The sequence below is a fragment of the Pantoea sp. BJFS-204 genome, assembly GCF_049310725.1.
GTDB classification, from domain to species: domain Bacteria; phylum Pseudomonadota; class Gammaproteobacteria; order Enterobacterales; family Enterobacteriaceae; genus Pantoea; species Pantoea agglomerans.
In genome coordinates this window covers 1-55342 of the sequence record NZ_JBMOWE010000012.1, presented here as the reverse complement: position 1 = coordinate 55342, position 55342 = coordinate 1, and the positions used below count along the sequence as shown (strand labels likewise).

Annotated in this window: 56 protein-coding genes, 2 tRNA genes and 2 rRNA genes; 21 read left to right on the top strand and 39 right to left on the bottom strand. The window is 56.8% G+C overall.

Annotated elements, in window-relative coordinates; all coding sequences use genetic code 11:
* Positions 1–79: 79 nt before the first annotated feature.
* The gene (locus tag ACO6VX_RS21930) at positions 80–1657 is read left to right on the top strand and encodes a methyl-accepting chemotaxis protein (RefSeq protein WP_010255214.1); all 1578 of its coding nucleotides are present in this window, start codon (positions 80–82) and stop codon (positions 1655–1657) included.
* Positions 1658–1968: 311 nt separating this feature from the next.
* Here ACO6VX_RS21930 and ACO6VX_RS21925 read toward each other — a convergent pair whose 3' ends face one another.
* The 10 genes from ACO6VX_RS21925 to proB form a co-directional block, all read right to left on the bottom strand.
* Positions 1969–2139, bottom strand: coding sequence for a cold-shock protein (locus ACO6VX_RS21925; RefSeq protein ID WP_085978710.1), 171 nt, complete (start codon positions 2137–2139; stop codon positions 1969–1971).
* Between the two features lie 3 nt (positions 2140–2142).
* Positions 2143–2355, bottom strand: coding sequence for a transcription antiterminator/RNA stability regulator CspE (cspE, locus tag ACO6VX_RS21920; protein ID WP_003854408.1), 213 nt, complete (start codon positions 2353–2355; stop codon positions 2143–2145).
* A gap of 381 nt (positions 2356–2736) precedes the next feature.
* Positions 2737–4491: a glycosyl hydrolase family 28-related protein gene (locus ACO6VX_RS21915; protein WP_422458302.1), complete on the bottom strand. Its 1755-nt coding sequence runs from the start codon at positions 4489–4491 to the stop codon at positions 2737–2739.
* Positions 4492–4694: 203 nt separating this feature from the next.
* Positions 4695–4988, bottom strand: a complete 294-nt coding sequence (locus ACO6VX_RS21910) for a hypothetical protein (RefSeq protein ID WP_010255207.1) — start codon at positions 4986–4988, stop codon at positions 4695–4697.
* Positions 4985–5332: a hypothetical protein gene (locus tag ACO6VX_RS21905; RefSeq protein WP_010255205.1), complete on the bottom strand. Its 348-nt coding sequence runs from the start codon at positions 5330–5332 to the stop codon at positions 4985–4987. Before ACO6VX_RS21905 ends, ACO6VX_RS21910 begins: the two co-directional genes overlap by 4 nt.
* Complete coding sequence (locus tag ACO6VX_RS21900) at positions 5329–5796, bottom strand: glycoside hydrolase family protein (RefSeq protein WP_346532744.1); 468 nt, start codon at positions 5794–5796, stop codon at positions 5329–5331. The genes ACO6VX_RS21905 and ACO6VX_RS21900 overlap by 4 nt, the downstream gene beginning before the upstream one ends.
* Positions 5797–6000: 204 nt before the next feature.
* Entirely contained in the window at positions 6001–6279 is a 279-nt protein-coding gene (locus ACO6VX_RS21895; protein WP_071778625.1) for a hypothetical protein, read from the bottom strand.
* A 423-nt stretch (positions 6280–6702) separates the two neighbouring features.
* Complete coding sequence (locus tag ACO6VX_RS21890) at positions 6703–7434, bottom strand: S24 family peptidase (RefSeq protein ID WP_010255201.1); 732 nt, start codon at positions 7432–7434, stop codon at positions 6703–6705.
* Positions 7435–7794: 360 nt separating this feature from the next.
* On the bottom strand, positions 7795–9048 hold the full coding sequence (proA, locus tag ACO6VX_RS21885; protein ID WP_033766601.1) for a glutamate-5-semialdehyde dehydrogenase: 1254 nt from the start codon (positions 9046–9048) through the stop codon (positions 7795–7797).
* Between the two features lie 10 nt (positions 9049–9058).
* Positions 9059–10162, bottom strand: coding sequence for a glutamate 5-kinase (gene proB / locus ACO6VX_RS21880; RefSeq protein ID WP_010255198.1), 1104 nt, complete (start codon positions 10160–10162; stop codon positions 9059–9061).
* A 238-nt stretch (positions 10163–10400) separates the two neighbouring features.
* Between proB and ompC the strand changes: the two genes are divergently transcribed.
* The gene (gene ompC / locus ACO6VX_RS21875; RefSeq protein ID WP_010255197.1) at positions 10401–11513 is read left to right on the top strand and encodes a porin OmpC; all 1113 of its coding nucleotides are present in this window, start codon (positions 10401–10403) and stop codon (positions 11511–11513) included.
* A gap of 259 nt (positions 11514–11772) precedes the next feature.
* Here ompC and crl read toward each other — a convergent pair whose 3' ends face one another.
* The 3 genes from crl to gpt form a co-directional block, all read right to left on the bottom strand.
* The gene (gene crl, locus ACO6VX_RS21870; protein ID WP_003851176.1) at positions 11773–12174 is read right to left on the bottom strand and encodes a sigma factor-binding protein Crl; all 402 of its coding nucleotides are present in this window, start codon (positions 12172–12174) and stop codon (positions 11773–11775) included.
* Positions 12175–12308: 134 nt separating this feature from the next.
* Positions 12309–13556, bottom strand: coding sequence for an esterase FrsA (frsA, locus tag ACO6VX_RS21865; protein ID WP_010255196.1), 1248 nt, complete (start codon positions 13554–13556; stop codon positions 12309–12311).
* A gap of 116 nt (positions 13557–13672) precedes the next feature.
* The gene (gene gpt, locus ACO6VX_RS21860; protein WP_009091894.1) at positions 13673–14131 is read right to left on the bottom strand and encodes a xanthine phosphoribosyltransferase; all 459 of its coding nucleotides are present in this window, start codon (positions 14129–14131) and stop codon (positions 13673–13675) included.
* Positions 14132–14385: 254 nt separating this feature from the next.
* On the opposite strand from gpt, the gene pepD reads away from it, so the two are divergent.
* From pepD to ACO6VX_RS21840, 4 genes are all read left to right on the top strand, one after another.
* Positions 14386–15843: a beta-Ala-His dipeptidase gene (gene pepD, locus ACO6VX_RS21855; RefSeq protein WP_010671162.1), complete on the top strand. Its 1458-nt coding sequence runs from the start codon at positions 14386–14388 to the stop codon at positions 15841–15843.
* Between the two features lie 260 nt (positions 15844–16103).
* The gene (locus tag ACO6VX_RS21850) at positions 16104–17609 is read left to right on the top strand and encodes a sugar ABC transporter ATP-binding protein (protein WP_422458301.1); all 1506 of its coding nucleotides are present in this window, start codon (positions 16104–16106) and stop codon (positions 17607–17609) included.
* Positions 17606–18607 carry an ABC transporter permease gene (locus ACO6VX_RS21845; protein ID WP_010671160.1) on the top strand — a complete coding sequence of 334 codons (1002 nt, stop codon included), beginning with the start codon at positions 17606–17608 and terminating at the stop codon, positions 18605–18607. The genes ACO6VX_RS21850 and ACO6VX_RS21845 overlap by 4 nt, the downstream gene beginning before the upstream one ends.
* A gap of 25 nt (positions 18608–18632) precedes the next feature.
* Positions 18633–19700, top strand: coding sequence for a sugar ABC transporter substrate-binding protein (locus tag ACO6VX_RS21840; protein ID WP_010255186.1), 1068 nt, complete (start codon positions 18633–18635; stop codon positions 19698–19700).
* Positions 19701–19736: 36 nt separating this feature from the next.
* Here ACO6VX_RS21840 and dinB read toward each other — a convergent pair whose 3' ends face one another.
* Positions 19737–20792 (bottom strand): DNA polymerase IV, encoded by a 1056-nt coding sequence (gene dinB, locus ACO6VX_RS21835; RefSeq protein WP_031590388.1) that lies wholly within the window; start codon positions 20790–20792, stop codon positions 19737–19739.
* A gap of 244 nt (positions 20793–21036) precedes the next feature.
* Here dinB and dpaA point away from each other — a divergent pair, with 244 nt between their 5' ends.
* The gene (dpaA, locus tag ACO6VX_RS21830) at positions 21037–21780 is read left to right on the top strand and encodes a peptidoglycan meso-diaminopimelic acid protein amidase (RefSeq protein ID WP_010255183.1); all 744 of its coding nucleotides are present in this window, start codon (positions 21037–21039) and stop codon (positions 21778–21780) included.
* On the opposite strand, the gene ACO6VX_RS21825 is transcribed toward dpaA, so the two are convergent.
* A complete protein-coding gene (locus tag ACO6VX_RS21825; protein ID WP_010255181.1) occupies positions 21751–22518 on the bottom strand; it encodes a class II glutamine amidotransferase in 768 nt (255 codons plus the stop codon). The genes dpaA and ACO6VX_RS21825 overlap by 30 nt on opposite strands.
* Before the next feature lie 51 nt (positions 22519–22569).
* Positions 22570–23148, bottom strand: a complete 579-nt coding sequence (lpcA, locus tag ACO6VX_RS21820) for a D-sedoheptulose 7-phosphate isomerase (protein ID WP_010255178.1) — start codon at positions 23146–23148, stop codon at positions 22570–22572.
* A 253-nt stretch (positions 23149–23401) separates the two neighbouring features.
* Here lpcA and fadE point away from each other — a divergent pair, with 253 nt between their 5' ends.
* Positions 23402–25852 (top strand): acyl-CoA dehydrogenase FadE, encoded by a 2451-nt coding sequence (gene fadE, locus ACO6VX_RS21815; protein ID WP_010671159.1) that lies wholly within the window; start codon positions 23402–23404, stop codon positions 25850–25852.
* Positions 25853–26538: 686 nt separating this feature from the next.
* Here fadE and mtnK read toward each other — a convergent pair.
* Positions 26539–27738, bottom strand: coding sequence for an S-methyl-5-thioribose kinase (gene mtnK, locus ACO6VX_RS21810; RefSeq protein WP_033771026.1), 1200 nt, complete (start codon positions 27736–27738; stop codon positions 26539–26541).
* A 122-nt stretch (positions 27739–27860) separates the two neighbouring features.
* Here mtnK and mtnA point away from each other — a divergent pair, with 122 nt between their 5' ends.
* On the top strand, positions 27861–28883 hold the full coding sequence (gene mtnA, locus ACO6VX_RS21805; RefSeq protein WP_422458300.1) for an S-methyl-5-thioribose-1-phosphate isomerase: 1023 nt from the start codon (positions 27861–27863) through the stop codon (positions 28881–28883).
* Between the two features lie 56 nt (positions 28884–28939).
* On the opposite strand, the gene ACO6VX_RS21800 is transcribed toward mtnA, so the two are convergent.
* From ACO6VX_RS21800 to ACO6VX_RS21790, 3 genes are read right to left on the bottom strand one after another with little or no spacing between them, the layout of a single operon-like run.
* Positions 28940–29482 (bottom strand): 1,2-dihydroxy-3-keto-5-methylthiopentene dioxygenase, encoded by a 543-nt coding sequence (locus ACO6VX_RS21800; RefSeq protein WP_010671156.1) that lies wholly within the window; start codon positions 29480–29482, stop codon positions 28940–28942.
* Between the two features lies 1 nt (position 29483).
* Positions 29484–30167, bottom strand: coding sequence for an acireductone synthase (gene mtnC / locus ACO6VX_RS21795; protein WP_422458299.1), 684 nt, complete (start codon positions 30165–30167; stop codon positions 29484–29486).
* Entirely contained in the window at positions 30164–30778 is a 615-nt protein-coding gene (locus ACO6VX_RS21790; protein ID WP_010255165.1) for a methylthioribulose 1-phosphate dehydratase, read from the bottom strand. Before ACO6VX_RS21790 ends, mtnC begins: the two co-directional genes overlap by 4 nt.
* Before the next feature lie 356 nt (positions 30779–31134).
* Here ACO6VX_RS21790 and ACO6VX_RS21785 point away from each other — a divergent pair, with 356 nt between their 5' ends.
* Both ACO6VX_RS21785 and ACO6VX_RS21780 read left to right on the top strand, forming a co-directional pair.
* Positions 31135–32295, top strand: coding sequence for a pyridoxal phosphate-dependent aminotransferase (locus tag ACO6VX_RS21785; RefSeq protein ID WP_033756685.1), 1161 nt, complete (start codon positions 31135–31137; stop codon positions 32293–32295).
* Entirely contained in the window at positions 32283–33050 is a 768-nt protein-coding gene (locus tag ACO6VX_RS21780) for an amidohydrolase (RefSeq protein WP_422458298.1), read from the top strand. The genes ACO6VX_RS21785 and ACO6VX_RS21780 overlap by 13 nt, the downstream gene beginning before the upstream one ends.
* A 27-nt stretch (positions 33051–33077) precedes the next feature.
* Here the strand turns inward: ACO6VX_RS21780 and uraH are convergent, their stop codons facing one another.
* The 9 genes from uraH to hpxU all read right to left on the bottom strand — a co-directional run bounded on the left by uraH (position 33078) and on the right by hpxU (position 40277).
* The gene (gene uraH, locus ACO6VX_RS21775) at positions 33078–33413 is read right to left on the bottom strand and encodes a hydroxyisourate hydrolase (protein ID WP_010671151.1); all 336 of its coding nucleotides are present in this window, start codon (positions 33411–33413) and stop codon (positions 33078–33080) included.
* Complete coding sequence (gene uraD, locus ACO6VX_RS21770) at positions 33410–33904, bottom strand: 2-oxo-4-hydroxy-4-carboxy-5-ureidoimidazoline decarboxylase (RefSeq protein WP_010671150.1); 495 nt, start codon at positions 33902–33904, stop codon at positions 33410–33412. Before uraD ends, uraH begins: the two co-directional genes overlap by 4 nt.
* Positions 33905–33906: 2 nt before the next feature.
* Positions 33907–35160 (bottom strand): allantoate amidohydrolase, encoded by a 1254-nt coding sequence (gene hpxK / locus ACO6VX_RS21765; RefSeq protein WP_022625186.1) that lies wholly within the window; start codon positions 35158–35160, stop codon positions 33907–33909.
* The gene (locus ACO6VX_RS21760; RefSeq protein ID WP_010671148.1) at positions 35157–36392 is read right to left on the bottom strand and encodes a pyridoxal-phosphate-dependent aminotransferase family protein; all 1236 of its coding nucleotides are present in this window, start codon (positions 36390–36392) and stop codon (positions 35157–35159) included. Before ACO6VX_RS21760 ends, hpxK begins: the two co-directional genes overlap by 4 nt.
* 20 nt (positions 36393–36412) lie before the next feature.
* Positions 36413–37144 carry an amino acid ABC transporter ATP-binding protein gene (locus ACO6VX_RS21755; RefSeq protein ID WP_010671147.1) on the bottom strand — a complete coding sequence of 244 codons (732 nt, stop codon included), beginning with the start codon at positions 37142–37144 and terminating at the stop codon, positions 36413–36415.
* Positions 37125–37781 carry an amino acid ABC transporter permease gene (locus ACO6VX_RS21750; RefSeq protein WP_010255156.1) on the bottom strand — a complete coding sequence of 219 codons (657 nt, stop codon included), beginning with the start codon at positions 37779–37781 and terminating at the stop codon, positions 37125–37127. Before ACO6VX_RS21750 ends, ACO6VX_RS21755 begins: the two co-directional genes overlap by 20 nt.
* Positions 37781–38449, bottom strand: coding sequence for an amino acid ABC transporter permease (locus ACO6VX_RS21745; protein ID WP_010255155.1), 669 nt, complete (start codon positions 38447–38449; stop codon positions 37781–37783). Before ACO6VX_RS21745 ends, ACO6VX_RS21750 begins: the two co-directional genes overlap by 1 nt.
* A gap of 10 nt (positions 38450–38459) precedes the next feature.
* Positions 38460–39245, bottom strand: a complete 786-nt coding sequence (locus tag ACO6VX_RS21740) for a transporter substrate-binding domain-containing protein (RefSeq protein WP_010255154.1) — start codon at positions 39243–39245, stop codon at positions 38460–38462.
* A 192-nt stretch (positions 39246–39437) separates the two neighbouring features.
* Positions 39438–40277: a MurR/RpiR family transcriptional regulator HpxU gene (gene hpxU, locus ACO6VX_RS21735; RefSeq protein ID WP_422458297.1), complete on the bottom strand. Its 840-nt coding sequence runs from the start codon at positions 40275–40277 to the stop codon at positions 39438–39440.
* Positions 40278–40415: 138 nt separating this feature from the next.
* Between hpxU and ACO6VX_RS21730 the strand changes: the two genes are divergently transcribed.
* From ACO6VX_RS21730 to hpxZ, 4 genes are read left to right on the top strand one after another with little or no spacing between them, the layout of a single operon-like run.
* On the top strand, positions 40416–42002 hold the full coding sequence (locus tag ACO6VX_RS21730; protein ID WP_422458296.1) for a gamma-glutamyltransferase family protein: 1587 nt from the start codon (positions 40416–40418) through the stop codon (positions 42000–42002).
* Between the two features lie 12 nt (positions 42003–42014).
* On the top strand, positions 42015–42197 hold the full coding sequence (hpxX, locus tag ACO6VX_RS21725) for an oxalurate catabolism protein HpxX (RefSeq protein ID WP_422458295.1): 183 nt from the start codon (positions 42015–42017) through the stop codon (positions 42195–42197).
* Positions 42194–43591: an AtzE family amidohydrolase gene (locus ACO6VX_RS21720; RefSeq protein WP_122889168.1), complete on the top strand. Its 1398-nt coding sequence runs from the start codon at positions 42194–42196 to the stop codon at positions 43589–43591. The genes hpxX and ACO6VX_RS21720 overlap by 4 nt, the downstream gene beginning before the upstream one ends.
* A complete protein-coding gene (gene hpxZ / locus ACO6VX_RS21715) occupies positions 43591–43971 on the top strand; it encodes an oxalurate catabolism protein HpxZ (protein WP_010255141.1) in 381 nt (126 codons plus the stop codon). The genes ACO6VX_RS21720 and hpxZ overlap by 1 nt, the downstream gene beginning before the upstream one ends.
* 50 nt (positions 43972–44021) lie before the next feature.
* On the opposite strand, the gene puuE is transcribed toward hpxZ, so the two are convergent.
* From puuE to ACO6VX_RS21700, 3 genes are read right to left on the bottom strand one after another with little or no spacing between them, the layout of a single operon-like run.
* Positions 44022–44975, bottom strand: coding sequence for an allantoinase PuuE (puuE, locus tag ACO6VX_RS21710; RefSeq protein ID WP_010255138.1), 954 nt, complete (start codon positions 44973–44975; stop codon positions 44022–44024).
* A 32-nt stretch (positions 44976–45007) separates the two neighbouring features.
* Entirely contained in the window at positions 45008–45739 is a 732-nt protein-coding gene (hpxA, locus tag ACO6VX_RS21705; RefSeq protein WP_122889169.1) for an allantoin racemase, read from the bottom strand.
* Positions 45736–46458, bottom strand: a complete 723-nt coding sequence (locus ACO6VX_RS21700) for a GntR family transcriptional regulator (RefSeq protein ID WP_010671140.1) — start codon at positions 46456–46458, stop codon at positions 45736–45738. Before ACO6VX_RS21700 ends, hpxA begins: the two co-directional genes overlap by 4 nt.
* A 144-nt stretch (positions 46459–46602) precedes the next feature.
* On the opposite strand from ACO6VX_RS21700, the gene ACO6VX_RS21695 reads away from it, so the two are divergent.
* Positions 46603–48111 carry an NCS1 family nucleobase:cation symporter-1 gene (locus ACO6VX_RS21695; RefSeq protein ID WP_033756668.1) on the top strand — a complete coding sequence of 503 codons (1509 nt, stop codon included), beginning with the start codon at positions 46603–46605 and terminating at the stop codon, positions 48109–48111.
* Positions 48112–48160: 49 nt separating this feature from the next.
* Here ACO6VX_RS21695 and ACO6VX_RS21690 read toward each other — a convergent pair.
* Positions 48161–48237: transfer RNA gene (locus ACO6VX_RS21690), tRNA-Asp, on the bottom strand.
* A 134-nt stretch (positions 48238–48371) separates the two neighbouring features.
* Positions 48372–49103: a DNA polymerase III subunit epsilon gene (gene dnaQ, locus ACO6VX_RS21685; protein WP_010255127.1), complete on the bottom strand. Its 732-nt coding sequence runs from the start codon at positions 49101–49103 to the stop codon at positions 48372–48374.
* A 51-nt stretch (positions 49104–49154) separates the two neighbouring features.
* Here dnaQ and rnhA point away from each other — a divergent pair, with 51 nt between their 5' ends.
* Positions 49155–49622 carry a ribonuclease HI gene (rnhA, locus tag ACO6VX_RS21680; protein WP_010255125.1) on the top strand — a complete coding sequence of 156 codons (468 nt, stop codon included), beginning with the start codon at positions 49155–49157 and terminating at the stop codon, positions 49620–49622.
* On the opposite strand, the gene ACO6VX_RS21675 is transcribed toward rnhA, so the two are convergent.
* Complete coding sequence (locus ACO6VX_RS21675) at positions 49604–50341, bottom strand: class I SAM-dependent methyltransferase (RefSeq protein WP_010255122.1); 738 nt, start codon at positions 50339–50341, stop codon at positions 49604–49606. The two genes, rnhA and ACO6VX_RS21675, sit on opposite strands and share 19 nt — an antisense overlap.
* Positions 50342–50383: 42 nt before the next feature.
* Between ACO6VX_RS21675 and gloB the strand changes: the two genes are divergently transcribed.
* A complete protein-coding gene (gene gloB / locus ACO6VX_RS21670; protein WP_010255119.1) occupies positions 50384–51139 on the top strand; it encodes a hydroxyacylglutathione hydrolase in 756 nt (251 codons plus the stop codon).
* A gap of 71 nt (positions 51140–51210) precedes the next feature.
* Entirely contained in the window at positions 51211–52587 is a 1377-nt protein-coding gene (mltD, locus tag ACO6VX_RS21665) for a murein transglycosylase D (protein WP_022625195.1), read from the top strand.
* A gap of 110 nt (positions 52588–52697) precedes the next feature.
* Here the strand turns inward: mltD and ACO6VX_RS21660 are convergent, their stop codons facing one another.
* Positions 52698–53489, bottom strand: a complete 792-nt coding sequence (locus ACO6VX_RS21660) for an endonuclease/exonuclease/phosphatase family protein (protein WP_010255114.1) — start codon at positions 53487–53489, stop codon at positions 52698–52700.
* Between the two features lie 262 nt (positions 53490–53751).
* Here ACO6VX_RS21660 and yafC point away from each other — a divergent pair, with 262 nt between their 5' ends.
* Positions 53752–54654, top strand: coding sequence for a DNA-binding transcriptional regulator YafC (gene yafC, locus ACO6VX_RS21655; protein ID WP_187510981.1), 903 nt, complete (start codon positions 53752–53754; stop codon positions 54652–54654).
* A gap of 62 nt (positions 54655–54716) precedes the next feature.
* Positions 54717–54863 carry a hypothetical protein gene (locus ACO6VX_RS21650; protein WP_155724509.1) on the top strand — a complete coding sequence of 49 codons (147 nt, stop codon included), beginning with the start codon at positions 54717–54719 and terminating at the stop codon, positions 54861–54863.
* Between the two features lies 1 nt (position 54864).
* Here the strand turns inward: ACO6VX_RS21650 and ACO6VX_RS21645 are convergent.
* From ACO6VX_RS21645 to ACO6VX_RS21635, 3 genes are all read right to left on the bottom strand, one after another.
* Positions 54865–54941: transfer RNA gene (locus ACO6VX_RS21645), tRNA-Asp, on the bottom strand.
* A gap of 87 nt (positions 54942–55028) precedes the next feature.
* Positions 55029–55144, bottom strand: a 5S ribosomal RNA gene (rrf, locus tag ACO6VX_RS21640).
* A 91-nt stretch (positions 55145–55235) separates the two neighbouring features.
* Positions 55236–55342 (bottom strand): 23S ribosomal RNA (locus tag ACO6VX_RS21635); the annotation flags it as partial.

Genomic DNA, 55342 nt, shown 5'->3' with positions numbered 1-55342 from the left:
TCAGCAAGGCACTGCGCACAACAGCAGGAAACCTGAGTGTTGCTAACAAATTGATTAATAATAAAACGGGGAAGAGAACATGTTCAGTATCAAGAATATGAAGGTGGGAATGCGGCTCGCAGCAGCCTTCGGTATTATTGTGACGTTACTGATAGTGATTGGCGTGACATCCATAACCAGGATTAACAGCATTAATACGGCGATCGCCTCGATCGTTGACGATCGTTATGTGAAAGTACGACTGGCATTTGATGTGCGCGATGGCGTCAACGATCAGATCAAATACCTGCGCGGCATGGTGATCGACACGACACGTCCGGAAATGAATGTGAAGCGTTATGGTCAGCTGGATGAAGCCACGCAACGCACCAACAGCGCAATGAAAAGGATCGAAGATATTCAGGTCACGCCGGTCGGCAAGAAAAAGATCGCCGGTCTGCTGGCCTCTTCCCAGGCATTTGAGAAAGTTAAAGCAGAGCTGATCACCCTGGTGAAAGCGGGCGATTTTGAGGCTGCCAGCACCTATGTCCTGAAATCGATGACCGCCACTCAGAACAAATTCCTTCAGGATGCCGTGGATTTTGCCAACTCTCAGGACGCACAGCTGCGCAGTGAAGGTCAGGGTATTGTGGAAAATGGTCAGTCGGCTATCTCCATTACGCTGATTTTCTCCGCGCTGGCGATTCTGGCGTCTATTCTGCTGGGCTACTTCCTGACCCGTTCTATTGTGCGTCCGCTGGTTGCAGCGGTTGACGTTGCTGAACGCGTTGCCGCAGGCGATCTGAGTTCACAGATGCAGGTGACCTCACGCGATGAAACCGGCGTCCTGATGCAGGCGCTGCAACGGATGAACGATAATCTGCTGTCGATTGTGACCGAAGTGCGTACCGGCTCCGACACTATTGCGGTGGCCTCTAATCAGATCTCCAGCGGGAACCTTGATCTTTCGACCCGAACCGAACAGCAGGCCAGTTCGCTGGAAGAGACCGCCTCTGCCATGGAGCAGATGACGTCGACCGTGAAACACAATGCCGACAACGCGCGTGAAGCCAATCACCTGGTTTCAACCACTTCCAGCGTGGCGCGTGAAGGTGGCGTGGTAATGGAGCAGGTCATTGAGAAGATGGAAGCGATCGCCCTCTCCTCACGAAAAATTGTCGATATCATCAGCGTTATCGACTCCATCGCCTTCCAGACCAATATTCTCTCCCTCAACGCCGCGGTTGAAGCGGCACGCGCGGGTGAACAGGGTCGTGGCTTTGCGGTGGTGGCGAGTGAGGTGCGTAATCTGGCGCAGCGCTCAGCCTCAGCGGCCAAAGAGATTAAGGTACTGATTGAAGATTCCGTCGCTAAAGTCGATGAAGGTAGCAAGCTGGTAACACACGCCGGTTCAACTATCGGCGAAGTGGTGAACAGCGTGCAGAGCGTGGCAAACATCATGAGCGAAATCACCATTGCCAGCAGCGAGCAGAGCAGCGGCATCAATGAAATCAATCAGGCGATTACCCAGATGGAAGCGGTGACGCAGCAGAACGCCGCGCTGGTACAGGAAGCGTCAGCCGCCTCACAAGCGCTGCAGGATCAGGCAGAGCGTATGGCACAGGCGATGAGCGTGTTTAATACCGGCAAGCTCTCACTGCAACCCGTACTGCGTTAATCCCTCTCAACGGCCTGCTTCGGCGGGCCAGTTTAAGAATGGTGACGATAAGGGCGGATAGGTTACAGGCAACAGAGCGGTTAGCGGTTAGCGGTTAGCGGTTAGCGGTTAGCGGTTAGCGGTTAGCGGTTAGCGGTTAGCGGTTAGCGGTAAAAGTTAAACAGGGAAAGTGAAAGTAAACAGGAAGGTAAAGAGGCAAAGGTTTGAGGTTTGAGGTTTAAGAAGGAGGAAACGCACAAACAAAAAAGGCTGCCAGAGGCAGCCTTTTATTACTGTAAATGCAACAACGCTATAAAGCTCACTAGCCTTAATCAGAGGGCGCGAAGCTGGCTCTGAATTGCAATCCTTGCCAGGTTCACCTGAACCACGACAGATTTGCAGAAAATGCATTTCGCTCCATGCGGGTTGGCTCTTGTAACATCAAAATGTGATGTACGAAACTGTGAGCCACTACAGTGAGGACATTTAAAAGTAATTTTCAGTCCTTAGAGACCAACAACGTTCGCAGCAGCTGGGCCTTTGGCGCCATTTTCTACTGTGAATTCAACTTGCTGACCTTCATCTAATGAACGGAAATCGGTGCCCTGGATTGCAGAGAAATGTACGAATACATCTTTGCTGCCGTCTGCAGGAGAAATGAAACCGAAGCCTTTCTCTGCGTTAAACCATTTAACGGTACCGCGAATTTTGTTAGACATGCTTAAATCCTTAATATATCGAGCCTTCCGGCATACATAATGGCCTGAGAACAGATTTTAATCAGAACGTAAGAGAAGACTCAAAAAGAAGGGATGTCTCGCGACAAACTTAGAGATGAGAACTGCTTTGGTTACTTACTTTGATAGTGTCTGTTAATCAAACCGACGATTCATTAGGCCACACTTCTTAAAGTGACGCAAGCCGTAATTCAAATTAATCGCAATCAGTCCGTTGACGAGGATGAAGGCGAAAGGCTGTGTCAGGGAGACTGTCTGGCTTCACAGTGCAGCGGTGACTTTTCTGGCGACGTAAAAAGAAGCGGAGATAATGTCAGATCAAAAAAGGGCGAGGCCGGAGCCTCGCCCAAAACACGCCGATCATCAATCGTAGTAAGGAACCTTACGGTCAACGCCGTTGATATTGATCAGCACAAAACCGGTCGGAGCGGTCTTATTGGTCGGCGTACCCGCAGCAGTAGCCAGCGTAACCACCCCTTTTTCGTTGGCCCCGATGCCAGCCAGCCCGTTGTGCATGCCAAAACGTGCAGCGGGTTTCAGGTTGCTGATTTTGGTGATGTCCGTAACCACCGACATATCAGCCTGGAACAGCGAGCAGGAACCGGTATCGAAGCGGGTCGGACCGGTCGTCTTCAGGTTGAACATGGTCTCGCCGCTGTTCGCTCTCAGCTTGACCCAGATTACGGCATAGGTGGTCCCTACCCGGCCATAACGAATGTCCAGTACGGAAGGCTGACCCATATGGTAAGCATCGGCCCAGACCGTCTCCAGTCGCTGGAGGTTGATCAGGGTTTTACCGGTGCCCACCACATTAACCGGCGAACCGGCGGTGCCGGAGGGCGTGGTCGCATCCGCTTTCCCGATCAGCTCCATTACCCATTGCTGGTTAGGCGCCGGGAAATAGAGCTGCCCCAGCCGATACCAGTTGTCGGTATCGGTGTTGTTCACCACTTTATAGCCGCTGTAGTAGCCGGCACGCAGCGAACCGGTCATGAACGTGCCGTAGTTCTCATCCCGACGATAGCCATATTCGAAGGTCGATAACCACTTACTTCCGGCCAGATCATTGGTGATTTTCGCCCCCGCCTGCAGGTTGATATGACGCATCACCACGCGGGCATTATTGAGATTGAGCGGCGTGCCGCAATCTTCAATGTTGAGCGTTTCGATGTTCCAGCCGCCGTCCGACAGATCTCCTGGGTTAGTCGTGTGCTCAATCCAGACGTTGCGCATCACTCCCTGTGTGACGCGCGGCATATAGAGCGTCGCGTCGCCATAGCCTGACTGGAAGTTGGCATTACACAGCTCAATGGCGGTTGAGTGGTCCCAGTTTCCCTTCGGTGTGTTTGACCAGCCGACATCAAACACCCGTGAAAAGGTATTAGAGCTGTAAATCTGATCGAACTTACTGTCGAGCGTATCCTGCAGCTTAAAGACGGTTCCCCCGGTACTTTGCGCCTTGAAGCAGAAGATATTGACGATCTGGCCTCCGACAATGGTATTTTCAAAGAACGGCTGCGTGTTACTGCACTGTTCAGGCGTGACGGTGACTTTGGCCGCGGTGTCGACAGTCCCGGCGTTAGCCTGTCCGTGCCAGCAGATACCTTTAATGACGATTCGACGCGCATTTACCTTAAACACGGTATTCGCGCTTTTGTCAGAAATGATGGTGGTGCGCGGTGCCGATCCGAGCTCCATATCATCGCCTGCCAGACCAAAAAACGACAACTCCGTATCGCTGATATCGATAGGTGAAATCAGGAAGCGGCCCCCCGGAAAACGCACCGGAATGGCTTTCGCGTAGGCGTTGTAAGACTGTGTCCATTCCAGCATCCGCTTAAAGGCTTCAGTGTCATCGGTCACGCCATCCCCTTTCGCGCCAAAGTGCAGAATGTTCACTTCGGCGGGATCGTTGATGGTGCGCTTCCAGTAGAAACCGTTACCCACCGCCACCGTACCGCCATCATCTTTCAGCGGAGTGGTGCTGAGGAAACCGACAAAGTCTGCGCCGCCACGGAAGCTGGAGTCCTTATCGTAATAGCGTTTAAGGCTCGCGACTTCACCTGATTTTGGTGGAACAGTGGTACGCAGTTCAGCAAAAGAGTTAACTTCGATCATAGAATCCTCCTCAGGATCATAGAGATATCGCGCTGAAATCAGCGCACTACTTAGCCGCAGCCGGATGGCCGCAAAGGGAGTCCCACATGTCGTTGTGGGTGTTGATGGCGCGCACCGTACGAACGTCCATTTTTTGCGCGTCATCGCCGTAGGTATAAAGAGGGGAAAAAAGTACGCAGGCAGAGTCGGTGATCGCCACCGGCTCAGGGTTTGTGGTATTTCGACTGCTGCAGCTTGTCGCGAGCAGCAGCGTCATCAAGGCTATGGTTGTCAGTCGCCACACGGTTAGCCTCCTCGCGGTTATGTTGTTGCTGTTGCGCTACCGCGGTGACGCGGGACGCCTCCTGTTGCGCGTTATCGACGTCAGAACGCGCTTTTTGCTGCACTTTGCCGATTTTCTTGCCGCCGAAATAACTGGCGCCCAGCGCCGCGATGACCGCAGCCAGCGCGGCGATCCAGTGCCAGCTGCCGCCCAGTAAGGTGGTAATCAGAGTCATGGCTTCGCTCCTTCAGACTGCTCCTTCGCATTGAGCAGGTTTTTCTGACGAACAAATTGTGCAATCACCCCCATCGCCACCATGAAGGCGCCCACCAGCCCGAGGTAGTTGTGCGGCAGAATCGCTTTAACGTCTTCGGGCAGTGCGCTCCAGGCATCAACGGCGGCCGAAGGAAACGACTGCGCCCAGGCGCTGAGCATGGAACCCAGCGACGCAAGCCAGACAGACCAGGTTTTGAAAAGCAGACGGGCATGAGAGACAAACTGGAGGGTGGTAAAGCGCTGCAGCAGCAGCAGAATGATGATTGCCGTCAGCACGGCGGTGAGAAACATGAGCCATCTCATAGCAACCCCCTGTAAACCGCATAGGTTCCGCTGCGCATCATCTCCGCGTGACGTCTGGCGCGGCCCGGCGTCTGACGGGCCCAGAGGCTGTTCATCATCGCGTCAGCCGCATCATTAAACTGTTCAGCCACGATCGCGCTGAGCATGTTTTTGAACTGCAGGACGCCCTCGACGCCCAGCTGATAAGCCATGCTCAGCAGCACGTCGGTGCGGGCGTCGTTGCACTTCGCCAGCGCATTACGCAGCAGCTCCCTGCCCTGCATCTCCTGAACTTTGTTTTCAAGAATGCACTGCTTCCAGACATCACCGACGCGCCGTGGCACGCGGAAAGCGTAATTACTCAGAGACGCCCCCTTGGGTCCAATGCGAATGCCGCCGGCCACCGTGGGAAAGCCCAGCGTGTCGAGATAGGGCGTGTCGACATACCCCTCTTCAAAATTCAGTACTGCGATTATCTGGCTCATAACGACTCCTCAATGACGGGTTAAAGCAACTCAGCCTTGTGAAAAGAAATACATAACGCTCGCTGATCATTACTCAGCACGGCGCAGCAGAAGGCCTTACTGACCCTGCAGCAAAACTGAACAGTAATTCAGCAAATTGCGCCCAGTGAGAACTGGAGAAAGCGAAGAGTTAGCCGGAACGGAAAAATGCGTTTTCTGCGCGTTTCAGCTCACGGCGTAGAGATGAACGTGCGGAAGACAGCAATTGTCGAAACTGGGTGTTTCCTGACTGGTGACGCGGGGTGCAGTAATTGCGCGGTCAACGCGCGGGGCGACCTGACGCTGGCAGATTTGCTCTGCACGTCTCAGGGGGGGTGTTTCAGTTGGGAAGTTCAGGGCCTCGTCGATGCTCTGTGTCAGGCTGCTGAGAGGTTGGCGCCGCCGGTGGCGACGAGTACGTGCGTTGCCTATAAAAACGCTTTTGCCATAGTGAATTATCGCCATAACTCCTCCTGTGAATGAGTCTTTGGCGATGGGGTGGCAGGCGCGAGCTTTCGGCGAACCGAACGGGCCCGAATGTCGCGTATCACGGTCGCACGCTTACCGCCCGGCTGCATTAGCAGTCAGGTGGAAAGTAAGCGAGGGGAAATAAACGGCATCTGACGACGCTGCATTTTGCGCATCCACCCCATCCCAAAGTTCACTAACTTTGTGGTGGTATGATTCGCGCTTGTGCAGCGCCTCAATTGTTTAAGAGCGGCTCGTCCCTGAAAGAACTGCTTCGTTCATCCATATCCAAATTATTAACAGGTTCTTATGCTTTATCAAACACTGTTGGTTAATTTTTTATTTACCGCTGGTTAAATTTATGAATTTATGCCGATTATTTTTTTTTCAGCCTTCCTGAAAAAACCGGCAGAAGTGGCCTTAACCGAGGATTTGATAATGTCGCGCCTGGCTCATGATCACTTTGGCCAGTACCTTCAGGCTGGTGACGTCATCATGATTGAGATACCAGGTTTCATAACGCTTATTATCTGATATTACAGCGATTTTCTTATGCTGCAGCTGCAGGCGCTTGAGATAGAGCTGCTCATCGAGGGTGAAAATATAGATGCCGTCGCCGTCGAACATCCGCACGCTGATATCCACAAACAGCTGATCGCGCGGCGCAAAGGTGTCAGCCATGGAGTCACTGTTGATAGCGATTAACCGGATGTTTTCCGCCGGGCGCCCGTTGAACAGCACCCGCGCCTCATCCAGACCATATTCGATCGCCTGGATAGTCTCGACAAACTCATCACGCGCGGGCAGGCCTGCAGCACTTCGCTGACCAATGTCGAGGCTATCAATCCGAAACACATTCTTCTGACCGGTGAGCGCACTTAGCGTCACCGGTTCAGCAGGTTGTTCCATACCGTATTGCAGCCACTCAACCCTGACGCCCAGCAGCTGGCTGAGAGCCAGTAAATTGCCGCCATCCGGCACTGACTGCGCGTTAAACCACTTCCACACTCCCGGCGTTGAAATCTTACAGCCTTGCTGCTGCAGAGCCCTGGCAACCTGTTTGTTTCGTCCATGTCCGGCAATGCCGGCACTCTCACAGGCCGCTATCAGCCTGGCGGTGAAAGCTTGTCTTGTACTTTCTTTTTTAACCATTAGTTAATAATCAGCCATAGAAGAGATACTGGATGTTATTTTCATTATTGCTACCAGTTCATTTTATATTACCGCTCGTTTACTACCTAACCGCTTTATCAAGCATTCCTGATAATCATTATCCGCTTCAGCCCGCGGCTGGACAAAAAATATTGCCTCAGGCCGCGTACAGCCCCGGCTTTCAGGAATGTTCCGTAAAAAATTGCGTGAATATCAGCCAGAATAATGGCCAGTAGTGACGAGACCGGAACGGAAATTAAGCTGATGCGCAGAAAACTCTATCTTTCACTGGACCGGAAAATGGAGCTAAAAAAAACGGGAGTCTCTGAAAGACTCCCGCTTTGTTAAAAATTATGGCAGTTATGGCCGGAGCGTATCGTCGCCCCATGCTATCCATTTATAGGTCGTCAGCGCCTCTAATCCCATCGGACCACGGGCATGCAGTTTCTGTGTACTGACCGCCACTTCGGCACCCAGGCCAAACTGTCCGCCATCGGTGAAGCGGGTGCTTGCGTTGACATAGACCGCTGAGGAGTCGACCTGACGGACAAAACGCGCGGCGTTGCGGGTATTACGGGTCAGGATGGCATCCGAGTGCTGCGTGCCGTGCGTACGAATATGATCGATCGCCTCATCCATATCCGCCACTAATTTGACGTTAAGATCCAGCGACAGCCACTCATCATTGTACTGCTGCGGATTCACCTGCGTGACCGATGCCGGGCCTTGCTGCAGCTGCGCCAGCACGTTGCTGTCAGCATGCAGCGCAATCGCTTCCTGTGCCATACGCGCGCTGAAGGCGGGCAGGAAACGATCGGCAATCGCCTGATCCACCAGCAGCGTCTCCAGTGAGTTACAGGCGCTGGGACGCTGTTTCTTGGCGTTGACGATCAGATCAAGTGCCGGTTCGATCTCCATCGTCTCATCAATATAGATATGACAAACGCCGATGCCGCCGGTGATCACCGGAATAGTGGAGTTTTCCCGGCACAGCTTATGCAGCCCGGCTCCGCCACGCGGGATCAGCATATCGACGTAGCGATCCAGCTTCAGTAGCTGATTCACCAGCTCGCGATCCGGATTTTCGATCGCCTGAACGATCGCCGCAGGCAGACCGTGCTGTTTGAGCGCGTTCTGGATCACCCGGACGGTGGCCGCATTGGTGCGCCAGGTCTCTTTACCGCCGCGCAGAATGGCGGCGTTACCGGTTTTCAGGCACAGAGTGGCGACGTCCACCGTGACGTTGGGACGCGCCTCGTAGATCACGGCCACCACGCCCAGCGGCACGCGACGACGCTCAATGCGCAGCCCGCTGTCGAGCTGACCGCCGTCAATTAATTGCCCCACCGGATCGGCCAGCTGACAGACCTGGCGCACATCGCTGGCGATGCTGCCGAGGCGTTGCGGATTGAGTGTCAGCCGGTCCAGCAGCGCGGCGCTCATGCCGTTCTGACGCGCATCGGCTAAATCCAGCTCATTGGCCGCCAGAATGTCTGCGCTTTCCGCCTCCAGACGGTCGGCAATGGTCATCAGAACCTGATTTTTCTCTGCAGTCGACAGATCGGCCACGGTGTAAGCTGCGGCGCGCGCCGCTTTTCCCATCTCTTCTAGCATTGTCCGCTCCTTAACTGACGATCATGTCGTCGCGGTGAACCGCCACCGGGCCATATTCATAGCCCAGGATTTCGCTGATCTGCTGGCTGTGATGACCGGCAATCATCCGCATCGCGTCGCTGTTGTAGCGTGAAACACCATGCGCGATATCCCTGCCCTGCAAACTGCGGATACGGATCACTTCCCCACGCGAGAAATTCCCCTGGATAGCACGGATCCCTTTCGGCAGCAGCGAACTGCCGCGTTCAATAATTGCTGCCAGCGCACCATCATCGACGGTGAGTTCACCTGCCGGAGGCGCACCGAAAATCCAGCGTTTACGATTTTCCAGCGGCGATTGCTGCGCATGAAAGCGCGTACCGACCGGCTTGCCGTCAATAACATCGCTGATCACGCCGCTGCGGCTGCCTGAGGCGATGATCACATCGATACCGGCGCGGCAGGCGACATCCGCCGCCTGAAGCTTGGTCGACATGCCACCGGTGCCGAGACCCGATACGCTGTCGCCCGCCAGGGCACGCAACGCATCATCAATCACATGGACATCACTGATCAGCTCAGCCTCAGGATTGTTACGCGGATCGGCGGTGAACAGTCCCTGCTGGTCGGTCAGCAGCAGCAGCTTGTCGGCACCGCCGAGCATCGCCGCCAGTGCCGAGAGATTGTCGTTGTCACCCACTTTGATTTCAGCGGTGGCGACGGCATCGTTCTCATTGATCACCGGCACAATGTGGTTATCCAGCAGTGCGCGCAGCGTGTCGCGGGCATTCAGGAAGCGCTCGCGATCTTCCATGTCGGCACGGGTCAGCAACATCTGACCAATATGGATACCATAGATTGAGAACAGCTGTTCCCACAGCTGAATCAGACGGCTCTGCCCCACCGCAGCCAGCAGCTGCTTTGAGGCGATGGTGGGCGGCAGTTCGGGGTAACCCAGATGTTCGCGTCCGGCGGCCATCGCGCCAGAGGTCACAATCACAATGCGGTGGCCCGCCGCGTGCTGCTGCGCACACTGACGAACCAGTTCCACCATGTGCGCCCGATTCAGCCGGCGGGAGCCGCCGGTGAGAACGCTGGTACCCAATTTGACCACTAAGGTCTGACTGCCACTCATATTTCCTGCCGTAGTGAAAAATTTTTACGAAAGGACGTTTTAACAGGAGTCGATAAGGAAGCCAACAGCCAGCAGGGGAAAAGCACGAATTTACGCGGACAAGGACGTAGACCAAAAGTTCAGGGTTAACAAGAAATCATGAAAAGTGTCATAAAAAGTTCATCGCCGACGGGTAAAAAGTCCGTGCTTTACAAAAACTTTCATTTTTTTACGGCGTTCACATTGGGATTGATAGCAAATGAAGAAAAGCACACTGGCCATGATCCTCTCCACGCTGACGCTGGCATCCGCCGCGCAGGCTGCCGAAATCTATAACAAAGATGGCAACAAACTGGACTTATACGGCAAAGTTAAAGCTGAGCACTACATCAGCGATAATGCCAGCCAGGATGGAGACAAGTCCTATACCCGTATCGGTTTTAAGGGTCAGACACAGATTAACGACCTGATGACCGGTTATGGTCAGTGGGAATATCAGTACAACGTCAATAACTCCGAGGGCAGCGACGCCAACAATGGCAACAAAACCCGCCTTGGGTTTGCTGGTCTGAAATTCTCGCAGTATGGTTCGGTCGATTACGGTCGTAACTACGGTGTGCTGTATGACGTTGAGGCCTGGACCGACGTGTTCCCGGAATTCGGCGGTGACGGTACAGCCCGTTCCGATAACTTTATGACTCAGCGCGCTACTGGTGTGGCGACTTACCGTAACAACAACTTCTTTGGTCTGGTCGATGGGCTGAAGTTTGCGTTGCAGTATCAGGGTAAAAACGACGCCACCAGCGCCAACACCCGCACCGACATCAACCGTCAGAATGGCGACGGCTACGGTGCCTCACTGGGCTATGCCCTGGGTGATTCCGGTGTGAGCCTGATGAGTGCCATCACCTCTTCTGACCGTACCAACCAGCAGCAGGCACGTGCCTATGGCGGCGGTGACCGTGCGGATTCCTGGGGTGCAGGCGTGAAGTATGATGCCAACAGCGTCTACCTGGCGGCGATCTATACCGATACCCGCAACATGACACCAATCAGCGGCACCAACCGTAACACCGGTGCTACCGTCGCGGGCGCAGCCAACAAAGCGCAGAACATCGAACTGGTGGCGCAGTATCAGTTTGATTTCGGCCTGCGTCCTTCTATTGGCTATGTACAGACCAAAGGCAAAGATATCGAAAACGGTATCGGCGATGCGGATCTGGTGAAATATATCGACGTGGGCGCGACCTACTACTTCAACAAAAATATGTCCGCCTTCGTTGATTACAAAATCAACCAGCTGGATGATGACAACGCGCTGTCGATTAACAACGATGACGTGGTCGCGATGGGTGTGACTTACCAGTTCTGATTTCAGGCTAGAAAACCGGACGGATTTGGATCTGGCAGCAACGCATAAATTCAACACGCAGGGAACACGGTCAGAAGAGGAAAGCGTCCCGCGCCAGGACGGCGCGGGCCGAGCGTGCCATGGATGGCGGCTTTTGCGTCTTTCCGATCTGACCGTGTTCTCTGCGAAGGCTCGAACTCACAGCGGACAAGCCTTCAACAAAAATGGCGAGTTTTTAAACTCGCCATTTTTTTCGTCTTTATTTCACTGCACTACCCAATCAGGCGCTCAGCTTCACCGGTTTCTCATCGAAATCGCTGGCCGGAATCAGATCCAGCTCGAACTCTTTCAGCATCGCTTTCAGACGGGTATGGAAATTCCGTAAGGTCTCTTCCACGCGCGCCGTATTCTCTTTGCCTTTGATGGTTGCCACCGACCAGTCACCCTCTTTATCGAACAGACCGATATGGTAGACATAGGTAAAGTGGTCAGCCTGCGCTTCCAGCTCCATCCACCAGCCCCAGAACTCACGCAGTTCCGGTGCCGGTTTCACATTAACGCAGGCAGCCAGGCAGTCGAAAAAGAACCGGGTTTCGCCACATTTCCCATCGCGAATATAAGGCCCAAGCTCCGTAAAGCGCTTAAGCAGGCGACTGCGGGGATGACCACTTGGTAACGTCATGCTGAATCTCCATAGATTTTGACCGCTATACAGCCTTGATTTTCCGGACGGCCAGGGGATGTCATGTTTCTCGCTTAACGGCAGCCCGGAAGAATTCCGCTACTAGTTGTAGCAAATACTGTAAATTTTGCCAGTTACCTTTTTAAACGCTTCTCCAGCCAGTCGCAAATTTCATTCAGCGCCTTGTCGAAACTGGCCATCATCGGCTTCACCGGAATCAGCAACGCTTTGCCATCTGACGAAGAGTTAGCGATCAGCTTGCTCTCCTCTTCCGGGCTGAAAAGATCGTTTTGCCAGTAGCCCGACAGCATGGGTGTCGGCGTCCGGCGGCCCAGCAATCCCTGAGTTTTCAGCGAATATCGATTGAGTTCGGTACGCAGCGCACTGTCAGAGGCAGTTGCCATGCCCAGCCGGCTCGCCAGCATATCCATATACATATCCGGGATCTCATCCTGCAACGCCGTCTGCGTCAGCAGCGCATGCACAATCGGGCCAAGACAGGCGACCCCACGCAGCCGCTGCGATTCCAGATAGGCCAGTCGTACGGCCACGTTAGCGCCAAAGCGATAACCAAACGCCGCCACGCGGGTATGGTCGATCCAGGGCACGTTTTTCAGATCGCGCAGCACCTGCTGATGCAGAAAGCTGGTGTCCTGACTCAGCGTCCATTTCACCGAGTTGCCTACCGACGGCACATCAATGGTCAGCATGGCGATGCCGCGCGGTGCAAGGTAATCATGGAACAGGCGATAGTGATCGCTCTGTAATGAGTCGAGCGCGCCACAGAACAGCACGGTGGGATAAGGCGCTTCAACGTCAGGCGGCATGTGCAGAAAGCCGTTAACCGGGCTGCCACCCTGAATGGCGAACGTCAGCGGTTTCAGCTCGCCCGGCAGGCGTTGAGTCGCCTCTTCATAGGCGCGGTTCGCCAGCGTCTGCGCCTGGTCGGCCAGCTCATCCCCTTTTATATAGGGATAGGCCGCAACGCTGTAGAGATGCGCCGCGTGCAGCCAGTAGTCGCCCGCCTCGCTGTCGTCGGTGGCCTCCAGCGCTTTCTGCTGCCAGATACCCGCCTGTTTACACCATTCGAAATGCCAGTTGCCGCCGCGAAAACCGATTACAGTGTCGAGCAGCGTCTCATCCGTATGTTCAACATTGCTGATGGCAATCCGAGCCAGCACTTCGCTGATCTCCTGCGGCGTCAGGCCACGCCATGTCCACATCAGCTTATTCAGCATACGATACCAGCCACGCTGGCTGTCACCATCCAGGGCTGAGTGGACATCCGAAGTAGCATGATGGTGGCGGCGAACCAGGGTTGAGGTTTCAGGATGTTTAAAGCGCGGTTTGAACAACTCCTCGCTGAGATTTTTGCTCGACATACTCACTTCTCCTGCAACAGAAACGGCGATGGCTAAGTGTACTGTACGGCAATTCGGGGTGCGAGGCACAGAAAGCACAACGCCCGGAAAACCGGGCGTTGTCTGATGCATATCAATCAGCTTTTAACAATCGGCGGGATGTAGACCACACCCATATCCCACGGCTGCTCGATCCAGGTATCCTGCGGAATATCGACAATATAATCATCAACCAGTGAGCGACCGGCCGGTTTAGCGAAAATGGTGCAGAAACGCGCTTTCGGGTACATCTCGCGAATCGCCTGGGCGGTGCCGCCGGTATCCACCAGGTCATCGATCACGATAAATCCTTCACCGTCGCCTTCTGCGCGCTTCAGAACTTTCATTTCGCGCTGATGATCGTGGTCATAGCTGGAGATGCAGACGGTATCGACGTAGCGGATACCCAGTTCACGTGCCAGCAGCGAAGCCGGTACCAGACCGCCGCGGCTCACCGCGATAATGCCTTTCCACTGTTCAACAGGAAGCAGGCGCTGGGCCAGTTTACGGGCATGAATCTGAAGCATGTCCCAGGTAACGACGTATTTTTCGCTCATAGAATAGAAATCCCAGCCAACCGAGGTGGCGTAAAAATGTGCAACGGGGAAAAGGTTGCGCGAGATTATAAGGAGTTGACGCACTAAAAACCAGCACCCGCGCACTGGTTGCGGCTTTTTAGCGCGTCTGAGAGCGCACCCGGTAGAAAACAGTGATATTCTCGGGCCTGGCTCGTCAGATTCTCTGACGGCGATTTTTCACTGGAAACTCGCGATGTCCGGCCTCGCCGGTACACTGACACAGGAGACCTGTCGTGTCTGAATTGTCTCAACTCTCTCCACAGCCGCTGTGGGATATTTTCGCTAAGATCTGCTCTATTCCCCATCCCTCTTTTCACGAAGAAGCGCTGGCGAGTTACATCGTCGGCTGGGCCAAAGAGCAAGGCTTCTGGTGTGAGCGCGATCAGGTCGGCAACATCCTGATTCGTAAGCCCGCCACCGCAGGCATGGAAAACCGTACCCCGGTTGCGCTGCAGGCGCATCTGGATATGGTGCCGCAGAAAAATAATGACACCGTTCATGACTTCACCAAAGATCCGATTCAGCCCTGGGTTGACGGCGAGTGGGTGAAAGCGCGCGGCACCACGCTGGGCGCGGACAACGGCATCGGTATGGCTTCTGCGCTGGCAGTACTGGCTGACAACAGCCTGACGCATGGCCCGCTGGAAGTGCTGCTGACCATGACTGAAGAGACCGGTATGGATGGCGCATTCGGTCTGCAACCCAACTGGCTGCAGGCAGAAATCCTGATCAACACCGACTCCGAAGAAGAAGGTGAGATCTACATGGGCTGCGCGGGCGGTATCGACTTCGTCACCACCCTGCCGCTGACCCGTGAAGCGGTGCCTGCTGAATTCCAGACCCTGAAGCTGACGCTGAAAGGCCTGCGTGGCGGTCACTCCGGTGCCGATATTCATATGGGCCTCGGCAACGCCAACAAACTGCTGGCGCGCTTCCTGGCGGCACACGCTGCTGAACTGGATCTGCGTCTGCTGGCCTTCAGCGGCGGTACGCTGCGCAACGCGATCCCGCGTGAAGCCTTCGCTACCGTGGCGGTCGAGAGCCACAAAGCGGATGCGCTGAAATCAGCGGCGGCGCACTTCCTGAGCGCCATCAAAAATGAGCACGGCATCAAAGAGCCGAACATCGCACTGGTCACTGAGCCGCTGGCGCATCAGGGTGATGCTCTGAACGCTGACAGCCGCGATCGCTTCCTGAACCTGCTCAACAGCATGCCAAACGGTGTGATCCGCAACTCCGACGTGGCGAAAGGCGTGGTAGAAACCTCACTGAATATCGGTGTGGTGACCATGGAAGCCGATCATGCAGAGATCAACTGCCTGATCCGTTCGCTGATCGACACCGGCCGCGATTATGTGGTGCAGATGCTGACCTCACTGGGCCAGCTGGCCGGTGCACAGACCAAAGCGAAAGGCGGCTACCCAGGCTGGCAGCCTGATGCGGACTCCGCCATTATGGCGCTGACCCGTCAGACCTATATCGCGCTGTTTGATAAGACCCCGAACATTCAGGTGATCCACGCCGGTCTGGAGTGTGGTCTGTTCAAAAAACCGTATCCGGAGATGGATATGGTATCGATTGGGCCGACCATCACCGGGCCGCACTCGCCGGATGAGCAGGTTCACATCGAAAGCGTTGGCCTTTACTGGAAACTGCTGACCACCCTGCTGAATGTGGTGCCAGAAAAGTAATTCTGTCACAAAAAAAGTAAACCAGGCTCCGGCCTGGTTTTTTTATGCCTGTGACTTTCCTCCAGCATAATTCGCTGCCTTTTCCGTCCTTTACCCCGTTATTCCGCCGCTTTCCCGCGCTTCGCTGGTCACAGCCGCCATTATGTCCAGATGTCTGGATGGCTAATAAGATTTCGTGCTAGCTTATGCGCTTTCGGCTGTTGCCGCGCCTGAAGGTTCAGGAAAAAATGCGGCCAGTGATTCTTCAGGAGAGTAATGACATGCCAGGGTTAAACTGCCTTGAGATGCGTAACATCTCCATCGCTTTTGGCGGGTTTGCCGCGCTATCGTCGGTGGATTTCCGCAGTGACGGCCATTCAGTACATGCTCTGACCGGCGCTAACGGCGCGGGCAAGTCAACACTGATGGCGATCCTTTCCGGTGCGCACAGCCACTACAGCGGCGAGATCCTGCTGGATGGTGAGCCGGTCTCCATCCGTACGCCGCGTGATGCGAAACGGCTGGGTATCCATCTGGTTCAGCAGGAAGTGGACGTGGCGCTGGTGCCGCAGCTCAGCGTCGCGGAAAACATTCTGCTGGATCGGCTGGCAGAGCCTGGCCACCGCTATCGCTGGGGCGAGGTTCGGCGTCAGGCGCGGGCGCTGCTGGCTCAGCTCGACGTGGCGCTGGACGTCAACCGGCTGGTGGAGCGCTGCACCCTGGCTGAAAAGCAGCAAATTCTGCTGGCGCGCGCGCTGTCGCACCACTGCCGCTTTCTGATTCTGGATGAACCCACTGCCCCGCTGGATCAGCATGAAAGTGAGCGGCTGTTTGCTGTGGTGCGTCGCCTGCAGGCCAGCGGCATCGGCGTGGTGTTTATCTCTCACCGCATCCATGAACTGAAAGCAATCTGTGACCAGCTGACGGTGCTGCGTGATGGCCGGTTGATCGAAACCGGCCCGATGGCGGCACTGAGCGGTGAGCAGATCGTGGAGAAGATGCTGGGCCATCAGCTCACCGATATCTTCCCGGCACGCCGTGCGCGGCAGGCTCAGCCGCTGCTGCTGGCGATTGACGGTCTTCATGATGAGCAACTGCTGCAGGATATCTCGCTACGATTGCACAAAGGGGAAATTCTGGGCATTGCAGGCCTGGCCGGTGCCGGTAAAACCGAACTCTGTAAGGCGCTGTTTGGTGCCAGCAAAAGCCGCGTCAGTCGCGGTGAACTGCATGGCCAGCCGTGGCAGCCCCGTTCGCCGCATGACTCCGTCAGTCGCCGCATGGCGCTGGTGCCGGAGGAGCGGCGCAAAGAGGGGATCTTTATTGATGAGTCGGTGGCAATGAACCTCAGCGTCAGCGCAGACGACAGCTTTTCGCGCTGGAGCCTGTTTGGTCATCGCCAGGCATGGCGCTGGGCGGAGCAGGTTATCCAGCAATTGCAGGTGCGCACCACCGGTCCGGCACAGACGCTGCGCCGTATCTCCGGCGGCAATCAGCAGAAAGTGGCGATAGGCAAATGGCTGCGCAACAACGCCGACGTGCTGATTTTCGATGAGCCGACGAAAGGCGTCGATATCAAAGCCAAAACCGAACTCTTCACCCTGATCGATAACCTGGCGCGCGAGGGGAAAGGCATCATTTACGCGTCGGGAGAGTTTTCTGAACTGGTCGGTTTATGCGACCGGATTTGCGTGCTCTGGGATGGACGCATTGTGGCCGAGCTGGCTGCGCGCGACGTCACCGAAGAGACGCTTTTGCTCTATTCCACCGGAGGAACCCCTGCGTGAGCAGCAAAGAAACCAGCCTGAATCTGACAGCCTCGCCGTGGCGTCACCAGTTGTTCGACTTTCTCTATAAATGGGGCATGTTGCTCACGGTGGTGATCCTGATCGCCGCTTTTGGTCTCGCCTCCGACAGCTTCCTTGAACCCAACAACATCATCAATATTCTGCGCTCAATTGCCATTGTCACGGTGATTGCGATCGGCGTCTCGATCTCGCTGACCGTTGGCGGCTTTGATCTGTCGGTCGGATCGACCGCCTCGCTGGCCAATGCGCTGGTGATTTCACTGTTTGTCTGGTACGGCTTCGGCACTACCACCGCCATCCTGCTCACCCTGGCGCTCTGCACCCTGGTCGGGCTGTTTAACGCCTTTCTGATTGTGATCCTGCGCATCCCCGACATGCTGGCAACGCTGGCGACACTGTTTGTGATTCAGGGGGTGGCGATGACCTACAGCTTTGGCGGATCGATCACCGAGAACATGGTGCTGCCGAGCGGTGATATGGCGGAAGGCACCATTCCGGCGGCGTTTGGCCTGCTCGGCCAGGTGCCCACCATCGTCATCATCATGCTGGTCGTCACCGTCGCCGCGCAGCTGGCGCTCTCACTGACTAAACATGGTCGCCGGATGTATGCGCTGGGCGGCAATCCGGAAGCGGCGCGCCTCTCCGGCATCCGCACCACCCGCTATCGGGTGCTGGCTTATGTGATCGCCTCACTGCTGGCCGGTCTGGGCGGCATTCTGCTCGCCTCGCGTATCGGCTCCTCGCAGGTGAACGCCGGTAGCGGCTACCTGATGGACGCGGTCGCGGCGGCGTGGATTGGCTTCTCACTGGCGGGCTCCGGCAAGCCGAATGCGCTGGGCACGCTGGTCGGTGCGGTGATCCTCGGCGTGCTGCAGAACGGTCTGGTGATGCTCTCTGTTCCCTACTACGCCATGGACATTATTAAAGGGCTGGTGCTGGCTTTAGCACTGGCGATCACCTATATCCAGCGCCGCTGAGGCGCGTTTACCGGAGTTGATAACAATGCAAAAAATAACACTCTCGCTGCTGGCCCTGAGCCTGCTGAACGCCAGCGCCGCCTTCGCGGATACCGTCACGCCGGTGCCTGCGGCTATCGCCAGTCATGATGGCCCGATCCGTATTGCGGTGATCCGCAATCTCGGCTCCGATGACAACACCACCCAGTTTGTTGCCGGTGCCATTCAGCAGGGTCGCCAGCTTGGCTTCAAGGTCAGCACCTTTCTCAGCAACGGCGACGATGCGCGCTTCCAGGATTTCGTGAATCAGGCGATCAGCCAGAAATATGACGGCATCGTGCTGTCGCACGGTAAAGCGCCCTACGCCAGCGGACTGGTGAAGCGCATTGCCGATGCAGGCATTAAGCTGTCGGTGTTTGATACGCCGGTGGATAGCCCGATCCCGGGCGTCACCGTCACCGCGCAGGATGACGCTTCACTGGCGCAGTTGTCGCTGGGCCAGCTCATCCATGATTTCAACGGCAAGGCGAACATCGTCAAGCTATGGGTTGCCGGTTTCCCGCCGATGGAACGCCGTCAGGTGGTGTATGAAAAACTGCTGAAAGAGAATCCGGGCATTCATCAGCTTGAGTCGATTGGTGCGGTTTCAACTGACGTTCAGGGCGACACCGCCAATAAAATTGGCGCGATTCTGGCGAAATACCCGAAAGGCAAAATCGACGCCATCTGGGGTGCCTGGGACGCCTTCAGCCAGGGCGCTTACAAAGCGCTGCAGGAGAATGGCCGTACCGAGATCAAACTCTACAGCATTGATGTTTCGAACCAGGATTTGCAGCTGATGCGCGAGAAAAACAGCCCGTGGGTGCAGACGGTAGCGGTGGATCCTAAAACTATTGGCGCGGTGAATATGCGTCTGGTGGCGAAGAAAATTGCCGGTGAAGAGACGCCAGCGACTTATCAGTTTAAAGCGGCATCGATCTCTCAGCAGCAGCTTAACAGCCAGCCTGGCGCGGTGAACGTCGCGTCACTGAACAAGATCATTCCGGGCTGGGGCAGCAATGAGGATTTCGTTGCCCCGTGGTTTGCGACCCTGGCGGCGAAATATAAGAAGTAATCGGATGTCAGCCTTGCCGGTCGGTGAGGCTGACGGTTACAGACCCAGCAGCAGCTGACGCTCCAGCTGGGGATCCACCATAGTCACATGTAATCCCACCAGCCGCACGCCGCGCCCGGCACGACGCTCATCCCAGGTTTTACGGGCGATGGCAATCATGTCCTCTTTGTTCAGCACCGGCCAGATATGCTCCTGGGTCGTCTGCTGAAAATCACTGAACTTCAGTTTGACGCCCTGACGCGCCACCTGCTTGTCAGGTCGGATCTGCGTCAGCCGGCGATCCAGTTCGGCGTAGAGAAAATCGATAATTTCCAGGCAGGCATCCCAGTCGCTGATATCTTCCGCCAGCGTCCGTTCAACCCCCAGCGATTTACGTTCGCGCTCAACGATCACGCTGCGGTCATCAATGCCATTGCTGCGCTCCCACAGCACCCGGCCAAACTTACCAAAGCGCTTTAACAGCAGCGCTAAGTCCGCCTTCTGCACGTCGCCACAGGTCACCAGCCCCATCTCTTCCAGCTTTTTGGCCGAGACCTTGCCGACGCCAGGGATCTTCGCCAGCGGCAGAGTCAGCAGAAAACCGGACATCTCCGGCGGGGTAATCACGAACTGGCCGTCCGGCTTATTGAGGTCAGAGGCGATCTTCGCCAGAAATTTAATCGGGGCGATGCCCGCTGAGGCGGTAAGCCCGGTTTCACGGTAGATGGTGGCGCGGATCGCCTGCGCCATCAGTGTGGCAGAGCCGTGACAGTGGGGGCTGTCGGTGACATCCAGGTAAGCTTCATCAAGGGAGAGCGGTTCAATCAGCGGCGTATAGCGGGTAAAGATGTCGCGGATCTGCGCGGAGGCTTCTTTATAGGCGTCGAAGCGTCCTGGCAGCAGACGCAGATGCGGGCATAACTTGAGGGCCATGCCGGTTGGCATCGCGCTGCGCACGCCAAATTTGCGCGCCGGATAGTTGGCGGTGCTGATCACGCCGCGACGTTCGCGGCTGCCACCAATGGCGATCGGGATGTCGCGCAGCTGGGGATTATCACGCATCTCCACCGCGGCATAGAAGCAGTCCATATCGACATGAATGATTTTACGCATACCCCCTCCGGCACTGGATAAGTATACAGTTGGCAGGGGTAACTGCAATATTTGTCGCGCTGACGATTAAAGTTTACAAATTTCTGGTCGAATATCCTTCAGTAAATCGCGAATTTGGCTGACGCCGTCTTGCTAAAAAAACAGACAATGTTTAATGTTGCGCTGCGGTAGCGGACAGTTCCGATAATGCAAACAGAGACGCACATTTTGCGTCATGTTCTCTTCACCTCAAGGTACACACAGCATGGGCAAAATCGCACTCCTGTTTGCGATGATTTTACTGCCAGCCCTCAGCATGGCAATGACACCCGAACCCGTCTCAACGGCACCGGTCAGCAAAGAATTAAAGAAGCAGTTACTCGGCACCCCGGTCTATATCCAGATCTTCAAGGAAGAACGCACGCTCGAACTCTACGGCAAAATCGGTAACGAATACCGCCTGCTGGACACCTACCGCATCTGTAACTTTTCTGGCGGCCTCGGCCCGAAACGCCGTGAAGGCGATTTCAAAAGCCCGGAAGGTTTTTACAACGTGAAGCTGAATCAGCTGAAGCCGGATAGCCGGTTTTATCGCGCGATCAACATCGGCTTTCCGAATCAGTACGATCGTAATCAGGGCTACAGCGGCAATTACCTGATGATTCATGGCGACTGTAAGTCGATTGGCTGCTATGCCATGACTAACGCCTATATGGATGAGATTTTTACCTATGTGAATGCCGCGCTGCGTAACGGCCAGCAGGATATCAGCATCAGCATCTATCCATTCCGCATGACCGACAGCAATATGCAGCGTCACCGCTACTCCACCTATGCCAGTTTCTGGCAGCAGCTGCAGCCGGGATACGCTTACTTTGCTAAATATCATCAGCCGCCGATGGTTAATGTCGCCAGCGGTAAATATGTGATGAACAGCAGCCCGGCACCGGTTTTAGCCAGTCCCGAAGCCGCTTCACGTTCATTCCTGGCGCTCTCCAAGGCAGAATAACGCCCATTCACCTGGCACGATCCGCTGCCAGGTTTCATTGGCCGTCAGTGGCTGCGTAGCAATCACCGTCACCACGTCATGCGGCGTGGTGTGCTGCTGAAAATCGACCTCCACATCCTGATCCAGTAACTGTGCCCGGCCAAAGGGTGCGCGGCGGGTGATCCAGTAAAGATTGGTGGAGCAAAAGGCCATCAGATAACGGCCGTCTGACAGCAGCATGTTAAACACGCCCTTCTGCCGCAACGTGCCGGCAAGCTCCCCGATAAAACGAAATACCGCAGGCCAGTTGCCGGGCGTACGTGGATAGCGCGTCGCCAGCTGATGCAGGATCCAGCAGAACGCCTTCTCACTGTCCGTTTCGCCCACCGGCCGGAATGTGCCAGTCTCCAGCTGCCGATAGCCCCTGAGCTGCCCGTTGTGCGCATAGGTCCAGTTACGGCCCCACAACTCACGGGTAAACGGGTGGGTATTTTCCAGCGACACCTGCCCGCGATTCGCCTGGCGGATGTGCGCCACCACCGAATGCGATTTGATCGGATACTCCTGCACCAGACGCGCAATCGGCGAGTTAAAGCTCGGCAGCGGATCTTTAAACGTACGACAACCTTTATCTTCGTAGAAGGTAATGCCCCAGCCATCTTTGTGAGGCCCGGTTCCACCGCCACGCTGAACCAGACCGGTAAAGCTGAAACAGATATCCGTGGGAACATTGGCGCTCATCCCGAGCAATTCGCACATAGCCACCGCCTTAGAGTAAGCGGCCTCCCGTCAGGCGGGAGGCCAGCGCAGTTACTTCACCATCTCTTTTTCGATCAGCAGCATCAGGATGTGGATCACTTTAATGTGGATCTCCTGGATGCGATCGGCATAACCAAAGTGTGGCACCCGGATTTCAATGTCGGCACTGCCTGCCATCTTACCGCCATCTTTACCGGTCAGGGTGATCACTTTCATCCCCTGCGCACGGGCAGCTTCAATCGCTTTAATGATATTGGCAGAGTTACCGGAAGTTGAGAGGCCCAGCAGCACATCGCCCGGACGCCCTACCGCTTCCACATAGCGTGAAAAGACATAGTCATAACCAAAATCATTACTGACGCAGGAGAGATGGCTGACATCAGAGATGGCAATCGCCGGATAGCCAGGACGATTTTCGCGGTAGCGACCGGTCAGCTCTTCAGCGAAATGCATCGCATCGCAATGTGAACCGCCGTTACCGCAGGAAAGCACCTTGCCGCCCGCCTTAAAGCTGTCAGCCAGCAGCACCGCCGCACGCTGGATCGCATGGATATTGGCCTCGTCGCTGAGGAATTTATTCAGCGTATCAGCAGCTTCATTAAGCTCAGAGCGGATAATGTCCTGGTACATAGGGATGTCCTTTTTTAGGAGAGGTTAATCGCAGCAAGTTTAACGGAATGGCCGGTCAGCGCAAAGCGTCATGCCATGGCTGGCCAGGCAGTGGCGGCGATTATCACTGCAGCGGGTGATGCAAAAATGGACAGAAATCGGTTTTTGTGAGGCAGGTTGTAATTTCGATGTAAACAAATTGATAAATCAACCCAACTGCTCTAAACCTCTCTACATAACAGGTCAGACCTCTTACTACTTGGAGCGGTTCATTATGATGGTTGTCTCGATACTTGCCACGGTGGCGCTGATTGGCGCCCTGTTCTATCACCGCCTGTCGTTGCGGCTCAGCAGCGCGATTCTGCTGCTGTGGACTGCTGCGATGGCTTTTGCTCACCTCTGGACGCCATGGTTACTGTTGCCGCTGGCGATCATCCTGCTGCCGTTCAACCTGCCGTCACTGCGCCGCAGCCTGTTTTCAAAGCCGATGTTTCAGCGCTTCCAGCAGGTGATGCCGCCGATGTCACGCACCGAAAAAGAAGCGATCGATGCGGGCACCACCTGGTGGGAAGGCGATCTGTTTCAGGGCAAACCAGACTGGCAGAAGCTGCACAACTATCCGCAGCCGCGCCTGACTGCCGACGAGCAGGCTTTTCTCAATGGTCCGGTTGAAGAAGCATGCCGCATGGCCAACGATTTCCAGATCACCCATGAGCTGGCCGATATGCCGCCGGAACTCTGGGCCTATCTGAAAGAGCATCGTTTCTTCGCGATGATTATCAAAAAAGAGTATGGCGGACTCGATTTCTCCGCCTATGCGCAGGCCTGCGTGCTGCAAAAACTGTCGGGCGTCTCCGGGATTCTGGCGATTACCGTGGGCGTGCCTAACTCATTAGGTCCGGGCGAACTGCTGCAACACTACGGCACTGAAGAGCAGAAAAATCACTATTTACCCCGGCTGGCACGCGGCGATGAGATCCCCTGCTTTGCGCTGACCAGTCCGGAAGCGGGCTCAGATGCCGGAGCCATCCCCGATACCGGCGTGGTCTGCATGGGCGAGTGGCAGGGTCAGCAGGTGCTGGGCATGCGGCTGACCTGGAACAAGCGCTATATTACGCTGGCGCCGATCGCCACCGTGCTGGGGCTGGCATTTAAACTCTCCGACCCGGATCATCTGCTCAGCGATAACGAAAATCCTGGCATTACCTGTGCGCTGATCCCGACCAACACGCCCGGCGTGGAGATAGGTCATCGCCACTTCCCGCTTAACGTGCCGTTCCAGAACGGGCCGACACGCGGCAATAATATCTTTGTGCCGATTGACTATATTATCGGCGGCCCACAAATGGCCGGTCAGGGCTGGCGGATGCTGGTGGAGTGTCTGTCTGTGGGTCGCGGCATTACGCTGCCATCGAACTCAACCGGCAGCCTGAAAAGTGTGGCGCTGGCGACAGGCGCCTATGCCCATATCCGTCGTCAGTTCCGCGTCTCAATCGGTAAGATGGAAGGGATTGAAGAGCCGCTGGCGCGCATTGCCGGTAACGCCTACGTGATGGATGCGGCGGCTACGCTGATTACCGCCGGTATTATGCAGGGTGAAAAACCGGCAGTGCTGTCGGCGATTGTGAAATATCACTGCACCCATCGCGGTCAGCGCGCCATTATCGACGCCATGGATATTGCCGGCGGTAAAGGCATTATGCTGGGTAACAGCAACTTCCTGGCCCGCGCCTATCAGGGTGCGCCTATCGCCATCACGGTAGAAGGCGCTAATATTCTGACCCGCAGCATGATTATCTTCGGACAGGGTGCGATTCGCTGCCATCCTTATGTACTGCAGGAGATGGCGGCGGCAGCCAGCAACGATGTTAACGCGTTTGATCAGGCGCTGTTCAGCCACATCGGTCATGTCGGCAGCAGCACCATGCGCAGCCTGTGGCTGGGCTTAACCGCCGGACGCACCAGCGCCACCCCGACCCGCGATGGCACCCGTCGTTACTATCAGCATCTGAACCGCATCAGTGCCAACCTGGCGTTGCTCTCTGATGTGTCGATGGCGGTGCTGGGCGGCAGCCTGAAACGTCGTGAGCGTATCTCGGCGCGTCTGGGCGATGTGCTGAGCCAGCTCTATCTCGCTTCGGCGACGCTGAAACGCTATGACGATGAAGGCCGCAACGAAGCCGATCTGCCGCTGGTGCACTGGGGCGTGCAGGATGCGTTACATCAGGCGGAAGTCGCGATGGACGATCTGCTGCGTAACTTCCCGAACCGTCTGGTCGCGGGCGCATTGCGGATGACTATTTTTGCAGGCGGTCATCACTGCCCTGCTCCGTCTGACCGTCTGGACCATCAGCTGGCAAAACTGCTGCAACAGCCGTCAGCTACCCGCAGCCGTCTGGGCCGTGGCATGTACCTGACGCCCAGCGAGCACAACCCTGCCGGTCAGCTGGAACAGGCGTTGCAGGATGTGATGGCGGCAGAAGTGATCCATGACAGGCTGTGCAAACAGACGAAGCAGCACCTCTCCTTTACCCGGCTGGATGCGCTGGCGAAGCGCGCGCTGGAGCAGGGCTGGATTGATGCTAAAGAGGCTGAAGTGTTGCAGCGTGCTGAGGCCAGCCGTCTGCGTTCAATTAACGTCGATGAGTTTGAGGCGGATGCGCTGGCAGTGCCGGTGAAAGAAAAAGCCCCTCAGGCTGCGTCGCGGGCGAGTGAGGCAGCATAGGTTTAGCGTTGCTCTGCAGCACCGGCTCAGGGGAAATCTGACCGCAATAATTAAGCCCAAAGCGCAGGGAATAGGGTCAGAAGAGGAAAGCCGACATCACGTCGTAATGCTGAACAGTTAAGATTAGATTTGTAAAGGCTGTCACGGTCAAACGTGGCAGCTTTTTTTCCGGGCGAACGAGCCGCAGTGCGGGCCAGCGCACCTCTGCTGCTGCCGGGCCGTCCTCGCGCCGCTCACGCGGTACCTTCGGCTTTGACGTCGTGCCGACGAACCGTTCGGGGATCGGCCCTCCCTGGCCGGCCCCGACCTGTCCACGCTTCCCGGCGTGGACTTCTGGCCCACCGTCACGCCTCAGCGCTGCGGATAGCCCTTTCAGCTGCAGAGGCGCGCAGGCCTCCACTCTCGTGCCCTTTTTAACAATACACACTGAAGTTTCAGAGCAGGCCGGTGGCGGGCAGGGGCAGGCAATCCGCAGCGCTGAACAGAATGAGTCTGCCAGGAGAGCCCGCAGGACGCGGGCGAAAGGCGGGGCGGCACAGGATGTGCCATCCCCGCCGGTCCGTCAGGCAGGCGAATGAAGTGAAGGAACCGCGCAGCGGCGCGAGGACCGCCAGCCCCTGAGCGGCACCAGACTGCGTTATCACCTGTCGCTTAACTGACTGACATCAAACATCACCTCGGCTTTTTTATCCTGCCTGACGGATGCGGGCAATCAGCGCATCCACATCTTCTACATGATCGGCCGCCAGAATCAGCGTGCGTCCCAGATTAATCGCATTACGGATGCAGTCGGTACGCATCGCCGGATCGGCAATCAGCTTCATATCCGCCACGTGTGACATCCCCACCGTGCGGCGAATCAGTTCGGTGCCGCAGTAACCGATGGTATCGGCCCATACTTTACGCAGAAACGCCTCCGCATAGCCTGGATAAGCCAGCGCCTCATCACGGGTTTTCTCTGCCGCCAGTGCCAGAAAGCCCGAGGCAAAGGTGGTCCAGAGGGTGTGCACATCGCTGAGGCGCTGCTCGCGTGCATCGACGGCCTCACGCGGTGGCAGCAGACCCGGCAGGCCGCAGTAGTTAATCAGCAGGTTACCAATGGCGGTACCGACATCAAAACCGATAGGGCCAAAATAGCCAAACTCCGCATCAATCGCTTTCAGGCTGCCATCAGCAACGAAAATCGAGCCGCTGTGAATATCACCATGCAGCAGCGCTTCAGCGTGGGCAAAGAAACGATGCTTGAGACCGCCTACCGCAATGCGCAGTGCATCGTCATTACGCAGGCTGGCGACCAGCGGTTCAAGCGCTTCGGGGTAGCTATTGCGCTCATGGTCGGTATAGGGATCGTTAAAGAAAAGATCTTCGGTGATTTCACACATTTCCGGATTAATAAAACGCGCCACTTCCGCTTTTTTCTGGTGCGGATGCAGGATGAAATCGGAGGTATGAAACAGGGTTTGTGCCAGATAGTCGCCTAACTGCTGAGCCGCTTCCGGGTAGTAAGCGCCCTTCACCAGCTCGCCGCGCCAGATGCGATGACTGGAGAGATCTTCCATTACCATCACCGCCAGCTCCGCATCGTAATGGGTGATCTTCACCGTGTGCTGCGGACAATATTTGTAGTGTTCGACCAGGGTCTGCGCTTCCAGCCGCGCCCGATCCAGCGTCAGCGGCCACGACTCACCCACACAGCGCACATAGGGCAGCGCCTGCTTGACCACCACCCGGCTGTTGCCCTGATCGTCATAAATTTTAAACACCAGGTTGAGGTTGCCATCACCAATCTCTTCTGCGCTGCTCAGCGCGGCAGGATTGTCCACGCCGCCAAATTGTCGGGCATATTCCACAGCATCAGCAGCAGTAAAGGTACGGTATTGCGACATTGCCTGTTCCTCATCAATCGAAGGGGGATAACCTGGGTGTAATAAGCCGTTCAGACGTCTATACATCCGTTCAGCATGTTGGCACAATAGGTATCATTAAAGCAACATGGATTTCACCCACAATGCAGACACTTCAAACCACCAGCTTACAGGTTCGTGACAATCAGCTCTGGATTCTGGATCAGCAGGCACTGCCGCAGCAAAAGAACTGGCTGTCCGCGCACAGCGTGCCCCAGCTGATTGAACATATTCATGCGCTGCGGGTGCGCGGTGCGCCGCTGATCGGCCTTTCCGCCTCGCTGCTGCTGGCGTTGCTGGCAGAACAGGGGCAGAAGCGCGCTGAACTGGCGCAGGCACTGGAGACCCTGCGCGCCGCCCGCCCTACCGCTGTCAATCTGATGAACAATCTGGACCGGATGAAACTGGCGCTGGCGCAGCCGGACTTTGCCCCCGCGCTGGCAGAAGAAGCCTGGCGACTGGTGCAGGAAGATAAGCAGCTGTGTGACGCCATTGCTGACGCGGGTTGTACGCGGGTGAAACCCGGTAGCCAGCTGCTGACCCACTGTAATACCGGCGGACTGGCCACCGCCGGTGTGGGCACCGCCCTTGGCGTGATTGCCCGCGCCCATCAGCAGGGGCTGATTAAGAATGTCTGGGTTGATGAAACCCGTCCGCTGTTACAGGGCGGCCGGTTAACCGCCTGGGAGCTGGGTGAGCTGGCGATTCCTTACACCCTGATTACCGATTCCATGGCCGCCAGCCTGATGGCCCGTGGAGAGGTCGATGCCGTATGGGTAGGCGCTGACCGCATTGCCGCCAACGGCGATGTGGCGAATAAAATCGGCACCTACAGCCTGGCGGTGCTGGCCCATTATCATCAGATTCCGTTTTACGTGGCGGCCCCGCATACCACGCTGGATCGCAGCTGTCCGGACGGCGCAGCGATTCCTATTGAACAGCGCGCCGCCAGTGAAGTAACGGGCGTTGCCGGCAGTTTTGGCAGCGTGCAGTGGGCGCCGGAAGCGGCGAAGGTCTATAACCCGGCGTTTGATGTCACGCCCGCCACCCTGATCAGCGGCTGGGTACTGGACACCGGGGTAGTCACGCCTGACCAGGTTCAGGGTGGCATTTTCCAGCCACAATAACGGTCTGCAAGGCGTTTGCCGCTCACGGTAAACGCCTTGCGAAAACAACGGGCGGTTTACGCCAGACGCGGATAGGCATCCGCAATCTTATCGCCGGTAAAGTTCGCTACCCAGCCTTCCTGATTATCGAAAATACGGATAGCCGTGAAGTGCGGTGACGATCCCATATCAAACCAGTGTGGTGTTCCCGCTGGTACCGAGATCAGATCGTTTTTTTCGCAGAGGATCTGCAGGATCTCGCCATCCAGGTGCAGACAGAAGAGTCCGGCACCCTCAACAAAGAAACGCACCTCATCTTCGCCGTGTGTATGTTCAGAGAGGAACTTCTCGCGCAGCACGGTTTTCTGCGGATTATCGGCGCGCATGCTGATCACATCCCAGCTCTGATAGCCCTTCTCTGCCACCAGCCGATCGATCGCATGCTGATAGGCGTTGATCACCGTTTCGGGATCCGGATTTTCACCCAGATCGCGATCGGCTTCCCAGCGCTCAAAACGGACGCCTTTGGTGCTCAGGCGTTCACGAATCTCTTCCGCGTCGGTGCTGTGCCACACCGGCTGGCTGGCTTCGCGGTCGGTAAAAATAGTCAGTGCGCTCATCCTAAATTGACTCCGGGTTAATCTGGGAAAAATCCGTCACCTGACGATGGCGGCTCTCGCCGTCCGCATCGCCACGCAGTAGTTGCAGCGTCTGCCAGCCCGCCTCAGCGGCGGCATCCAGCTCCTGATGAATATCGGAGAGAAACAGCAGCTGCTCCGCTGGCTGACCAATTTCAGCGGCGATAGCGCGATAGGCTGCGACTTCGCGTTTGGCACCCACGTGCGTATCAAAATAGCCGCTGAAGAAGTCAGTAATATCACCTTCGTCGCTGTAGCCAAATAACAATTTCTGCGCCGCAACCGAGCCGGAGGAATATACATACAGTTCAATGCCCTGCGCCTTCCAGCGGGTCAGTGCTGGCAGGACGTCAGGATAGAGATGGCCGGTAAAACTGCCGTTAACATAGCCATCGCGCCAGATCATGCCCTGCAGCGCTTTCAGGCCGGTTGATTTGCGATCCTGGTCCATAAACCCCAGCAGAATCTCTGTCACCGCATCCAGATCAGACTGCGGCTGACCGGCCTCCTCACGTACCGACTGCAGCGCTGCGGCGACGTTGGGCTGATGCGCATTTTCACGCAAAAAACTCGCCAGATGCTCACGGGCGTAGGGAAACAGGATGTTATGTACAAAACGGATATCGCTGGTGGTGCCTTCGATATCAGTAACAATGGCGCGAATCATGCTCTCTCCAGCAGGCGACGTTGACGTTCACATTCAAATAAAAATTCCAGACCTTCCAGATGACGGCGTGCTTCGCTGACATCCCGGCCCCAGCAGGTTAAGCCGTGACCGCGCAGCAGAAAGCCGTAACGCAGCGGAAAGCGGGCAGCGTAATCTTCAATTTCTGACGCCAGCGCCGCAATGTCCTGGCTGTTGTCGAATACAGGAATGGCCAGCGTATCCAGATGGGTGTGCTGGCCGCTCAATGATTTTTGCATCTCATAGCCGTGCAGCAGCAGCGCCGCGCCCTGCTCCACCCGCGACAGCACCGTCGCATTCACGGTGTGGGTATGCAGCACCGCGCCCGCCTCGGGAAAGAGTCGATAGATCATCGTGTGCAGACCGGTTTCTGCCGACGGCTTACGGCCAGAGAGCGACTGGCTGGTAGCAATATCGACCTCGATAAAGTCATCCCGCGTCAGCGTGCCTTTATCTTTGCCCGATTCACTCAGCAGGCAGACATGTTCATCGCGGCGCACCGACATATTTCCGCCGGTGGCCGGTGCCCAGCCTTTCGCGCCAATCCAGTGACAGGCGGCGACCAGCTGATCTAATGGAAGACTCTGCGACATAAAAGTTCCTTGCGGTGAAATATGATCTCGGGTGGCTCAGCCCAGATAACGATAATGGCTATAAAATTACAACAGGTTGAAAATCTTAAACAGTTAGCAAACGTGCCCGACTGCTGAACCATACTCTCCGGGTCCTGCCAGATGATCCGCATCTCAGCAAGGCGGCAAGCGCTTATCGCCGGGAGCTGACACTCGTCAGTGGCCGGGGTAAGTAAGTGCAGCCTACGCCGCTGAAGCCCGGAGCATGATGCATTTAGCCATCTAAGCGTCTTGATTGCCAAATACTATCATCCTGTTTATAGTGGCACAAACACCGGGTGACACCGCATCAATCTTCGCGCTTAAGGCCTGACATCATGACGCAGCACAACCTGATCCCCGAGAGTAAACTCCCTTTGCTCGGCACCACCATTTTCAGCCAGATGAGTGCGCTGGCGCAGCAGCATAACGCTATCAATCTCTCTCAGGGCTTTCCTGATTTTAGCGGCCCGGACTATCTGCAGCAGCGGCTGGCGTATCACGTCAGCCAGGGCGCGAACCAGTATGCACCGATGACCGGTGCGCTGCCGTTACGTGAGGCGATTGCAGAGAAAACCGCGCGGCTCTATGACTATCGTCCTGATGTCGAAACAGAGATTACGGTGACGGCGGGCGCAACCGAAGCGCTCTATGCGGCGATTACCGCGCTGGTGCGGCCAGGCGATGAGGTGATCTGCTTTGATCCCAGCTACGACAGCTATGCGCCTGCGGTAGAGTTGTCGGGCGGCGTGATGAAACGCATTACGCTGCAGCCGCCCGCTTTCCGGGTGGACTGGCAGGCGTTTGCTGCGCTGCTGAGTGATAAAACCCGGCTGGTGATCCTGAATACGCCGCACAATCCTTCCGCCACCGTCTGGCAGCAGCAGGATTTCACCGCGCTATGGCAGGCGATTGCTGCGCGACCGGTCTATGTACTGAGCGACGAAGTCTATGAGCACATCTGCTTCGATCAGGCAGGCCACGCCAGCGTGCTGGCACATCCCGAACTGCGCCAGCGCGCTATCGCGGTGTCGTCGTTTGGTAAGACCTTCCATATGACCGGCTGGAAAGTGGGCTACTGCATTGCCCCTGCCGCGATCAGCGCGGAACTGCGCAAGGTGCATCAGTATCTGACCTTCTCGGTGAATACGCCGGCGCAGCTGGCGATTGCCGATATGCTGCGTGAGCATCCGGAGCACTATCTTGAGCTGCCGGCGTTTTATCGCGACCGCCGCGATCGGCTGGCAACGGCGCTAAGCAGCAGCCGCTTTAAGGTGCTTCCCTGCGAAGGTACCTACTTTTTGCTGGTCGATTACAGCGCCATCTCCGATCTGGATGATGTCAGTTTCTGCCAGTGGCTGACCCGCGAAGTGGGCGTTGCCGCGATTCCTCTGTCGGTGTTCTGCGCCGATCCCTTTCCTCATAAACTGATCCGCCTCTGTTTTGCCAAACAGCCGGCGACATTAGATGCCGCCGCGGAGCGCTTATGTCAGCTTTAAAAATCACGTTACTGCAGGATACGCTGAGCTGGATGGATGGCGAGGCCAACCTGCGCCATTTTGACGAGCAGCTGGATGGACTCAACGGGCGCGATCTGATTTTACTGCCGGAGATGTTTACCACCGGCTTTGCAATGGAAGCGGCGAAAAGCTCGCTGCCTCAGGCGCAGGTGGTGGAGTGGCTGCATCAGCATGCCCGTCGCAACGATGCCCTGGTCGGCGGTAGCGCGGCGATTCAGACCGAACACGGCGCGGTAAACCGCTTCCTGCTGGTGGAGCCGGACGGCACGCTGCATCAGTATGACAAGCGCCACCTGTTCCGCATGGCGGACGAGCATCACCACTATCTGCCAGGCGAACAGCGTCAGGTGTTTGAGTGGCGCGGCTGGCGCATCCTGCCGCAAATCTGTTACGACCTGCGTTTCCCGGTCTTCTCGCGCAACCGCAACGATTACGATCTGGCGCTCTATGTCGCCAACTGGCCTGCACCGCGTGCACTGCACTGGCAGGCGCTGCTGCTGGCGCGGGCAATTGAAAATCAGGCTTATGTAGCAGGCTGTAACCGCGTCGGCAGTGATGGCAATCAGCATGAATACAGCGGCGACAGCCAGATTATTTCACCGCAGGGTGAGATCCTCAGCGCGGCTGAGCCGCACCAGCGCGCCAGGCTGGACGCAGAGCTGTCGCTGGACGCACTGAATGCTTATCGCGAGCGCTTCCCGGCCTGGCAGGATGCGGATCGCTTTTCGCTGTGAATGGCAGGCGGGAAGTCAGCCCGCCCATTAACTGCCGCGATAGGTTGACCAGGACCAGGGCGAAATCAGAAACGGCAGATGAAAATGGCTGCCCGCTTCGGCAATCATAAAATCGATCTGCGCGCTGACGTAGAGTGCATCCCGACCGGCGGCGGCAAAATAGTCGCCGATTTCTGCCGTTAAACGGTAGTGGCCCGGCGTCAGCGGCTCGGGCGTCAGATCTTTCAAACGCCCGTCGCTGTCGGTTTCACCCTGTGAAATCGGAAACCACCCTTCCGGGCTGTTCTGCTCAAGTGAAATCGCTACACCGCTGGCCGGTTTGCCCAGCGCCGTGTCCAGAATATGGGTAGTAACAGTACTCATTGAATCGTCTCCTTCAGGCGTAACAGGGTAATTTCACGCAGCTGATCCAGCGCCTCCTGCTGCTCGGCAGGATCGCTATTCTGCAACCGACGCTGCAACTCTGCCAGCATCTGCTCGCCGCTGCGCCCTTTAGCACGAATCAGAAACACCCGGCCAAAACGCGTTTCATAAGCCTGATTCCCCTGCTGCATTGCCTGCTGCAAAGCGCTGTCGGCCTGCTGCATGGCGGACTGCTCTCCGCGCGACAGGGCCGCCTCTTTATCCGCGCCGTTCGCGCGTTCGCCAATGCGGGGATGCGCCGACAGTGCTGCCTCCAGCTCAGGCTGCTGCCACTGGCGGGCCAGCGCATCGGCGGTTGCCCGTAGCGCATCCAGGGTGTCAAAAGGCCGCGCCGCCACCAGCGACTGCTGCCAGTGCGGAATGGCAACACAATGCCGGATGGCCGCCTGCGCCTCATCAGCCGACAGTTGATTAAATGCGGCTAATTCCATGTTCAGCTCCGTTCAGCAATCAGCGAGACCGCCTGTAAATAAGCCTGCAGCGCGGGCGCCACATCAGCCACCGCCACGGACTCTGCCGGATGGTGGCTGATACCGCGATGGTTACGCACAAATAGCATGCCGACCGGCCAGCGTTCAGCGATAGCGATGGCGTCGTGCCCCGCACCGCTCGGCAGTGACAGACTGCGACCCTGCACCGTTTCCACCGCATGACTCAGCGCCTGTTGCAGCGCGGAGTCACAGGCGGTGGCACCGATGCGATAATATTCGTTCGACTCAAAGCGGAGTCCACGCCGCAGCGCAATCGCCTCCGCCTGGGTTAACAGGCTGGAGAGCAGTGTCTCCAGCGGGTTGTCCAGCGGACCGCGCACGTCCAGCGACAGCGATACCTCGCCAGGGATTACATTGACCGCTCCCGGCGCGCAGTTAATCGTACCGACGGTAGCCACCAGTTGCGGATCCTGCTCACGGGTGGTCTGCTCAATAAACACCATCCACTCGGCAGCAGCAGCCAGCGCATCTTTGCGGTGGGTCATCGGCACCGTGCCCGCATGGCCCGCTTCACCGGTGAAACGGCAGTTGAGGCGGCGCGCACCGTTGATGGCCGTGACCACACCGAGCGCCAGATCCTCCTGCTCCAGGCAGGGGCCCTGCTCGATGTGCAGCTCAAGATAACCGACGATATCCTCAACCCGCCGCGCCGCAGATGCGATCCTGTCGCTGTCGAGACCGACATCCGCCATCGCCTGCGCCACGGTGATGCCGTTGCCGTCAGGATGCGTCACCCAGCTTTGCGGCCAGCTGCCGGTAATGCCACGACTGCCGAGCAGCGTAATGCCAAAACGTGTGCCCTCTTCGTCACCAAAGCCAATGACTTCAATCGCCAGCGGTAAGCGGCGCTGATTTTCGTTAAGCCACTGTACGGTTTCAATGGCGCTGAGCACGCCCAGCATGCCGTCGTAGCGACCGGCGTTGCGCACCGTGTCGAGATGCGAGCCAAGCAGTAACGCGGGTGCACCCGCTTCTGCCGCCTCGTAGCGCCCACAGATATTGCCGACTTCATCCTGCCACACCTGCATCCCCGCCGCCTGCATCCACTCACCGACACAGGCGTTGGCGCGCAGATGTTCGGGTGAGAGGTAGACGCGGGTCAGCCCCTCGGCCGTTTCGCTGATCGCCGCCAGCGCATCGCAGCGCGCCATAACGCGCTGTGCAGCGGCCTGGGCTTCGCTGGCGCTCATCATCATGCGTGGCTCCCGTAGTGATCCCAGGCGGCCTGCGCCGCGGCACCCTGCGGCGTGCGATAGCCGACATAGGTAAGCACCGTTTCCAGCGCGGAGAGAGTCTGCATCACGCAATCTTTACGCGCGTTGTAGCCCATGGTGCCGATGCGCCACACCTTGCCATGCAGCGGGCCAAACGAGGTGCCAATCTCAATGCCGAAATCTTCCAGCATCAGTTTGCGCACCTGATCGCCGTTTACGCCGGACGGGATCATCACGCCCAGCACGTTGTTCATTTTGTGTTTCAGGTCGCCGAAGGTTTCCAGCCCCATCCCCTGAATGCCTTTGAGTAATGCTTCACCGTGCAGTTTGTGGCGGGCGATGCCGTTGTCCAGCCCCTCCTGCAGGATCAGACGGGCGCACTCGCGCGCGCCAAACAGCGCACTGGTCGCTTCGGTATGGTGGTTGAGCCGCTCCGGCCCCCAGTAATCCATGATCATGCCGAGATCAAAATAGTTGGAGTAGATCATCTCCTCTTCGCCATCCTGATGCGCCTCGGTGCGGATCCCCTGCTCTACGCATTTGCGTTTGCGGATCACCGCCTCCATCTCTGCGCTCAGCGTGATCGGCGAGGTACCCGATGGACCGCCCAGGCATTTCTGCATCCCCGCGGATACGGCATCAAGTCCCCAGGCGTCCGTTTCCAGCGCGTTACCCGCCAGCGACGCGGTGGCATCGGTGTAGAACAGCACGCCATACTGTTTGCAGATCGCACCCAGCTGCTCAAGCGGCTGCAGCATGGTGGTTGAGGTGTCGCCCTGCACGGTCAGCAGCAGGCGCGGCCGCACTTTTTTGATCGCATCTTCAATCTGGTCGGGAGTAAAGACTTCGCCCCACGGCACTTCAATGGTGTGCACTTCCGCCCGACAGCGGCGGGCAATTTCGCACAGCAGATGACCAAAGCGGCCAAACACCGGTACCAGCACTTTGTCGCCAGGCCTGATCGATGACAGCAGAATCGATTCGATACCGGCGCGGGAGGTGCCGTCAATCAGCAGTGTCCAGCGGTTCTCTGTGCGAAACACGCCGCGATAGAGCGCCATCACTTCATTCATGTAGTGGGTCATCGCGGGATCGTACTGCCCCAGCAGCTGACTCGACATGGCGCGCAGCACACGTGGATCGGCATTGATCGGTCCAGGCCCCATCAGCAGACGCTGTGGCGGGTTAAGTTGCGGGTAGTGATTGATATCCATGGTAATTTCCTTTTTCAGAATCAGAGGCGAACCGAAGAGATAAACTGCTTCAGCTCCGGTGACTGCGGCTGAGCGAACAGCGTCTTACTGTCGCCCTGCTCCCAGACGCGCCCCTGATGCATAAAGACCACACGATCGCCCACGTCGCGGGCGAAGCTCATTTCATGCGTGACGAGGATCAGCGTCATCCCTTCTGACGCCAGCTGCTCCAGAACTTTGAGCACTTCGCCCACCAGCTCGGGATCGAGCGCGGAGGTGATCTCATCACAGAGTAAAACTTTCGGCGTCATCGCCAGTGCACGGGCGATCGCCACGCGCTGCTGCTGACCGCCGGAGAGGCTGGCAGGATAGTAGTTGAGACGCTCGCCCAGCCCGACCTTCTCCAGCATCTGCGCCGCCAGCGCCCGGCACTCGGCCTCGCTTTTTTTCAGCACCCGGCGCGGCGCCAGCATCACGTTCTCCAGTGCCGTCATGTGCGGGAACAGATTGAAGCTCTGAAACACCATCCCGACCGAGCGGCTGATTTCACGCGCCTGCGAGTCGCGATCGGTAATCGTCATACCGCCGAGCTTGATGCTGCCCTCCTGATAGCCTTCCAGCCCGTTCATGCAGCGCAGCAGCGTGCTTTTGCCCGATCCGCTGCGACCGATGATTGAGATCACCTCGCCCATGTCGATATCCAGATCCACGCCTTTCAACACATGGTTGTCGCCGTAATATTTTTGCACCTGATTAATGGTGATGAGCGGCATTGAATTTTTTCTCCAGATACTGGCTGTAGCGAGACAGCGGATAACACATCAGGAAGTAGCCCAGCGCCACCAGCCCAAAGACTTTAAACGGCTGATAGGTCACGTTGTTCAGAATGGTGCCCGCCTTGGTCAGCTCGATGAACCCGATAATTGACGCCAGCGCGGTGCCCTTGATCACCTGGACAGCAAACCCCACCGTCGGGGCAATACCGATGCGGATCGCCTGCGGCGCAATGACCCGCCACAACGTCTGACCAAAGGTCAGGCCGAGACAGCGCGACGCTTCCCACTGGCCTTTTGGCAGGGCGCGGATGCTGCCGTACCAGATATCGACCAGAAAGGCGCTGGTGTAGAAGGTCAGCGCCAGCGAGGCCGCCGTCCAGGGTGCAACATCAATGCCGAACAGGCCGACGCCGAAAAACGCCAGGAACAGCTGCATTAGCAGCGGCGTGCCCTGAAACAGCGCGGTGTAACCGCGTACCAGCCGCGTTAACCATTTGCGTTGCAGCAGGCGCATAAACAGCAGCGGCAGCGTCACCAGCGTGCCGCCGACAAAGGCCACCAGCGACAGCAACAGGGTCCAGCGTGCCGCCAGCAGCAGGTTGCGCAGGATGTCCCAGTCGGTAAAGGTCGTCATCATGATGGCTGCACTCCAAACCATTTACGGCCAATCGCCAGCAGCAGATGGCGCATTGCAATCGACAACGCCAGGTAGATCAGCGTGGTCACCAGATAGACCTCAAAACTTAAGAAGGTGCGCGACTGGATCAGGTTGGCGGCGAAGGTCAGCTCCTCGTAGGAGACCTGCGACACCACCGACGAACCCAGCATCACGATGATGCACTGACTCACCAGCGCCGGATAAATGCGCTGCAGCGCGGGCGGCAACACCACCCGCAGAAACGTCTGGCTGCGGGTTAATCCCAGCACCCGTCCCGCTTCCCACTGCCCTTTGGGTGTCACCTGTATTCCGGCACGAATAATCTCGGTGCTATACGCCCCGAGGTTAATCAGCATCGCCAGCAGCGCCGCCTCGCCAGCAGTGAGTTTCAGCCCCAGCGCAGGCAGACCGAAAACGATAAAGAACAGTTGCACCACAAACGGCGTGTTGCGGATCAGCTCGACATAGATGCCCCACAGGCGGCTCATCCAGCTGGGTCTGCCACTGCGCAGCGCCGCGCCCGCAATGCCGAGCGCCACACCACCGGTAGTCGCCAGCACCGTCAGCTGAATGGTGACCCAAAGACCGGAGAGCAGCTCCGGCCAGTAGGGCCACAGGGCGGGAAAGTTAAGTTGCCCGGTCATGAATCTTTCCTCAGGCGCCGAGGTTGGCGGGCAGCGGCGCTTTCAGCCACTCTTCTGACAGTTTATTCAGGGTGCCATCTTTGATGCCCTGCTCAATCAGCGCATTCACTTTCGCTTTCAGTGCCGGCTGATCTTTCTTCAGGCCGATATAGCAGGGAGAATCTTTCAGCATAAACTGCGCCACCGGCGCTTTAGCCGGATTCTGACGGGCAATGGCGGCGACCACCAGGTTGCCGGTCGCCACATACTGCACCTGACCGGAGAGATACGCAGACAAGGTAGTGTTGTTATCTTCGTAGCGTTTCACCTGTGCATCTTTCGGCGCAACGTCACTGAGCACCATGTCCTCTACTGCACCACGTGTTACGCCAATCGATTTGCCGCTCAGGGCAGACGCCGCTTTGATTTCATCGCCTTTAGGCCCGAATACGCCCAGGAAGAACGGCGCATAGGCGCGGGTGAAGTCGATCACTTTTTCCCGCTCGGCATTTTTACCCATGCTGGAGATGACCAGGTCGACCTTATCGGTTTGCAGATAAGGCACGCGGTTGGCACTGCTGACCGGCACCAGCTGCAACTTAAGTTTCATCTGCTTTGCCAGGTATCTGGCCGTGTCGATGTCATACCCCTGCGGCTGCAGATCGGTGCCAACCGAGCCAAACGGCGGGAAATCCTGCGGCACGGCGATGCGAATGACGCCGCGTTTCTGGATGTCCTGCAGTTGATCGGCCAGCGCGCTTCCCGCTTGTGCCATCAGTAATGCCGCTGTCGCAACCGCCATCAAAACTTTTTTCATTATGCACCCCGGTGAGATTAACGTGAAACAAAAGATTCTTTGAGATGCAATCTGCAACTAATGTGCCAATCCGGACGGCCACAGAAAAAGGGTTAAGCGGCAAAGCATTCAGCTGAAATCTGGCGTAATCGGGACGACTACGCCGGGGGAAGGTCTGTTCTGAAATGGGGCAAAGCACCAAAACGGTGCCTTTTAGCGGTGCTCCAGCTCGTCAAACTGCTGGTAAAGGTCGGCGATCTGATGAATGCGCTGACGTCCCTGTGCCAGCATTTCATGTAGCAGTGCATTGGCAATCAGGTTAACCAGACTCATGGCGGAGCCATAACTGTCGAAGGCGGAAACGCTGTCCAGCGGCGTACAGAGCTGCCAGCGCGCCAGCGCAATCACCGTCTGCGCCTGCGGCTCACACAGCGCCAGCATCGGGATACCGGCCGCCTGCAACTGCTGCATCAGCGGGCGAATGATGCGGGGACGACGACGGAAGGCCATCACGACCACCATATCCTCCGGCGTAATATCCACCAGCTCCTCAGCCAGCGTCTGGCCCGGCTGCGGCAGGATATGTACCTGCGAACGCGCCTGCACCAGCTGCTGTCGCAGATGCAGTGCCACCGGATAGGCGTTGCGCATGCCGATGATAAAGACGCGTTTTGCCTGCGCCAGCTGCTGGATAACCTCATTAAAGTGCCGGGCATCCAGACTGTTCACCCACTGCGTCAGGTTAGCCATCTCCTGCTTGTAGTGTCGCGCCAGCAGCGTATTGCCCTGCACCGCATCACGATTATCGGTCAGCGGCATGCCGCTCTGGCGCAGGATGCGTAACTCATCACGCATATCCTTGTATTTTTCATAGCCCAGACGCTTAAACAGCCGGCTGACCGTGGCTTTCGACACGCCACTGAGCCGCGCCAGCTCGGCACTGTTGTAGCTGATCAGGTCATCGAAGTGGTCAAACACGAAGTCGGCAATACGCTGCTCCTGCGGGGAGAGCTGGGGATAGTGACTCCTGAGTCGTTCATCAAGCTGTTTCATAACCCGTCCTGTAACTTTTGTTTCAGCAGAAGCTAGCACAATTTGCGCCAGGTTAACCGGCGCATCGTCAGCTCAGGGTGAAAACTGGAACAGCTCTTGCTTTGTTATCGGTTCTGTCACCCGGATAACGAGAAAAAGATGATTCAAAGCAATATGGCCCCGCAGGGGATGGCGGTGACGCCACACCATCTGGCGAGTGAGAGCGCGCTCGCGGTACTGCGTGATGGCGGTAATGCCATTGAAGCGATGGTAGCCGCTGCCGCGACCATCGCCGTGGTCTACCCGCATATGAATGGACTGGGCGGTGATGGTTTCTGGCTGATTCTGCCGCCCGGCGGCGATCCTGTCGCTATCGACGCCAGCGGCGCAGCCGGTTCGCTGGCTCATCACGATTTCTACGCCGATCACCCTAAGATTCCGCATCGCGGGCCGAAAGCGGCGCTGACCGTGGCCGGTACGGTCAGCGGCTGGCAGGAGGCACTGAATCTCTCGGCTGAGATGGGCACCCCGCCGCTGCCGCTGGCACGTCTGCTGAGCGATGCGATTCGCTACGCCGCCGACGGTATTCCGGTGACCACCTCACAGAGCGCCGCCACCGCGACGTTCCGCAGTGAATTGCAGCATCAGCCCGGCTTCAGCGCCACCTTTATGCCTGACGGCAACGTGCCGCAGCCAGGCAGCCGTTTTACCCAGCCCGCCCTGGCAAACACCCTCAGCCAGCTTACTGAAGAGGGGCTCGACAGCTTTTATCGCGGCACGCTGGCTCACCATATGGCCGATGAGATGGCCACGCTGGGCATGCCGGTGACGCTGGCCGATCTGCAGCAGCATCGCGCCCGCCGCACGACGCCGCTGCATCTCTCCCACAGCGAAGGTGACATCTGGAATATCACCCCGCCAACGCAGGGCATGGTGTCGCTGGCGATCCTGGGCATCACCGATCGGCTGGAGATGGCGGAGGCTGACGATGCGCAGACGGTGCACCGTATCGTGGAAGCCACCAAAAAAGCGTTTGCACTGCGCGACAAACACATCACCGATCCGCGTCACGTCACGGAAGATTTGCAGGCGCTGCTGGACAGCGATCACCTTGCCACACTCGCCAGCCAGATCACCGATGGAGAGGCGGCGGCATGGGGAAACGGACGCGGGCCGGGCGATACGGTCTGGATGGGCGTGATGGACAGCAGCGGCCTGGCCGTCTCCTTTATTCAGAGCATTTATCACGAATTTGGCAGTGGTGTGGTGCTGCCCGGCACGGGTATCACCTGGCAGAACCGCGGCGCCGCTTTCAGCCTCGATCCTGACCATCTGCTGGCCCTGGCACCCGGTAAGCAACCGTTTCATACCCTGAATCCCGCCGCCGCACGGCTGAAAGATGGCCGGACGCTGGTGTATGGCGCGATGGGTGGGGATGGACAGCCGCAGACTCAGGCGGCGATTTTTACCCGCCATGTGATTCAGGGCTTGCCGTTACAACAGGCAGTCAGTGCGCCGCGCTGGCTGCTGGGCCGGACCTGGGGGCAATCATCAGACTCGCTGAAACTGGAAGGCCGTTTTGACGACGAAACGGTATTGATGCTGCGTCTGTGGGGACATGAGGTGGAGCTGCTGCCGGACTTCAGCGAATCCGTGGGCCATGCGGGCGCCATTGTGCGCCACAGCAACGGCATGTTTGAGGGCGCAAGCGATCCACGCAGTAACGGCAGCGCCGCCGGTTTTTAACAGGAGCGAATCATGAATCAACACGACTGGGCCAGCTACATCGGCCATATGGAGCAGATACTGCAACTGGAACTGGATGACGCCCGCCGCGCTGAACTGCTGATCCAGCTGTCGCGTATCGCGGAGATGGCCGCGCCGCTGATGGCGTTTCCGCTGGATTACCGGCTTGAAGTGGCAGGAGTATACCAGGCATGAGATTAGGTGACGTTTCGATTCAGACCCTGCAGCGGGCGATTCAGCAGGGTGAAATCAGTGCGCTGGAAGTGGCAAAGCGCACGCTGCAGGCGGTTGAGCAGCACAATCCGGCGCTGAATGCCTGGACGGAAGTGACCGGGCCGCGCATGTTAAAAGAAGCCAGTGCGATTGATGCGCAGCGGCAGCGCGGCGAAACCCTGCCACCGCTGGCGGGCATCCCGTATGCGGTAAAAAACCTGTTTGATGTGGCGGGTCACACTACCCTGGCCGGTGCCAGCCTGTTCAGCGACCGGCCGGCGGCACGTGCAGATGCGTTTGCTGTCGATAAACTGCGTCGCTCTGGTGCGCTGCTGTCTGGCATGCTGAACATGGATGCCTACGCGTATGGTTTTACCACCGAAAACAGCCACTACGGCGCGACTCACAATCCGCGCGATCTCAGCCGCGTGGCTGGCGGCTCGTCAGGCGGTTCGGCGGCTGCCGTGGCCGCTGGTCTGGTCCACTTTTCACTGGGCACCGACACCAACGGCTCGATTCGGGTGCCCGCGTCGCTGTGCGGTATTTTTGGTCTTAAGCCGACCTTTGGCCGGTTGTCACGCAGCGGCAGCCATCCGTTTGTCGCCAGCCTCGATCACATCGGTCCTCTGGCGCGGCGGGTTGAAGACCTGGCGCTGGTATATGATCTGTTGCAGGGCGCAGACCACACCGATGCGTTTCAGGCCGATCGCCCGCTGGCCGCGACGCTACCGGGGCTGTCACAGGGCAGCGAAGGCTTGCGCTGCGGCGTACTGGGTGGCTTTTTTGCCCGCTGGTGCGATGAGGATGCCCGCGCTGCCGTCGCGGTGATCGCGGCAGCACTTGATGCACAGGAAGAGGTGCTGATGCCAGACGCTGAGCTGGCACGCTCGGCGGCGTTTATCATGACCGCGGCAGAAGGCGGCAATCACTATCTGCCCGCCCTGCGCCAGACGCCTGAGCAGTTTGAACCCAATTCACGCGAGCGTCTGCTGGCCGGTGCCATGATGCCAGGTGCCTGGTACGTGCAGGCGCAGCGTTTCCGCCGCCATTTCCAGCAGCAGGTGTTGCCGCTTTTTGATCGGTTTGATGTGCTGATAGCGCCGGCGACACCCTGCAGCGCGATCACCATCGGTCAGCAGACCCTGTCGATTCAGGGGGAATCGCTGCCCGCTAAGGCGAGCATGGGTATGCTGACGCAGCCGATCTCCTTCCTGGGATTGCCGGTCTGTACCGTGCCGCTGGCGACCCGAAGCGGTCTGCCGATTGGATTACAGCTTATCGCCCGTCCATTTAATGAAGAGGCGGTGTTACGTGCCGCCTGGGCACTGGAACAACGCGGCATTACGATACCGCAAATCAATATGGCTGGAGCCTGATGAACAGAGAGATTAATTTACCGCAGGTAGTCACCGAGGTGACGGCGCAGTTTTACCGCTACGAGCAGGCGCTGGTCAGCAATGACGTGGCCGAACTGGATGCGTTGTTCTGGCACGACCCGCGAACCGTGCGCCTCGGCGCGGGTGAGAATCTGTATGGCATTGATGAGATTCGTGCCTTCCGCGCCGCGCGTCCTTCAGCCGGGCTGAACCGGACGCTGCGAAACACCGTGATCACCACCTTTGGCGAGGATTATGCGGTTTGCAGCACCGAATTTACCCGCACCGGCAGCGATAAAATTGGCCGTCAGCAGCAGACCTGGGTACGTATGCCCCACGGCTGGTGCATCGTGGCGGCGCAGGTCAGCCTGATGAGCTGACATCGTCCGGCGCTTCGCCCGATCAACGCGGGGCGAGCGCCGGAACCGGCTTAAGGTGCCGGGTGCGTGTTGATCCAGTGGTCAGCGATCTGCTGACGGGTGCAGATCCAGACATCCTCATGCTGCTGGATGTGATCGAGAAAATTCTGCAGCGCGCGGAATTTGCCAGGACGACCCAGCAGGCGGCAATGCATACCGATCGACATCATCTTCGGTGCGGTTTCGCCCTCTTCATACAGCACATCGAAGCTGTCGCGCAGATAGGTAAAGAACTGTTCCGCGGTATTAAATCCCTGCGGCGAGGCAAAGCGCATGTCATTGCACTCCAGGGTATAGGGGATAATCAGGTGCGGTTTAACCGTTCCATCCTGACAGGTGACCTGGGTCCAGAAAGGCAGATCGTCGCCGTAGTAGTCACTGTCATAGCTAAAACCGCCCTGCTCCACCACCAGCCGCCGGGTATTCGGGCTGTCGCGGCCGGTGTACCAGCCGGTCGGCGCTTTACCAAACAGATCAACCAGCACATCGACCGCCTGCTGCATATGCTGGCGTTCGGTTTTTGCATCCATGCCCTGATAGTGGATCCAGCGCCAGCCGTGACTGACCACATCGTAGTCAGCCTGTTTAATCGCTTCGACGACTTCCGGATGACGCGCCAGCGCCATCGCCACGCCGAAAACCGTTAACGGCAGACCGCGTTTCTGGAATTCGTTGTGGATACGCCAGAAACCGGCGCGTGAGCCGTACTCATACAGCGACTCCATCGACATGTGGCGATCGGGATAGCTGGCTGCCCCGATGATGTCGGAGAGGAACTGCTCTGAGCCGGTGTCGCCGTGCAGCACGCTGTTTTCTGCGCCCTCTTCGTAGTTCAGAACAAACTGCACCGCCACACGGGCGTTGTTGGGCCAGGCGGCGTGCGGCGGATGAGCGCCATAACCGATTAAATCGCGCGGATAGTTTTTGTTAAAGCTGTACTCTTTCTTCTCTGCAGCGTCAGTCATCACTCCACCTGTTTTGATTCGGGAAAGTTCCGTTAGTTTAGATGCTGAAACGCACCTGAGAGAGGTTTCTGCAAAGGCCAGGCCAGATCACCATGTTTGCTGGTGCCAAAACCAAGCGCCACCAGCGACTCCACCATCTTCACCGCCGCGCTGACGCCATCGATCACCGGCAGGCCGAGCTCCCGGGTCAGCTCCCCGGCCAGCGTCGCCATTCCGCCACAGCCCAGCACAATCGCCCCGCTGCCATCTTCCCGTTTAGCCTGAATGCAGCGCTGCCGCACTTTTTCCTGCGCCAGGCCGCTGCCATCTTCCAGCGCCAGTACCGGCAGATCGATGGCATGCAGTGCGGCACAGTGATGGGTAAAGCCATACTGCTGCAGCAGATGACGCGCAATCACCAGGGTGCGCGGCAGCGTGGTGACAATGGAGAAACGCGTCGCCAGCAGCGTGGCGGTATGCATCGCCGCTTCCGCAATGCCGATCACCGGTCCGCTGGCCAGCTCGCGTGCCGCCAGCAAACCCGGATCGCCAAAGCAGGCAATGACGTGGCCGCTGACGCCCTTCGCTCTGCCCAGTTTAATCTGCTCCAGTACTCCGATGGCGGCGATCGCCTCATCGAAGTGCCCTTCAATGGAAGGCACGCCCTGCGACGGCGAAACAGCCAGAATTTCGGTGCCCGGTGCGGCGACCGCACGCGCGGCCTGACCGATAGTTTCGGTCATCGCCAGGCTGGTATTAGGGTTAATAACCTGAATCAGGCTCATGAGGCAGCTCCAGAGCCTGCGGCAAACAGTCGGGAAAAGTCGGGCAGCGTTTCCCCGCTGCGCTCAAAGTGCAGGCTGGAGACGATGTGCTCGAAGTGATGCTGTAGCGCCTGCGTCAGCGGCTGCAGCGCACGCGCGCGCAGTAACTGAAGCAGATTCGCATGATCGTCACAGCGGCAGCCACGCTGCCAGGGTGCGCCATAGGCGGCGATCACCAGCGATGATCGCTGCGTCAGACTGGTCACCATGCCGGTGAGCACCTGATTCCCGGAGATTGCCTGTAACTGAATATGAAAGGCCGCTGACAGCCGGATGGCTGCCGGGCCATCATGATCGGCGTGCGCCTGGTTCTCCTGCGCGATGAGCTGCTCCAGCGCCACCAGATGCGGGGGCTGCAAATGGGCCAGGACCACTGGCAGATTAGCGCACTCCATTAAACTGCGGGTTGAGAAGATATCCCGCGCCTCTTCAACGCCGGGTGTGGAGACCTGCGCACCACGTTTGGGCGTCAGAGTGACCATTTGCACCGCCGCGAGGCGTTGCAGCACTTTGCGGATGCCGGTGCGGCTCACACCGAAGACCCCGGAAAGGGCCTCTTCCGGCAGTTTACTGCCCGGCGGCAGCTGATGCTCAACAATGGCGTTCATCAATGCCTGGTAAATCCCTTCATCTTTATCCTGCAGCCTGGTGGCGTCTCGCTGTCCTGTTTTACTCGTCATTACACGCTCCGGTCGCTTGCTGTACGCCACATATCGTATACGTGAAAAATAAATATTGTATACAAGAAAAGAGATCTGGCCTGGATCCTGCAATACCGCTTTACCAGATTATTCATTCCACTCTCGGGTAGAGGAGCAGGTTTCATGCCAAATCAATCAACGGTGGCCAGCACGGCCTCTGAAGCCAACGCCCGTTACAGCCCACGACTCTGTAACGACGACCTGGCACCGACTCGCGATCAGAACTGGTCGTGGTACAACATTTTTTCTTTCTGGATGTCGGATGTGCACAGCATGGGCGGCTATGTGGTGGCGGCCAGCTTCTTCACGCTGGGATTAGCCAGCTGGCAGGTGCTGCTCTGCCTGCTGGCGGGGATCTGCATCGTGCAGATCTGTGCGAATCTGGTGGCGAAACCGAGCCAGATGGCGGGCGTCCCCTATGCGGTGATCTGCCGTCAGGCATTTGGGGTGTTTGGTGCCAATATCCCGGCGGTGATACGCGGCCTGATCGCGTTCGCCTGGTATGGCATCCAGACCTATCTGGCGGCGAATGCGCTGATGCTGGTGCTGCTGAAGTTCGCGCCGTCGCTGACGTCGATGACCGTGCCGCACTGGCTTGGTCTGTCGCTGCTGGGCTGGTGCTGCTTCGGCATTATGTGGTTACTGCAGGCGATGGTGTTCTGGCATGGCATGAACGCCATCAAACGGTTTATTGATGTCGCCGGACCGGCGGTCTATGTGGTGATGGTCGCGCTGGCGGGCTGGATTGTATACAAGACCGGCTTCGATGGGATCTCGTTTACCCTCGCCAGCAAATCGCTCACCGCAGGCGAGCAGACGTGGCAGATGATTACAGCGACGGCGCTGGTGGTCTCTTACTTCTCCGGACCGCTGCTGAACTTCGGTGACTTTTCACGCTACGGCAAAAGCATGTCAGAGATCCGTCGCGGCAACCGCTGGGGACTGCCGTTTAACTTTCTGCTGTTCTCGGTGGTGACGGTAGTGATTGTGTCGGGCACCCAGTCGCTGTTTGGCAAAATGATTACCGATCCCATCGAAACCGTAAGCATGGTCGGCAACGATCTGGCGGTCGCGATTGGATTGCTGACCATGATTACCGCTACCATCGGCATCAATATCGTGGCGAACTTCGTCTCGCCCGCTTTTGACTTCTCCAACTGTTCACCGCAGAAAATCAGTTTCCGTACCGGCGGGATGATCGCCGCGGTGGGGTCGGTGCTGTTAACGCCGTGGAATCTGTTCCAGTCTCCTGAGCTGATTCACTATACGCTGGATGTGCTGGGATCGTTTATCGGGCCGCTGTTCGGGATTCTGCTGACCGATTTCTATCTGATTAAACGTGGACGTATCTCGGTCGACGATCTTTTTAACGATACGCCAGCAGGCCGCTACTGGTATCGCGGTGGCTTTAACCCTAAAGCGATTGGCGCACTGCTGCCATCGGTGGCGATTTGCCTGGTGATTAGCTTTATCCCTTCCCTGCATCAGGTGGCGAATTTCAGCTGGTTTATTGGCGCCGGTCTGGCGGCAGGCTGCTATCGCTTTATCGCCCGTGAAGATCGTGAGGCGGAGGATGGTGCCCGCTGGCAAGGCGAGGTGATGCCGCAGAAGAACCAGGCCACCGCTGAATAGCAGACAGCAAAAATCCGATTCATTTCTGAATCGGCTTTTTTAAAGAGATTGGCGGAACGGACGGGGCTCGAACCCGCGACCCCCTGCGTGACAGGCAGGTATTCTAACCAACTGAACTACCGCTCCGCGCTTTGTTCCCCGTCGGGAACGAGGCGCATAGTAATGGCAGCCTGTTGCGACGTCAACGCTTTTTCCAGGCGAACAAATCGTTTGCTGTTTTTTTCAGCTTGCCGTTGATTTTATCCACAAAAATGCGTAATTCAGCCGCGCCACAGGCAACTACCACCCTTTTTCATCACCAGATCCAGACGTGACTCATGGGCAACCACTTCCTCATCGCTGGCCGTGACCACGCGCAGTGCAGAGGTGGGACGCACGATGCGCTGGATGCTCTCTCCCTGCGCCTGTCGGGCGCTTTCACTTTCCGATAAAAAGGAGAGTGAAGTCTGTCCGCCGGTCATCGTCAGGAAGACTTCAGCCAGAATCTCGGCATCGAGCAGTGCGCCGTGCAGGGTTCGTTTGCTGTTGTCTATTTCGTAACGCGAGCAAAGCGCATCAAGGCTGTTGCGCTTGCCGGGAAACATACGGCGCGCCAGCGCCAGACTGTCGGTGATTTTGCAGAAGGTTTCGGTTTTCTCAATGCCGCGGTTCAGCTTTGCAAACTCGTAGTCCATAAAGCCGATATCAAACGGGGCGTTATGGATCACTAATTCAGCACCGCGAATGTAGTCGAGAAACTCATCGGCAATCTCGCTGAATGCAGGCTTGTCGGCCAGGAACTCATCGGCAATGCCGTGTACGCCAAAGGCTTCGGGATCGACCAGCCGATCGGGCTTGAGATACATATGGAAATTGTTACCGGTCAGGCGACGGTTAATCACCTCTACCGCACCAATCTCAATGATGCGGTGCCCCTCATAATGTACCCCGATCATGTTCATGCCGGTGGTTTCAGTATCGAGAACGATCTGGCGGTTATTTGCAGTGCTCATAAGACCCGTTTTATGTCAGACTTAGCGTTTTTGAGAGGAAGTCTACCAGAGATGCGCAAACAGGTAGAAATATTCACCGATGGATCCTGTCTTGGAAATCCCGGCCCCGGCGGTTATGGGGCGATTTTACGCTACGGTCAGCATGAGAAAACCTTCAGCGCGGGCTATCACCTTACCACCAATAACCGGATGGAGTTGATGGCGGCGATTGTCTCACTGGAAGCGCTGACTCAGCCGTGCGATGTGGTGCTCAGTACCGACAGTCAGTATGTGCGTCAGGGAATTACCAGCTGGATCCATAACTGGAAAAAGCGTGGCTGGAAAACCGCCGACAAAAAGCCGGTGAAGAATGTCGATCTCTGGCAGCGTCTCGACTTAGCACTCAGCACCCATAAGATTCAGTGGGAGTGGGTTAAAGGCCATGCCGGACATCCGGAAAATGAGCGCTGCGACGTGCTGGCCCGCAGCGCAGCTGAAAATCCCGCTTTTGAGGATATCGGTTATAAAACCGAATCCTGATCCTCTGCCTGCCGGAACTGGCGTGTGGCATTGACCGTCTGGCGGATCTTGCTGGTGCTCATACTCTTCTTAGCCCGGGTCGGCAGCAGCGGGAAGGTGCGTTTACGTGCCACCACAATATTCAGACAGCCCAGCGCCGGTAAGTGGGCGCTGATCAGTTTTCCGCCCTGCCGATGCCACGGCAGCACCTGAAAGCGGGTGCGATAGACCACCTCATAATTCAACAGTCCCAGCCAGTCGACTAACCGCACCTGGCTGAACATCCGTCCGCTCCAGGGGGCTTTGCGGTTCAGGCCCGGCACCATCTTACTCACGCCGAGCAGGCTGAATGGATTGAAGCCGCTGATAATCATCCAGCCATCATCAATTAACACCCTATCTACTTCACGTAACACCCGGTGAGGATCCTGGCTCCAGGCGAGCGTATGGGCCAGCAAACAGGCATCGATCGACTTCGACTCAAACGGCAGTTGCATCGGGTCAGCCAGCACCTGTAACAGATCACCTTCCCTGCCAACATTGACCTGATGTGAAATAGCACAGTTTTCGGTGTTGATTTCTGCGCTGAGGTTGCCAAGCTTAAGCATATGAAAGCCATAAAGCTTTCCAAGGTAAGGCTGAAGCTGCTGCGTTAGCGCGTCGCGGAAATAATCTCCCCACGGCATATCGCGCCATGACAGCGGTGCGTTCAGAATCTGGCGTGATTTAGCGGGCTTCATGCTTTACGCTCTTCCTTTTCCTACGACCTGCGAGAGGTGATGATGAATCTTACCAGTATTCCTGCGTTGCAGGACAACTACATCTGGACGCTGACTGATGATGACGGTAAATGCCTGATTGTCGATCCCGGCGAAGCCCAACCGGTGTTAGAAAAAATGGCCTCCAACGGCTGGCAGCCGGTCGCTATTCTGCTGACTCACCACCATAACGACCACACGGGCGGAGTGAAAACACTGTGCGAGCATTTCCCTCAGCTTGAGGTCTATGGTCCCCAGGAAACTGCGGCTAAAGGGGCCAGAACGATAGTCAGCGAAGGCGATAAGGTCACGGTACTGGGCCTGACGTTTGAGGTGATCCACACTCCTGGTCACACTTTAGGACATATCTCATATTACAGCTCACCTTATCTTTTCTGTGGTGACACACTCTTTTCGGGCGGCTGCGGACGCCTTTTTGAGGGCACGGCAGAGCAGATGTATGATTCCTTTCAAAAGCTTAACCAGCTTCCAGGTGAAACATTAGTCTGCTGCGCACATGAATATACTTTATCCAATCTGAAGTTTGCTGCGGCTATTCTGCCCCATGACCCACAAATAACGGCCGAATATCAGAAAATTAAGGACTTACGCGCTGAAAATGGCATTAGTTTGCCCACAAAACTGGCGCACGAACGGACAATAAATTTATTTCTTCGCACGCAAGACGTTGATTTACAAAGGGCATTAAACGTTAACGTTACTGATGAACCCGTATGGCGTTCATTTGCCGTTCTACGCGAGAAGAAAGACGCTTTTTGATTTTTCGGGTTGTGTTGTGAAAAGTCGTCACGTATAGTTGCTCGTCTTTTAAGCGAACTATTGACACACACATGAAGGCTAAAGCGATCTTACTCGCCTCAGTCTTGCTGGTAGGATGTCAGGCGTCCAGGAACGATGCCAATATCCCGGTACAGCATGCACAGAGTCTGTCTTCAGCTGGTCAAGGTGAAAATGGAAAGTACGGAGACGAGTTTTTGTCGCCGCGATGGCAGGAAGATGGAACTGGCCTCGCAGCAGACGCAGATCTCTGGAGTTTCATTAGTGACGAGTTGAAGATGGGGATTCCGGAAAACCCGGCAATCCGCGAACAAAAAAGTAAATTTTTAAAAAATAAGAGCTATCTCCACGATGTAACATTACGGGCAGAGCCGTACATGTACTGGATAGTCGAGCAGATACAGAAACGTAAAATGCCGATGGAACTGGTACTGCTACCCATAGTGGAGAGCGCTTTTGACCCCCGGGCAACTTCATCCGCCAATGCCGCTGGTATCTGGCAGATTGTTGCTGCAACAGGTCGAAACTATGGTTTGAAACAGAACCAGTATTACGATGGGCGACGCGATGTGGTCGCATCCACGAAAGTTGCGCTGGATATGATGCAGCGTCTTAACACCATGTTCGACGGCGACTGGTTATTAACCATCGCAGCGTACAACAGTGGTGAAGGACGTGTACTCAAAGCGATAAAGCAGAACAAGGCGCGCGGTAAGCCGACTGACTTCTGGCATTTGTCGCTGCCACGTGAAACGACCGTGTATGTGCCTAAAATGTTAGCTCTGAGTGAACTGCTCAAAAATAACAAGCGTTACGGTATCAAACTGCCGACACCTAATGAAAGTCGTGCTCTGGCGCGAGTGGAAGTGGGTCAGCAGATACAGCTGACGCAGGCTGCCGAAATGGCGGGTATGTCGCTCACGAAACTGAAGAGCTTCAATACCGGTTACAAAGGCGGCGCAACAGCGCCAAACGGCCCACACTATATTATGGTGCCGAAGTCGAACGTCGCGAAACTGCGTAATTCACTGGCTTCCGGTGACATCGCAGCGGTACAGCCTACTCAGCTTGCGAAAGCCAGTGCGAGTGGCGGGTACAAAGTGCGACGGGGTGATACGCTCTCTGGTATCGCCTCAAAACTTGGCGTTAGCGTCTCGACACTGAAGCAGGATAACAACCTGCGCGGTGCTGATATCCGACCGGGTCAGACTCTGACCATTGGTTCGAATGGCACCCGACTGGCTGATAACGGCAACAGCATCACCTATCGTGTTCGTAAGGGTGATTCTCTTGACAGTATTGCCCGTCATCACGGCGTTAACATCAAAGACGTGATGCGCTGGAACAGTGTGCTGGACAGTGCGAAAGATATTCAACCCGGCGATAACTTAACGCTGTTTGTGAATAATAACGCAACACCTGATACCTGATACGTTGAAAAGGCTGACATTTGTCAGCCTTTTTCTTTTATTCATCCGCCACCGTTTACTCATCTGCCGGACTTCCCTCCCCCTTCTGCAGGCTCGCTTAATGCACCGGACTAGCTTCCTGAACTGAACTCCACCAGTAAGGGGTTATGGTCGGACGCGCGCGTCACCAGTACGGATGCCTCACTCACCCTGAGATCGCGATAGAAGACGAAATCCAGCGGGCGACCAAAGGCTTTACGGCGGTGATCGGCAGTGAACATGACCTCTTCCAGCTTCATTCGCTGTGCAAAACGGTAGAGTGCATTGATACGCTGACGGCTCCAGGCATTGAAATCCCCGGCCATAATCACCGGCCCCTGGTGATGCATGATCTGCTCCCCGATTGGCCCCAGCTGTTTACTGTAGACGTCGACGCCCAGGCTGAAATTTACCGCATGGATGTTCACGACCATCAGCATTTCCCCCGTGGGCAGCGGATACGCCGTGACCAGTGCCGATTTTGACAGCCTCAGCAGAGGCTCACGCTCACGCAACGGGCAGCAATAGACCGGGTGCGCAGAGGCGAGCGTCATCACCCCAGAGGGATGCTGAGGCAGCACAAAGGCAGGTACCTGATCGGCAGCAAGATAATTACTGGTGGCAAATTCCACCAGTTCTGGTGTGGTCTGCGCTTCCTGCAGTAATACCAGGTGCGCATCTTTACCAAATCCTTCCAGTACCGACATCCAGTCTGCGCGTTGCTGCTTGAAGATGTTCCACACCAGAACTTTGAGGTTTGGGTGCGCGGGCAAGGGTGCGCCGGGTGGCAGTGCCTGACCGAGATGGAGCATCGCGCCAGGTGGAAAGATCTGTTCCACTGGTTGTCCTGCTACATATCGCATTGCATAAGTTTTTTTGCGCACTTTCCCGCCTGGCTGATGATTCAAAATACAGTTAACACCTGTCTGTTATAGGGATTTTAGACCGGGGTTTCAATGGATGCAGGTGAATGTCAGAATTCATCACCTTTTCCAGAATAAAGCAGCCCTTTTACGTTCGCTAAGCAAAACGAGGCAGATCAGGCGGTGACATCCCCGATGTCATCGTTAACGGCTCCTGTACTGGTTATAACAGCATTATCAGTCATAAACTGGCTTAATGGCCATGTGACTGCAGGGAGGAAGAATGAAGGCATCTTCTGATGAACTAAAAGTGTTTGTCAGCGTAGTAGAAAGTGGAAGTTTCAGTCGCGCTGCTGAACAGCTGAAGATGGCTAACTCTGCCGTCAGCAGGACAGTTAAAAAGCTGGAGAGCAAGCTGGGTATTGCCCTGCTGACCCGCACAACACGGCAGCTGGCGCTTACGCAGGAGGGCGAACGCTATTTTCGCCATGTTCAACGTTTTTTGCAGGAGATGACCACGGCAGAAAGCGATTTGATCGAGAGTTTACAGGCGCCTAAAGGACTACTGCGCGTTGATGCCGCGACGCCGGTCATTCTGCATTTGCTGATGCCGATGATTAAACCCTTTCGTCTGCGCTATCCTGACGTGACTCTTTCTTTGATCTCCTCAGAGAGTTTTATCAATCTGATTGAGCGGAAAGTGGATATCGCCATTCGCGCCGGCAATCTCACCGACTCAACGCTGCGCGCCCGGCTGCTGTTCAGGAGCTTTCGCAAGATGGTTGCTTCACCCGCCTATCTCCGTGAGCATGGGACACCGCAAACGGTGGCTGAGCTGGATAACCACCACTGTCTCGGCTTTGATGATTCCCCACGACTCAATCGCTGGCCCGTCTCCCGTGAAAGCGGCGAACTCTATGATATTAGCTGGGCTATCTCCTCTAACAGCGGAGAGACGATTAAGCAGCTCTGTCTTACCGGTAATGGTATTGCCTGCCTGTCGGACTATATGATCGATCGTGAAGTTGCTGAGGGAAAACTGGTGGAAGTGTTGGCCGAGCAGCGTCTGCCGGTCGAGATGCCCTTCCATGCTGTTTACTACAGTGATATTGGCGTAAGCCAGCGTGTGCGCGCTTTTATCGATTTTCTGAGTGAGTGGACAGCTGACCAGCCGTGGCGTACCTGAAGTCTACAGGGGCAGGCCTGATCGGGGTCTGCCCGCACACAATTTGGAAGGGGTGGGATCGATTGCGCGATTATCGCTTCAGATTCAAAGAATTAGCGATCGTTAAAATGATCCGGGAGATCGAAGAGAATCAGCGCGGTGTATTTTTCCGTGTTGAATTTGCTGCAATGGAAAAAGCCCTGACCGTTAAGTCAGGGCTTTCCAATTAAGTGGCGGAACGGACGGGGCTCGAACCCGCGACCCCCTGCGTGACAGGCAGGTATTCTAACCAACTGAACTACCGCTCCACCGATTCTTTCACAGCTGTCAGCAACGGGCTGATGGCCGTCTGTTCCTGTTATTTTCCTTGTCAGGGGAAAAGGAACGAATTTGATGCCTGGCAGTTCCCTACTCTCGCATGGGGAGACCCCACACTACCATCGGCGCTACGGCGTTTCACTTCTGAGTTCGGCATGGGGTCAGGTGGGACCACCGCGCTAAAGCCGCCAGGCAAATTCTGTCTCCGCGCCGCCCGTAAGGCCGCGCAGATATATCCGGTACAGGCTGAAAATCGTGTCTCTCAAAAACGCCTCTGGCGTTGTAAGGTTAAGCCTCACGGGTCATTAGTACCGGTTAGCTCAACGCATCGCTGCGCTTACACACCCGGCCTATCAACGTCGTAGTCTTCAACGTCCCTTCAGGACTCTCA

Bases quoted from the DNA above. Each gene is read 5' to 3' on its own strand.
- cspE (WP_003854408.1), bottom strand. From the start codon at position 2,355: ATGTCTAACAAAATTCGCGGTACCGTTAAATGGTTTAACGCAGAGAAA.
- ACO6VX_RS21915 (WP_422458302.1), bottom strand. From the start codon at position 4,491: ATGATCGAAGTTAACTCTTTTGCTGAACTGCGTACCACTGTTCCACCA.
- ACO6VX_RS21760 (WP_010671148.1), bottom strand. From the start codon at position 36,392: ATGGATATCAATCACTACCCGCAACTTAACCCGCCACAGCGTCTGCTG.
- dpaA (WP_010255183.1), top strand. From the start codon at position 21,037: ATGGGCAAAATCGCACTCCTGTTTGCGATGATTTTACTGCCAGCCCTC.
- hpxZ (WP_010255141.1), top strand. From the start codon at position 43,591: ATGAACAGAGAGATTAATTTACCGCAGGTAGTCACCGAGGTGACGGCG.
- hpxK (WP_022625186.1), bottom strand. From the start codon at position 35,160: ATGATGATGAGCGCCAGCGAAGCCCAGGCCGCTGCACAGCGCGTTATG.
- ACO6VX_RS21825 (WP_010255181.1), bottom strand. From the start codon at position 22,518: ATGTGCGAATTGCTCGGGATGAGCGCCAATGTTCCCACGGATATCTGT.
- hpxU (WP_422458297.1), bottom strand. From the start codon at position 40,277: ATGAAACAGCTTGATGAACGACTCAGGAGTCACTATCCCCAGCTCTCC.
- ACO6VX_RS21850 (WP_422458301.1), top strand. From the start codon at position 16,104: ATGCCAGGGTTAAACTGCCTTGAGATGCGTAACATCTCCATCGCTTTT.
- ACO6VX_RS21800 (WP_010671156.1), bottom strand. From the start codon at position 29,482: ATGAGCGCACTGACTATTTTTACCGACCGCGAAGCCAGCCAGCCGGTG.
- ACO6VX_RS21780 (WP_422458298.1), top strand. From the start codon at position 32,283: ATGTCAGCTTTAAAAATCACGTTACTGCAGGATACGCTGAGCTGGATG.
- gloB (WP_010255119.1), top strand. From the start codon at position 50,384: ATGAATCTTACCAGTATTCCTGCGTTGCAGGACAACTACATCTGGACG.
- lpcA (WP_010255178.1), bottom strand. From the start codon at position 23,148: ATGTACCAGGACATTATCCGCTCTGAGCTTAATGAAGCTGCTGATACG.
- mtnK (WP_033771026.1), bottom strand. From the start codon at position 27,738: ATGTCGCAATACCGTACCTTTACTGCTGCTGATGCTGTGGAATATGCC.
- dinB (WP_031590388.1), bottom strand. From the start codon at position 20,792: ATGCGTAAAATCATTCATGTCGATATGGACTGCTTCTATGCCGCGGTG.
- ACO6VX_RS21730 (WP_422458296.1), top strand. From the start codon at position 40,416: ATGATTCAAAGCAATATGGCCCCGCAGGGGATGGCGGTGACGCCACAC.
- crl (WP_003851176.1), bottom strand. From the start codon at position 12,174: ATGACGTTACCAAGTGGTCATCCCCGCAGTCGCCTGCTTAAGCGCTTT.
- ACO6VX_RS21720 (WP_122889168.1), top strand. From the start codon at position 42,194: ATGAGATTAGGTGACGTTTCGATTCAGACCCTGCAGCGGGCGATTCAG.
- ACO6VX_RS21745 (WP_010255155.1), bottom strand. From the start codon at position 38,449: ATGACCGGGCAACTTAACTTTCCCGCCCTGTGGCCCTACTGGCCGGAG.
- fadE (WP_010671159.1), top strand. From the start codon at position 23,402: ATGATGGTTGTCTCGATACTTGCCACGGTGGCGCTGATTGGCGCCCTG.
- ACO6VX_RS21750 (WP_010255156.1), bottom strand. From the start codon at position 37,781: ATGACGACCTTTACCGACTGGGACATCCTGCGCAACCTGCTGCTGGCG.
- ACO6VX_RS21900 (WP_346532744.1), bottom strand. From the start codon at position 5,796: ATGAGCCAGATAATCGCAGTACTGAATTTTGAAGAGGGGTATGTCGAC.
- rnhA (WP_010255125.1), top strand. From the start codon at position 49,155: ATGCGCAAACAGGTAGAAATATTCACCGATGGATCCTGTCTTGGAAAT.
- hpxX (WP_422458295.1), top strand. From the start codon at position 42,015: ATGAATCAACACGACTGGGCCAGCTACATCGGCCATATGGAGCAGATA.
- mltD (WP_022625195.1), top strand. From the start codon at position 51,211: ATGAAGGCTAAAGCGATCTTACTCGCCTCAGTCTTGCTGGTAGGATGT.
- ACO6VX_RS21755 (WP_010671147.1), bottom strand. From the start codon at position 37,144: ATGCCGCTCATCACCATTAATCAGGTGCAAAAATATTACGGCGACAAC.
- ACO6VX_RS21895 (WP_071778625.1), bottom strand. From the start codon at position 6,279: ATGGCGATAATTCACTATGGCAAAAGCGTTTTTATAGGCAACGCACGT.
- ACO6VX_RS21740 (WP_010255154.1), bottom strand. From the start codon at position 39,245: ATGAAAAAAGTTTTGATGGCGGTTGCGACAGCGGCATTACTGATGGCA.
- ACO6VX_RS21785 (WP_033756685.1), top strand. From the start codon at position 31,135: ATGACGCAGCACAACCTGATCCCCGAGAGTAAACTCCCTTTGCTCGGC.
- ACO6VX_RS21695 (WP_033756668.1), top strand. From the start codon at position 46,603: ATGCCAAATCAATCAACGGTGGCCAGCACGGCCTCTGAAGCCAACGCC.
- ompC (WP_010255197.1), top strand. From the start codon at position 10,401: ATGAAGAAAAGCACACTGGCCATGATCCTCTCCACGCTGACGCTGGCA.
- ACO6VX_RS21890 (WP_010255201.1), bottom strand. From the start codon at position 7,434: ATGGTTAAAAAAGAAAGTACAAGACAAGCTTTCACCGCCAGGCTGATA.
- ACO6VX_RS21910 (WP_010255207.1), bottom strand. From the start codon at position 4,988: ATGACTCTGATTACCACCTTACTGGGCGGCAGCTGGCACTGGATCGCC.
- yafC (WP_187510981.1), top strand. From the start codon at position 53,752: ATGAAGGCATCTTCTGATGAACTAAAAGTGTTTGTCAGCGTAGTAGAA.
- uraD (WP_010671150.1), bottom strand. From the start codon at position 33,904: ATGGAATTAGCCGCATTTAATCAACTGTCGGCTGATGAGGCGCAGGCG.
- ACO6VX_RS21930 (WP_010255214.1), top strand. From the start codon at position 80: ATGTTCAGTATCAAGAATATGAAGGTGGGAATGCGGCTCGCAGCAGCC.
- gpt (WP_009091894.1), bottom strand. From the start codon at position 14,131: ATGAGCGAAAAATACGTCGTTACCTGGGACATGCTTCAGATTCATGCC.
- proA (WP_033766601.1), bottom strand. From the start codon at position 9,048: ATGCTAGAAGAGATGGGAAAAGCGGCGCGCGCCGCAGCTTACACCGTG.
- mtnA (WP_422458300.1), top strand. From the start codon at position 27,861: ATGCAGACACTTCAAACCACCAGCTTACAGGTTCGTGACAATCAGCTC.
- uraH (WP_010671151.1), bottom strand. From the start codon at position 33,413: ATGAGTACTGTTACTACCCATATTCTGGACACGGCGCTGGGCAAACCG.
- ACO6VX_RS21840 (WP_010255186.1), top strand. From the start codon at position 18,633: ATGCAAAAAATAACACTCTCGCTGCTGGCCCTGAGCCTGCTGAACGCC.
- puuE (WP_010255138.1), bottom strand. From the start codon at position 44,975: ATGACTGACGCTGCAGAGAAGAAAGAGTACAGCTTTAACAAAAACTAT.
- ACO6VX_RS21675 (WP_010255122.1), bottom strand. From the start codon at position 50,341: ATGAAGCCCGCTAAATCACGCCAGATTCTGAACGCACCGCTGTCATGG.
- ACO6VX_RS21790 (WP_010255165.1), bottom strand. From the start codon at position 30,778: ATGTCGCAGAGTCTTCCATTAGATCAGCTGGTCGCCGCCTGTCACTGG.
- mtnC (WP_422458299.1), bottom strand. From the start codon at position 30,167: ATGATTCGCGCCATTGTTACTGATATCGAAGGCACCACCAGCGATATC.
- ACO6VX_RS21905 (WP_010255205.1), bottom strand. From the start codon at position 5,332: ATGAGATGGCTCATGTTTCTCACCGCCGTGCTGACGGCAATCATCATT.
- ACO6VX_RS21700 (WP_010671140.1), bottom strand. From the start codon at position 46,458: ATGACGAGTAAAACAGGACAGCGAGACGCCACCAGGCTGCAGGATAAA.
- hpxA (WP_122889169.1), bottom strand. From the start codon at position 45,739: ATGAGCCTGATTCAGGTTATTAACCCTAATACCAGCCTGGCGATGACC.
- dnaQ (WP_010255127.1), bottom strand. From the start codon at position 49,103: ATGAGCACTGCAAATAACCGCCAGATCGTTCTCGATACTGAAACCACC.
- proB (WP_010255198.1), bottom strand. From the start codon at position 10,162: ATGAGTGGCAGTCAGACCTTAGTGGTCAAATTGGGTACCAGCGTTCTC.
- frsA (WP_010255196.1), bottom strand. From the start codon at position 13,556: ATGTCGAGCAAAAATCTCAGCGAGGAGTTGTTCAAACCGCGCTTTAAA.